We start from the raw sequence: 55,376 nt of genomic DNA, 5'->3' as shown, positions 1-55,376 counted from the left end.
ACAAGGCATCAAAAGTCATCATTACAGCAGGAACATTCCTTAATGGGCTTATTCACATAGGGGATAAGCAACAAGTAGCAGGTCGTCAAGGTGAGTTTGCTTCTGTAGAGTTGGCAGAGTATTTAAAAACTTTAGGGCTTGAGATAGGGCGACTCAAAACGGGTACCTGTGCACGTATAGATGCCAAGTCTGTCAATACAGAGATTATGGAGGTACAACCAGGTGATACACCTCCACCTCCATTTTCGTTTCGTACAGACAAGCGTACTTTTAATCCAACTCAGTTACCTTGTTATGTAACCTATACGAATGAGACAACACATGAGATAATAGAGTCTAACTTCTACAGAGCACCACTCTTTACTGGGCAGATAGATGGGATGGGACCACGCTATTGTCCAAGTATAGAAGATAAGATTAATCGTTTTAGAGATAGACCTCGCCACCAGATATTTGTAGAGCCTCAGACAATGGATGAGACGGAGTATTATATTAATGGTATGAGTACCTCTTTGCCTATTGATGTACAGTTAGAGATGATACGCTCTGTTGAGGGGATGGAGAAGGCAAAGATCGTACGTTACGGGTATGCCATAGAATATGACTATATTCAGCCAACAGAGCTAAAACATACACTAGAAACAAAGAAGATAAAAGGACTCTATACAGCTGGACAGATAAACGGTACCACAGGCTATGAAGAAGCAGCAGCGCAGGGGCTCATGGCGGGGATCAATGCTACACTTTCTGTACAGGATAAGGAGCCGTTTATTCTTAGACGCGATGAAGCCTATATTGGTGTGCTTATTGATGATCTTGTGACCAAAGGAACAAAAGAACCCTACAGAATGTTTACAAGTCGTGCAGAGTATAGACTACTGTTACGCGAGGATAATGCAGATATGAGACTTTCTCGTTATGGAAAAGAGCTTGGACTTTTAGATGATGACTATATGGCAAAATTTGAAGCAAAAAAAGCAGCGTTAGATAAGGCATTGGCATTTTTATCTGAAAATTATGTGACACCAACCAAAGAGTTCTTGGCAAAACTGTCTGAAATAGGTGCAGTGAAAATCAATGAAAAAACACGTTGGATGGATGTGATAGGACGTGGGGACTTTAACCGTGAAAAACTCACTACCTTACTACCTGACTTTGATAAATATAATGATGATGTAATGGAGCAGATATTGGTTGAGGCGAAGTATTCTCGCTATATAGAAAAACAACAAGCACAGATTATGAATATGGATGAGATGCTTAAAGTTAAGATACCTGAGAATTTTGAATACCACAATATATCAGGGTTGAGTAATGAGATTAAAGAGAAACTTCAAAAAGCAACACCACCGACACTCTTTTCAGCTTCACAAATATCGGGAGTGACACCTGCAGCACTGGAGATCGTACATGTGCATATCAAAATGAGACAAAAAGGTCAAAAATAATGCTCTACTACTATGCATATACAGGACACAAAATAGGACTTGATAGAGTTAAAAAAGCAGCATCTCTCATCAAAGAGCTTGAGAGTAACGGGATAGAGTGTAGACTATTGGTTAATGATTTTCGTGCGGGATTGGCTGCCAGAGAGTTCGGCATTGCTGATTCTATTACTATTGAAACAATACAGGATATTGATGCGATTGCACAAATGGGCAATAGTGTCATCATAGATTCTCCTGAAGATGACCATGGTAGGTTAGAGAAGTATTGTAGTGAATTTCATGCAGTTTTTGTATGGAGACAGAGTGCAGAAGACAGAGTACGTTTTTCTGAGACTATATTAGATGGTGTGGCTGTAGATAAAGTATATGAAGAGGCATCAAATACAAAAAAAGTAGAAAGAAAACTTTTTTTCCTCAATGATGCTGATTATGATAAAATCTTACTCAATCATACCTCTTTGTTTACAGATAAAGGGCTGGAACTGCTGCTTGGTCACTACTTTTTTGTGAAATATGAAGATGATTTAGCCAGGATATTTAATATATTGCATGAACCTGAGGAGTATATGGAGTTGATACAGAGTAGTCAAACGATCATCACCTCCTCTTTGCAAACGGCTTTTGAGGCCAAAATGAGTGGTGCGAATGTTTATTTTTTAAATCTGTTAAAAATAGACGAGACACAGTTACGCTATTTGGAATTTAATGGTATTGAAGTGGTTCAAACCATTGAAGAGATCGATTTTAAACAAAATGGTATTGATACTTCTTTCAATCAATTGGAAAAAATAGTACAAGATATCCTTCAAAAACTAAATTAGGAGTAAAAAACTCCTAATTTTCACCCGGTAACAATTAACAATAAAGTAATCTTTTTTTGATATAGCTCAATCTTTTATAACTATAGTTGCTCTATAATAGGTGGTTAAAATTATTATAAAGGAAGGTTAGTATGGCTAAGAATACTAAAGGTCGTAGAGACTTTATGGGTATGGCTTTGGGTGGTTTTACTGCCCTGGGCGGTATTGGCGCACTCTATGCGATGAAACGTACTTGGGATCCATTGCCAAGTGTAAAAGCAGCTGGATTTACCACAATAGATCTAAAAGATGCACAGGACAATGTGCTTGTGACAGAAAAATGGAGAGGGAAACCGATCTTTATTTTGAAACAGTCTAAAGAGATGATGGCTAAAGTAAGTGATAAAGATAAAAAAAGATTGATCAATATTGGCGATTCTCATTATGTGGTATGTGTTGGACTTTGTACCCACTTAGGTTGTATCCCCGGATATCGTCCTGAGACAGAAGATTTTTTATGTGCCTGTCATGGGGGTATGTATAATGCTACTGCAGATGTAACTAAAGCTCCGCCACCAAGAGGTCTTGATATTCCTCCATTTAGAATTGACGGGACAAAGCTTGTGCTTGGTGAAACAGGTCCAGAATATGAAAAAATGTTGGCTGATGGCACAACATTAGCAGTATAAGGAGGAGGACTAGATGGCACATTTTGACGAAAATGCAAAACCGTTCAGCCATAAGTGGATGAACGAAAGACTTGCTGTAGATACACTAAAGCGTGTACTCTCAACAGAATATTGGATTCCTAAAAATATTAACTTCCTTTGGGCAATGGGTATGGTACTTGCTGCAACATTTGGAGTACTTCTTGTTTCTGGAATCTTCTTGTTGATGTATTATCAGCCAAATACACAATTGGCATTTGATTCTGTCAACTATACGATCATGTCTGAAGTAGGGTATGGATGGCTTTGGAGACATGTTCATGGTGTAGGCGCATCTGTTGTATTCCTTATTATCTATATTCATATGTTTACAGGTATCTACTATGGTTCTTACAAGAAAGGAAGAGAGCTTATCTGGCTTTCGGGTATGCTTCTTTTTGTACTTTTCTCTGCAGAGGCGTTTTCCGGATATATGCTTCCTTGGGGACAAATGTCTTACTGGGCAGGTATGGTTATTACCAACCTTTTCTCTGGAGGTTCTTTACATGCCGATGGACTGGTAGAGTGGATCAGAGGTGACTATGTTCCAGGTCAAGCCTTCCTGAACAGATTCTTTATGCTTCATGTACTTTTGGTACCGTTGGCTATTATTGGTGTGATCGTACTTCACTTTGGTACATTGAGAATCCCGCATGTAAACAATCAGGATGGTGAGGAGTTTGACTTTGAAGAAGCAGCAGAGCTCTATAAGGCAGGAAAAGTAAAAGAGTCTAAAGTGATTCCATTTTCTCCAGTCTTCTTGAGTAAAGATGTTTTTGTTATGGGTATCTATTTTATTTTCTTCTTCTATTTGGTATTCTACCACTTTGAATTTGCAATGGATCCAGTAAACTTTGACCCTGCAAATGGACTTAAAACACCAACGCACATTTATCCTGAATGGTATTTCTTGTGGAGTTATGAGATTCTTAGACCATTCTCAACAAATGTTGGGCTGATCGCATTTGCTATAGCACAGGTAATTTTCTTTACGCTTCCATTTATGGATAGAAGTCCAAACGTGGCACCGGCAAGCAGAAGAGGGGCATTTAAATACTGGTTCTGGGCACTGCTTATCGATATGATTGTGTTAACATTCATGGGTAAATTGCCGCCGCAAGGAATTTGGAGTACAGTGGGACTGATTGCCGCATTAACGTTTATGGGGCTATGGATATTACTTCCAATCATCACTTCAAAAGAAAAAAAACTATAAGGGGTAGAGAATGAAAGAATTAAAAATATTTGGAATCGTAGCCATCTTTACTCTTGTATTATACTGGGGTGTTGAACCGTTTGCACATTCACAAATGCACAAACATGTTGAAGGTCATGGATTAGTTTATGACGGGAAAGCAGATATAGAAGAGACAGTTAAAGACAAAAAAGCAATGAAAACAGCTTTTTGGGCAGATGTTAAGAAAATAGCAGCACTTAAAGGTGACCCTGTAGCAGGTGAAGCAACTTATGCTATGTGCGCGGGATGTCACATGGAAGGTGCAGCAAACATGGGTGGTGTAACACCGCCTAGCTTGGAACATGCAGGAGCGATTTATGATAAAAACTTCTTGATCGCACTTATTAAAGATCCTGCGATTGCTACGAATGTAGATCATAAATATCCAAACGGTACGATAGCGCACCCAATGGGTAGTGTTACCACTATGGTAACAACACCACAGGATATTGCAAACGTAGTTGCTTATTTGAAAGCTAAAAAAGCAGGAGAAGTTACTCCTAAGGAAGCATATACAGAAGCATGTGGTAGATGTCATGCAAACCGTTATGGTCATTTGACTCAATTGGGCGAAATTCCTAAAACCAAGTCAAATATTAAAACAGGTCAGGACATAGATGCACTGAAATATAAAGAAAAAGTAGCAACTGAGCAGGCAGCATTGGCTGACTATCTTGGTACATTGCCACCAGATTTATCTATTATGATCAGAGCGAGATCAGAGCATTTCTTGCATACATTCATTGAAAACCCGCAATCAACGCTTCCAGGTACAGCAATGCCTAGAACAGGACTTAACAAAGAGGGTATGGAGAAAGTATTTGCTTATCTTGAAAAGACAGGTGATCCTAGTAAGCCACTTAGAGAAGAGACAGGACCGAAAGTATTAATCTTCTTCCTTATCTTTGCATTCCTTGCGTTCTTATGGAAAAAATCCATGTGGAAGGGACATCATTAATCCTTTTGCTGTATTTTGCAGCATCTTTGAAGGAGTTTGCTCAGTCGAGTACTGGGCGTACACTCCTTCAAAACAACCTTCAAATCTACTACAAACTACCACAAAATAACATTCCTTGCCATGCCAAAGTAAATACCTTGATATAAATCACCCCTCTTTTATCTACATTTCGATACTCTAATAAAAATTAAAATGATGGATAATTATGCTAATCGATGGACACGGTAGAACCGTTAACTATTTAAGAGTTTCTGTAACAGAACGCTGTAATTTCAGATGCCAGTATTGTATGCCAGAAAAACCATTTTCATGGGTACCCAAAGAGAATTTGCTTTCCTTTGAAGAACTTTTTTTATTTATGAAAGTTGCCATAGATGAGGGTGTGACTAAAATCCGTATTACAGGCGGAGAACCACTGCTTAGAGAAGATCTTGACAGTTTTGTTAAAATGATCCATGATTATAAACCGGATATCGATCTGGCGCTTACTACCAATGCCTACTTGTTGCCCCAAACTGCACAAAGACTTAAAGATGCAGGTTTAAAACGTTTAAATATCTCTCTCGATTCGCTTAAACCGGAAATCGCACATAAAATAGCGCAAAAAGATGTTTTGGCTCAGGTACTTAAAGGAATAGACAAAGCACTTGAAGTTGGTTTGGGTGTAAAGATCAATATGGTACCCCTGAAAGGTATTAATGATGATGAGATATTGGATATTATGGATTACTGTAAAAAGAGAAATATCAAAGTACGATTTATTGAATATATGGAAAATCGTCATGCCAATATAGATCTTCGTGGTATGCATGGTAGAGAAATATTGGATAAAGTGAAAGAAAAACACACTATTCATGCCTTGGGAAGGGAAGGTGCGAGTCCTTCTTTTAACTATAAAATAGAAGATGGCTATGAGTTTGGGCTCATAGATCCGCATAAACATGATTTTTGTGAGAACTGCAATCGTATCAGACTGACTGCAGAGGGAAATTTGATTCCCTGCCTCTATTTTGATGAAGCAATGAGCATTGCTAAGGCAGTGAAAGAAGGCGATATTGAAGGTGCTTCAAAAGTACTTGCACAGGTACTTAAAGATAAACCAAAAGAGAATCGTTGGAGCGAAGATAATCCTAATGAAGAAGATATTTCTACACGTGCATTCTATGAGACAGGTGGATAAACAGTGAGTAGTGAGCAGATAGCAGGCAGCAGTGTTAAGAGAGGTTGTTTGTGTTTTATTTGACAGAGCAGTTTTTTTCCATTCAGGGTGAAGGAAAATATGCGGGAGTACCCTCTTATTTTCTTAGAACAGGGGGGTGTAATCTTTCTTGTCCAGGTTTTGGTGCCGAGTATGAGGTGGATGGTGAAGTACGCTTAGGGTGTGATACTTACTTTGCTGTAGACAGCTATTTTGCCAAAACATGGATAAAAGTAGATGATAGCAAGAAGATGATAGCTTCCCTTCAAAATGAATTTGAAAAGATAGGCTATAAACCACATATGGTCATTACAGGCGGTGAGCCTTTGATGTATCACAATGATAAAGTTTTTTATGCGATTATTTTGTGGTTGATGGATGAGGGCATTCACATTACCTTTGAGACCAACGGTACAGTAGAGATTGACTTTGAGAAGTATCCTGCCTACAAACAGTGCACTTTTGCACTTTCACTTAAACTTGAGAACAGTGGAGAATCTGCTTCTAAGCGTATTGTGCCTCAGGCATTGAATAATATAAAAACCTACGCAAAAGAGGCATTCTTAAAATTTACTATTGATAAAAAACTGGTAGAGACTACGGCAATAGATGAAATAAACAAGATAAGAGAAATTTTGCCAGAACTGGATGTTTTCTGTATGCCTGTTGGGGAGAGCAGAGATACCATCTGGCATAATGACAGAGCAGTTTTTGAGTTCTGTATGAAATATAACTTTCGTTATAGTGATAGACTCCACATCAGGGTATTTGATACAACGCAGGGTGTCTAACTCAATAGAACTCACTGAATGTCTAGGTTATTCAGTGGGTTCTATAACTTATAAAGCATTTTAAATGCCAGAATATAAAGGATAATACCCATCAGTTTTTTGGTTTTCATCTGATCAAGCTTAAAGTGCATAAGGTAGTTTCCAATATACCCTCCTGCAATGGAAGCAAGCATCACACAAAGTAGCAGTATCCAGTCGAGTTTGACATAGCTGGCATAGGTAAAAAAAGAGCTAAGTGCGGCAAAAGGTACTACAGAACTGACGGTAACGGCCACTTTTTTAGGTTCAAATCCAAGTAAAATCAGCAGTGGCATCAAAATATTTCCACCGCCTACACCAAGCAGTCCTGCCAAAAATCCCACAAACGCTCCTACAGTAAATAGTATTGCTTTACCTTTCGCATGTGTAAGAGACTTTTTCTTTCCAAAGATCATCATCGTAGCACTGTAAAACAGTAGGAGAACAAAAAGATACTTTACAAGGATTTCGTTGATGTACTGACTACTGTAGGCACCAATAGGTGCAAAGATCAACATCATAAAGGCAATAGGCCAGACAAAAGAGAAATCAAGGACTTTTCGTTTGATATTCATAACACTAGAAGTGATGGTGGTAGAGGCTCCGGCAAAGAGACCGGTTGCCTTGGCAACAATGAATTCAATTCCAAAAAAATTGAGCACAGGGATCAAGGCAATACCCGATCCTGTGCCGCCCATGGAAAAAAGTGCAGAAAGAAGAAAAGCGATCAATGTATAAATCAAGTAATCATGCATAGTGTATCCTAAGGGAAATATTTAATAAGTATAGATAATAAAAAATATAAGTTTTACTATCTTTGTAAGGAAAATTATATTTAAATAGGAGTAATATACTCCTTATTAGAGTAAAAAAGGATAAGCCATGAAAGAGATTACACTTGAAACAAAGATCGCAGATCTTTTAAATGATTATGAAGGGATGAAAGATATTCTTATCAAAATCAATCCCAAATTCAAGAAGCTTAATAACCCGGTACTCAGACGCACCTTGGCAAAAATAGCAGGGGTGAAACAGGCTGCTATAGTAGGGGGAATGGATCCTGTAGATCTGCTAAACCAGCTCCGTGAGGCAGTGGGGCAGGCACCGATTGATGTGACGACACCCAAAGGGGAAGTGGAAGCAGAAGAAGCACCGGAATGGATATTGAAAGAATCAAAGCAGACACTCAATGCCAATGAGATACTTGATGAGGAACGCAATCCTTTAGCAGAACTTCATAAAGCACTCAAAGCGATTGATGAGGGTGATGTGATTACTATAGAAGCAGATTTTCAACCGGAACCTTTGATGGATGAAATGCTAAAAGCTGGACATGAGGTCTTTGCACGGGAAGTAGCCCAAGATCATTTTATTACCTATATCAAAAAATAGATGATGAAGATCAATACTTCATTCTCTGTTGTCATACGTCTTTTTTTGTGGTTAGTGATGATTGTAGGAGGTGCAGTGTATGCACTGATGATAGACTGGGGTACTCCGCTTTTTTCCAACATCGCTTTTCATATTGTATGTGCGCTACTTGGTATCATCATACTCAAACTGGCATTCAATGCTGCGGGAAACGGGGGAAGAGAACTGACCAAAGGGCGTGTGGGCGACATTCCACGTATGGAAACCAACCGACTGGTAACTACGGGGCTCTTTAGCTGTATGCGTCACCCTATGCTGTTTGGGCTGACCCTTTTACCGTTAGGGTGGGGACTGTTGCTGGGTTCTCCCACATTTATTATGGTCATAGCTCCTTTGGAAATGCTTTTTATCATTGTGATGGTGATTATCTTTGAAGAGATGGAAGTGAAGAGAAAGTTTGGTGAAGCGTACAAAGCGTATAGTAAAGAAGTACCTATGGTTTCCTTCAATTCCGAGTGTTTAAAAAAACTTTTTAAAAATAGAGGTTAAAAATGCATTTTACTTTAAAACAAATTGCCACCATTCGATCTCCCTTTTGTGATTTGATCAATATGCCGGTACAGCCCAAAGGGGCAAAAGAGGTCTATGCAACCATAGAATTTAAAGAAGAGTATGAAGAGGGGCTTAAAGATCTTGATGGCTTCAGCCATGTGTATCTTATCTACCATTTTCATAAGGTCAGAGAGCCAAAACTGAGTGTGGTTCCTTTTAATGACAAGACCAATACCCCAAGAGGTGTTTTTTCTACCCGGACACCAATGCATCCTAACGGAATGGGGCTTTCAGTAGTAGAGCTTGTGAGTGTAAACAAAAATATCGTAACGATAAGAGGGGTAGATATTTTAGATGGTACACCACTCCTGGATATTAAACCCTATATAGAAAATTTTGATAAAGTAGAGACAGATGCAAGATCAGGATGGATGCAGGCAAGTTTAGATGAGGTAAGCAAGAAGCGCTCGGATGATCGGTTTGTAGAAAGCCAATAGATGTTCAAAATTGATGACCCTAAAAATAATATCAAGAATGTAATACATGCTTTCTTTTTGGCTTTGGCAATTACTATTGCTGAGCCTTCAACTATTCTGCCTTTGATGGTACACCACTTCAGTAACAGCGTGATTATGGTAGGTATTTTTGCCTCTTTGCTTCGTGGAGGAGCGATTACAGTACAGCTTTATGCTGCTTTTCATGCACAGGCATATAAGCGTGTGCTTCCCTATCTGAGGAAAGTCTTTTTCTTTCGCTGGATCTCCTGGTTCTCCATAGGATTGAGTATTTTTTTTATTGGTGACAGTAACAAGCCATTGACGCTGTTTCTCATAGGTTCAGGGCTCTTTTTCTTCTCTTTTTCAGCAGGCTTTGGTGCTATCTATTTTAAAGAGCTTCAAGCCAAACTCTTTTCCAAGAAATATCGCGGTAAGACGATGGCAAATAGACAGGTGGCAGGCTCCATTGCCTCTATTATCAGCGGAGGCGTTGCAGGGTATGTGCTTAACCATTATGAGGCACCTCTAAATTATGCCTATCTGTTCATGGTAAGCAGTCTCTTTATGGTTATAGGGTTTGTGACGTTTGTTACCATAGAAGAGCCCATAAAGGAGAATGTTTCTGTCAAAGAGAAGCATTTTAAAACATTTATAAAAAATGCGACGGTAACACTAAAAGAAGACAAACGACTGCAACAGCAGATACTTGCGATTTTTCTTAGCTTCAGCTATTTTCTATCTATGCCTTTTGTGATACTTAATGCCAATAGTACTTTTACACTGACAGGTTGGATGCTGGGCGGATTTATTACTGTACAGATGGTAGGCAGTATTTTGGGGAGCACTTTTCTATGGAGGAAGATCCATGACTATGAAAAAATGCTTTCACTCAGTTTTCTTTTTATGATTGCTGCTTTTGTCATTGCATTATTCGCAAACAGTGTCTATGTGTATGCTGTTATCTTTTTGCTTTTTGGTATTGCCTTGGACGGGTTCAATATTGCCGGGATGAATCTGGTCATTGAGATAGCTCCGGAAGAAAAACGCCCTGTCTATACCGCATTACAGACAAATATCAGCTCATTTGGACTTTTTTTCCCGGTTCTGGGCGGGGTTATTTTGAAGTTTGTAAGCAGCTATACGGTGATATATCTTTTAAGTATCCTGTTATTGAGTATAGGATTTTTAATTAGTAGACAGTTAAAAGAAATTAAATAAGACTAATTTAGTCTGATTTAAGAATCAGAAGAGTAACATACGATAAAGTAATAATTATCATTAACCTAACTTATCTATAATGATATGTTTAAAAATACTAGAAGGAAAGAAACCATGTTTAAAAAAATTCTACCGCTCAACCTCATTATCTCCCTGAGAATGTTCGGGTTGTTTATTGTACTTCCTGTGCTGTCCATTTATGCACTCAATATGCCAAATTCCAGTCATACGATGGTGGGTATTATTATCGGTGGGTATGCTATTACCCAAATGTTGTTTCAGGTGCCGTTTGGTACGATCAGTGACAAGATAGGAAGAAAAAAGACCATTATTGTCGGGTTGATCATTTTTGCTATTGGTTCATTGGTGGCTGGGTTAGCTACAGATGTCTATACGTTGCTTCTTGGGCGGCTGCTTCAGGGGGCTGGAGCCATAGGTTCTGTGATTACAGCGACTATTAGTGATGTGGTACATGAAGAAGAACGTGGTAAAGCTATGGCGATCATGGGAGGAAGCATAGGTATGGCATTTGCCCTTTCTATGGTGGCAGGTCCTACTATTGCAGCACACTTTGGTGGTGTGCCGACCCTTTTCTTTTTTGTGACCTTTTTAGCGTTGCTCTCTATTTTTATTTTGATAAAATATGTTCCAAATCCTCCTGTTATCAAGCATACCTACTTGGAAAGTGACAAATTCAAACTGTTTGAAAATAAAGATTTGATGAAGATGAATATTACCAATATGCTGGTAAAAGGGTTTATGACATTTGCCTTTATGATCATTCCGATCGTATTGGTTAAAACCTATGGCTGGGAGAAGGCAGAGCTTTATAAAATTTATCTTCCTTCTATGATCGTGGGTATTTTAGCCATGGGACCTGCGGCAATGATCGCAGAGAAAAAAGGAAAATATAAACTCATTCTACTTCTTGGTGTTCTTTTTCTTGCTATCTCCTATCTGCTTATTGGTATGAGTCATACAAGTATGCTTTTTAGTGCAGGGGTGATAGTCTTTTTTATAGGGTTCAATATGCAGGAGCCTATTTTACAGTCATTGGCTTCGAAGTATGCAAAAGTTCATCAAAGAGGACGAGTGCTCGGTATTTTTAACAGTTTTGGATACTTTGGAACCTTTATTGGTGGTTTCATTGGCGGTATGCTGCTTGATTTTACAACATTAAGTGTTATCTCTTATGGTATTATAGTGCTGTGTGTGGCATGGGCTGTGATGATCATCTCCATGAATAATCCTGCAAAAACAAAGATAGCTTACATCCATTTGGATGATACAGACCATGCCAAACATCAAGATCTGCATCAGTTGAAAGGATGTAAAGAGTGGTATATTAACGATACGGAACATGTGGTAGTGGTGAAATATGATGAGACCCAAACTAATGAAGATGAAATTAGAAAATTGCTTAAATAAGCAGAATATATAGAGGATAATAGTATGACTTTTTCAGATGAAGATATTTATGAAGCAGTAAAGCATCATTTACCTACCGTAAATGAATATGTGAACTCTCATGGAGGTGATATAAAACTTTTAGGTACCAAAGATGGTACGGTGTATATTGAACTTACCGGTACTTGTCATGGATGTTCTATGAGTTTAATGACTACCAAGATGGTAGTACAGAAAAAACTAAGAGAGTTAATACATCCTGAACTTGTGGTTGTCAATGTGGATGGTACACCGGAAAATGCTTTACCTGATGAATTCTATACTCAGGAAGAAGCAGAAGAGACACAGACCATTGATAAAAAAGAGGGTTTGATGGATAAAGTGAAAAAGCTTTTTTAAGCGAAGGAGAATCTATGCGTTATGTTGCAGCAATGATAGCCGTATGGTTATTGACTGGGTGTTTTAATCAGGGTAAAAAAATAAAGTATGATGGTGAGACGCTGATAGAGGAAAAATGTGCTGTGTGCCATAACCTGAAAATGCCACCAAGTACATATGAAGATGAGAAGGCACCACCTATGATGGCTGTAGTCTTTCATTTGAAAGATTTTATGAAGATCACTATGGATGATGAAAAATACAGTAAGTTTATCCCTTTTGTGCAGGATTATGTCATTCACCCAAGTGCTAAAAAATCATACTGTGACAAAGAGAGCCTTAAAACCTACGGGGTGATGCCATCGCAAAAAGGCAATGTTACTGAAGATGAACTCGAAGCCATTGCTTCGTATATGTATGATTTTTATGACCAGCAGAAGTATCTCAAACAGATGCAGGCAAAAGCGGATTTTGATGCCTTGCCAAAAGGGGAACAAATAGCACGTAAAAGTGGTTGTTTTAACTGTCATAGCTTTGAGAAAAAAGGGGTAGGTCCCTCTTTTTCAAGGATTGCAAAACGGAATGCCAAAGAGATAAAAGATACTATTGCCAATGGAAGTCATGGAAAATGGGAAGGCTTTCATGTGATGATGCCTGCATTTAAAAGTCACTTAACACAAGAGAATATTTTAACATTGCAGCAATGGATACAAAAAGATACCTCCAAAAAACAGGAGGCAAGACCTGCTAAAAACAGACTAGAAACACCATGGAAGGTAAAAAAATGATATTTGATCTATGTAAAGATAAAACGTTAAACGAAACTTACAAACTGATGGCACAAACTATCATACCTAGACCTATCGCATGGGTTGTGACAGAAGATGAGGGGGTAGTGAATATTGCTCCTTTTTCCTACTTTATAGGATTGTCCTCTGAGCCTGCTTCTGTACTTATTTCGGTTGGACATAAGCCTGATGGTACTCCTAAAGATACATTGGCAAACATACGTAAACACAAAAAATGTACTATTTGTATGGTAAAAGAGGAAGATTTAGAGAAGATGCACTTTTCTTCTAAAGGATTAGATAAAGAACTTAGTGAAGCAGCACTTTTTTCAATAGGAACGAAGCCTTTGGCAGAGGGCTATCCTCCTATGATAAAAGGGGTACCGTGTGCCTATGTCTGTGAACTGAATCAAGAGATAGATTTGGGAGGTGGCAGTACGATTCCTTTGGTTTTAAATGTCAAACATATATTTGTTGATGATGAGGTCATTACCGATAAAGAGAGATTGACTATTTCATTTGATCCTGTGGCACGTATAGGCAAGAGTTATGCTTTTTTGGGTGAAGAGATAGAAGCGCCTGTCATACCTTAGATTCGAAGGTATGGTCAGTGCATACTATGCGGGTAGATAATATGCCACAGCAATAAGTGAAATAACAATGGTAAGCCATATGCTTGGTATCCATCTATATTTCCCCGTAACATTTTTGAGTTCCATAAAATAATCCAATACCAACTGTACTTTTATAAATGTTGTTACAAGCAGTATGGCTACAAAAAAGCTGTTGATATAATGCAAATGTCCCAAGAGGTAAGCAAAAATAGTCAAGCCCACTAAAATTATCCAAACAATTTCTAAAGTTTTTGTCATCTTTTTGCCTTATCTTATAATATATACTAATGGAAAGAGAATAATCCATAAAAAATCGACCATATGCCAATAGGCAGCACCACTTATTATGCCTTTGTGGTCTTCAACGGTATAGCCATGAATTCTCGTTCTTTGAAAAATGTTAAATAAAATAACGGTTCCTAAAAGCACATGCATAAAGTGAAAGCCGGTCAACATAAAATAAAACATAAAGAACTTGTTCGTACTAAGGGAAAGTCCTTCTCCAAACATATGAGAAAATTCAAATATTTTATTGACTAAAAAACCAGCTCCAAAAAGCATAGCAAGCAGTAACCATTTGGATGCTTTTTTATTAAACTCTTCACGGCGATCATGTGTCAAGTTTTGAATACTTGTGACCGCTTTTACCACAAAATAGCTACTTGTTACCAAAAACAGGGTATTGATAAACCCTGATGTTGTCTCCAGCATCAGTTGAGAGTGGTTAAACATTTCAAGATTTGCTCTGCGTGAAAAAGCATAACCTATAAAGAAAAGACCAAACGTAATAAGTTCTACATAAATAATGATCCAAACGCCAAAATCCCCAGGAGGATAGAGTTCTTTTTTTACCGCATTGTCAGGCATCTGTATCCTTTGTAAAATGAAGTGCAATCAGCTTTTCAAGTACTTTCAGAACGTCATTTTCATCGCTTAGTGATTCTACTATAGAGTGCATACAGGCTTGATAGGGGTTAAATCCTTTAGTGATTAGTTTTCCTGCATAGATAAGGAGTCTTGTTGAAACTGCTTCTTGTATATCGGTATCATCAAGTTGGCGGATTTCACCTGCAATTGAGACGAGTTTTTTTGCTGTGTCTTCATCAATACCACTCTCTTTTATAAGTACCTGTATCTCTATTTCTTCTTTTGGATAATCAAAACTTAATGAGATAAATCTCTGTTTTGTACTGGGTTTCATTCCCTTTAGAACATTTTGATAACCTGGATTATAGGAAACTACAAGCATAAAGTCTGGATGTGCTTCTATGACTTCTCCCGTTCTGTCTATAGGTAAAACTCTACGGTAATCTGCCAAGGAGTGTAAGATAACAGTTGTGTCTTTTCTTGCTTCTATAATCTCGTCCAGATAGCAAATACCACCATGTCTTACAGCCTTTGTAAGAGGTCCATCCTGCCAAAAAGTACCATTTTCATTAATGAGATGACGACCAAGCAGGTCTGCAGCACTCAAGTCATCGTGACAAACAACAGTATAGACATCTCTACCAAGCTCTTCACCCATTGTCTCAATAAATCTTGTCTTGCCACATCCGGTCGGACCTTTAATCAAGATAGGTAAATTCATCTGTGCGGCAGCTTTAAAGAGTTCCACTTCATTTGCTTGAGGTAAATAATAACTTTTTGACATATTGTTTCCTTTATTTTGTTAAATTAATATAGATTTCCGGCAGTATTTTTGGAAGTTTCTCTCCATTTCTCACAATGGCATAGCCATTGTGTCCAAAGAGGTAGTTGAGATATTCTTTTGCATCTAAATCGATAGTGATACAAAAAGGTGTAATACCTTTTTTGCGTACCTCTTCGATAGCTTTTTTTGTATCCTCAATACCGTATCTTCCATCGTACCGGTCTTCATCATTAGGCTTACCATCGCTGATGATAAGGAGGAGTTTATTTGTATTTTGTTGCTTTTCCAGAATTTTTGTACTCTCTCTTATAGCGGCGCCAAGGCGTGTATAGTATTGAGATTTCATACTCTCAATTTGTCCACGAATCCTATCTGAATATTTTTCTTTAAAGTTCTTAATGATATTAAAAAAGACTTTTTTATTTTGCAAAGAGGAAAAAGAATAGATAGCAAAGTTATCTTCCAAACGTTCAAGTGCTTCACTAAAAACCATCAGCGCATCTTTAATCACATCTATAATTCTTATCTCCTGCGTGATCCCTCCGTCTGTAGACAAAGAGACATCAGCAAGGATAAGAGTTGCTATATCTCTTGTTGTCTTTTCATACGTTGTGTAGAAATTCTGATGATGCATCGATTTATTTTGATGGCTTACATACTTTATCCATTCATCAATATTTAGCTCATCTCCGTATGGTAGTTTATCATTTTTGATTCTGTCAAGTGCAAGTAAATCTAATTCATTTTGAATTTTTCGTACAGTTTTTTTTAGTCTGTTTGGTAATTTAACAGGCTCCACATTGATGGTGATTTGTGGTTTGATACGGACATAGTTAACAAGGTAGTCATTCTTTCTGTAATCCCATTCATTAATCAAATGTCCTTTTCCAAGAGGATATATTTCGGTCATATCCGGCTTTAAGTCTAAATCCATTTTGATACGTGAAGAGAGATTTGCCCGTTTTTTTCCTATGGTGATCTCATCCAAATCTTCTGCATGATACAAGGCGTCTTCATCAAAGCTGTCATCTTCAAGTCTGTCTACATTGACTTGTTCAAAGATACTCATCAATGATTCTGGTAAAAAAGCCAAAAAACCATCTGTATCTCTATCATCGTCAGCTTGATTTGTCTGTTTTTTCATTTCAAGTTCATCTTTGGGATTCCGCTCTTGTTCCTCTAGAAAATCATCTTCATTTTCCACAGGTTTTATAAGATTGCTTTCTAGAGGGGAGGGGTATATCCATAAGGGATTTGGATACTCTTTTATTAACGCTTCATCTTTCAAATTTTCAAAAGAGTTAATAAAAGATAATTGTTCAAATTCCTGACTGAGATAGGCTGTTGCATTTTTATAAAATAGTGCAAATCCACTGTATTTATTTATAAGATAATGGCTTGTCTGAATGTTTTGTTCCTGTAAATTTAAGCTGTTTATCCGGGTTTTTGTTGCCATTGCTACAAGCCAGTAGTAAAGCATCTCATTTTCTTTTTTTGTCTTGAAATATGCGAATGATGCAGGAAGGTAGACGGCTTTCTCATCTTGCCATGTCAGATAAAACTCTTTTCCCAAAAAGGAAATTTTTTCTAAAATAGATCGTGATACTTTGAGATGTCTTTTATCTGTAACTTGTAAATCTTTTGCTTTTTCACCACCTAAAAGGTGGTAAAAAATATGGAGTGATTTGGTGATATCGGCAAAGAATATACGCGCCTCTTCGTGAGGTTTGTGTACTTTTTTATTGAGATATTTATCCCATTTTTTACCGATACTTTCTTCAAACTCAAGCCAGTAGTTAAGCATTTTATTTTTTGTCTTCTTTGACAAAGAAACTAGAAAAATAAACCAAAAGACCAGCAAAGACCAAAAGACCAAATCCAAGACGCACGAAGTAAACACTACTAATAGAAGCCTGTGATTCCATGAAGCCAACTAGATGTGTTCCCACTCTTTGATCCATAATTTGCATAATGCCGGCAACGGTAAGTGCTAAAGTAAGTCCTACCATACCTATATTCATCATCCAAAATGCAATGAGTTCTCTTTTTTGAGCAGCTTTACAGTTTCCATGTGGACGACCTCTTAAGATCGGCATAGCATAAGAGATGACAGTAAAGACAATCATTACATACGCTCCATAAAATGAAAGGTGTCCGTGTGCTGCTGTGAGTTGTGTACCGTGTGTATACATATCAACAGGGGCAAGTGTGTGCATGAAACCCCAAACCCCGGCACCCAAGAAAGAGATCACCGCTGTTCCTTTTGCCCATGTCAATGCTATTTCATTGTCATGTTGGATCTTTCGCTCTTTTGACATGGTAAATACAAATAGAATCATCAGGAAAAATGGTAACGGTTCAACTGCAGATGAGATAGAACCAATCCATAGCCAATATTCTGGTGCACCCATATAGAAAAAGTGGTGACCTGTTCCCAAAATACCAGAGACCATAGTCATCGCAATGATCAGATAGAGCCATTTGTCAATATGTTCTCTGTCCACACCTGTAACCTTGAGTACAACAAAGGCTAAAATTGCACCAAGAATAAGTTCCCATACAGCTTCAACCCATAAGTGAACGGTAAACCACCAAAAGAATTTATCTTCAATCAGGTTATCAGGTACATAAAAAGAGAATAAGAAAAAGACTGCAAGACCTATAAGACCTGTCAGTAAAACAGTCGTAATAACAGTTTTTCTTCCTTTAATAACTGTCATAGCAGTATTTAAGACATATGAAAGAACAACGATAACAATACCAACTTTAGTAGGTAGAGGCTGTTCTAAGAACTCCCGTCCCATAGTAGGTAGAATATTATTAAATGTAAGTTTCGTTAACTCAGCATATGGTACAAACAGATATCCCAAGATGGTTAATACACCCGCTACAACAAATACCCAAAATGTAATGATTGCCAGTTTTGGACTCCATAGCTCATGCTCTGCCTCTTCAGGAACCAAATAATATGTAGCACCCATGAAACCAAAAAGGAGTAAAACGATCAGTAGGTTAACATGTACCATTCGTAAAACATTAAATGGAATGAGTGGAAACAAGAAATCTCCATATACATACTGAATACCCATGAGGATACCAAATAATAACTCTCCTGCGAGAAGAATTAATGCAAAAATAAAATACGGTTTTGCGACCGCCTGTGAACTATATTTCATATTTTCTCCTATCCTTCAATGGTTGGTGGCCAGTCATTGGCATTTACTTTAGACGTCCAGATTAAGAAATCAGATAAATTGTCTACCTGTTTAGGTGTCAAATTAAATTGTGGCATCTTTCTTCTGTTTGGTGTACTTAATGGTTGTGCAGCCATCCAGCCTTGCATATAAGCTTTAAATGCTGTTACATCACTACCGCCTCTTCTTTGAAATACATTCATGAGTTCAGGTGCATAGTATGCTCCCTCACCGATAAGAGTATGGCATCCTACGCAGTCGTTTTGCTCCCAGATTCTTTTGCCTTCAACGACAGATGGGGTCATGTTTACCTGGTTTGATCGTTTTGGTATTTGATGTACTGTATCAAAAGAGAGAGCAATAAATATCAACAGTGCAAAGGTACCGCCACCGTAATAGATATTTTTTGCCATACTTTTTGTTATACGTTCAGTCATAAATACTCCTTTTTTAAATTCTACCTTTTAGTAGTAATTGGAATATTAGCTAGTATTCTTTAATACTACCTTAAAGTAGTAATTAAACTATTTGTATTATAATATGACGTACAAAGTTAAATTTAAAGGGGTCATATGCAATTAAGTAATACCTCACAATATGCGATACGAATGTTGGCTTATATGGCTGACAAAAAAGATTCTCCACTGATAAATGCTACAGAATTGGCTAAAGTATTACAGATACCTTATAAATTTTTGACAAAAATCATGACTGAATTAGTGAAAGCAGATCTGGTCATTTCAATGAGAGGGCGAGAAGGTGGATATAGTCTAAGTAAAAAAGCTTCAGACATTAAAGTTGATGATATTTTAAATGTATTTCATGATTCAATTCAGGAGGAACAGTGTGTTTTGGGTATAGGGTTTTGTAATGGGATGTGTAAATGTGCTCTTCATGACCAGTGGATGGAACCAAAGCTTTTATTACAAAAGATGTTTCGGGAATCAAGTCTGGAAGATATTGCAGGGAAAGGGTGTAAGATATAAAAGGCACTTCTCATAGCCATTTATTTCAAATGATTGTTGAGTCAAAAAGTAGCTCGGAAGCTGGGCTGAATTGTCGAAAAGTTAAGGTATATTGGTTAAAATCAGAGTTAACTACTCCTGTTAAGGATTACAATGTTAATACGAAAACTTTTTAAATTTGAAAATGCACACATTGTGCGAGACTGTTCTACACAGCGTTGTAGTGAAAATATCCATGGACACTCTTATAAAGTTGAAGTTTTATTGGAGTCTAACTATTTGGATAATGGTCAAATGGTCTATGATTTTGGCTTGACTAAACTTTATATAAAAGAGCTTATAGACTCCTTTGATCATGCCATTACACTATGGTCTGGTGATGATAAAGAGTATATAGAAAGTATGAAAAAATACTCTAACAGATGGGTAGAACTACCGGTTTCCCCTTCAGCAGAGCAGTTTTCACGTGTGATTTATCTAATGGTAGAACGTATATTGGCATGTACAAATATGCAAAATGGTGAGAGAGAAGTAAGACTTCACAGTATTATTGTGCATGAGACGGAAACAGGGTATGCGCAGGGATTTGAAGAAGATGCACATAGTGAACTGATGGGAAAAATAAATTTGGAGGAGATCATTTTTTCTCCGCAGGTGCAGAGTGAATGGAGTGACAGTACACTTTGGAAAAAACTTTTGAAACAGACTTTAATTAAAAACCCTAAAAAAGTTTAGTATAATATGCCTACCAAAATACAAAGGATAGATATGAAAAAGATTACAGTACTTGCATTGGTAGCAGCAGCAGTATTATTTACTGCATGTGGTGAAGATGCAAAGAAAGCAGCAGCAGAGGCAACAGCTAAAGCAACAGAAACAGTGAAAGATACAGCAGCAGGTGCGGTAGATGCAGCAAAAGAAGCAACTGCAAATGCGGTTGAAGCAACAAAAGCAAAAGCATCTGAGGCGGCAGAAGCAGTGAAAGAAGAAGCAGCTAAAGCGGTAGATACAGCAGCAGCAAAAGCAACTGAAGTAAAAGAAGCAGCAGCGCAAAAAGCGGCAGATGCGGCACAAGCACTCAAAGAGAGAGCAGCAGCGACAACTGAAGCAGCCAAAGAAAAGGCAGCAGCAGCGGTTGATTCAACAAAAGCAGCAGCAGGTGCAGTAGATGCGGCAAAAGCAGCAGTATCTCCGGCAGCAAATGAAGCAGGAAAAGCAGCATTTGCCAAATGTGCAGGATGTCACGGTAAAGACGGTAAGACAAAAGCACTTGGAAAGTCAGAAGTAATTGCAGGTCAACCAGCAGCGGATCTTGAAACAAAAATCGCTGAATATAAAGCAGGTACAAGAAATGTTGCAGGTATGGGGATGTTGATGAAAGGTCAGGTTTCCGGACTTAGTGATGCAGATGTGAAAGCAGTGGCTGAATATATTTCAGGATTGTAAGATATTATTTATTTGGTGGGCACTTGCCCACCTTGTAAATATTGATATGCTCTATATCAATGTGTAAACAGATCCTCTTCTTTAGAACTATTTAACTCCCAACAGATTGGAATCATCTTTACTTTCATTCCTTTAGGAAGAAAATCTACATCCGGTAATGTAATAATAAATCCATCCGCTTTTTGCATAGGTGAGACCATGCCTGGAAGTTGTTGTTTAAGTGGCATAAATGTTTTCCCGTCAAATGTTCCCAGACGAACTGTATATTTTCCTTTTTTCAGTTTAAAATCTTCTCTCACAGTCGTTTCAACGGTAGTATGGTAAAAGGCATTGGCTCCTGATATTTTATGGATCACTGCACGTATAAAGAGTTCATAATTGACCATGGAAGCCAAAGGATTTCCAGGAAGATTAATGATGGCAGTATTGTCTATTTTCCCAAAAGCGGTAGGTTTTCCCGGTTTAATATCTACCTTGTCAAAATAGAGTTTCATTCCCAAGTTTCCGAATGCCTCTTTGGTGAAATCTTTGTCTCCCATACTTACACCACCCGAAGTAATGATGATATCTGCATCCAGTGCAGAGGTGACGGAAGCTTCTAAAGCATCAATAGTATCTCCACTGCTTGGAATGTAGCGTGTTTCACAGCCTAATTCTTTGGCGCGTGCTAAGAACATAGGAGTATTGGAATTATAGAGTTGATGTGGTTCTATTTTCTCAAAATGGGGACGCAGTTCATCTCCTGTACCAAATACGGCAACTCTGATCTTACGGTAGACTTTCAAATGTGTAATACCCTGACTAGCCAGCAGAGCAATACTGTAGGCTGTGATCCTTTCTCCTTTATGAAGATAGGCAGTACCACATTTAACATCTTCTCCCGCTCTTCTGATATGGGCATCTTTTTCTATATTTTTGGGAAGGAAAACCTTATCCTCTGTTACTGTAACATTTTCAATAGGGATAATGGCTTCACAACCTTTTGGAAGTGGAGCGCCTGTCATTATCCTGATTGCTGTGCCCTGCTGAAGTGTCATAGTAGGATCATCACCAGCATAGATTACTTCATTGGAAATGACAATTTGATCAGCATCGGTACACTTAACAGCATATCCGTCCATGGCAGAGTTGTCAAAGCGTGGCAGGTCAAAAGTAGCAATGGAATCCTCTGTCATAATACGTCCCAGAGACTCTTCTATAGGGATGATCTCTGTAGAGACAGGGGAGCAGTTCGCATAAATAATATCTAACGCTTCAGTAATTGAAATAGCCATGATATGCCTTTTAATCTGGAAATTATAAGGATTATATAACAAAATAGGATATAATCCGCTTTTAAGGAGTTTCTATGATAGAACAAATGATCACAGCACACAGCATATTGGTAAAGGTATTTTTGGGTTTTTTGGTAGCGGGGATAGCTATTCCGTTTATGACAGCAAAAAATCCAGTAGGATTTAAAAAGGCAAGTTTTATTTATACGATGATCTTCCAGGCATTGGCAACAATGATAGCTTTTGCAGGAATAGTAGCAATCTATGCAGGACATACAGGATGGGATACTGCAAGTATTATTATGGTCGTAGTATGGGCAGCACTGATGTTTATTGAGATCAAAAAGTATAAACTTATCAAACTCTCAGATCTACATAACAGAAATACCCATTTACTTTTAAAAAGTGCTTTTTTCAAGATCTCTCTGATTGAGATCTTTTTGGTTGTAGCCATGGTTGTTTTGATGATACTCAAAGCCAAAGGTATTGTGACACTGTAAGAAGATGTTGTATCTTTACCTAAAAACAGCAGGTGAATCTTCTTTAAGGCTCACAGGAGATGAACACCGCTACATCTTTAAAGTACGCAGACACAAAGCTGGTGACACCCTGTATCTGCGTAATTTGGAAGATGGGCTGATCCATCGTTATCTTGTTGATAGTATAGATAAAAAAATTGCAACACTGATGTTGCAGGAGAGTATGGCTACGGAGATCAAAGCTGCCAAGAAACTGCATCTTGGATGGTGTCTGATTGATCCAAAGAATATAGAGAAAGTACTCCCCTCATTGAATGAAATGGGGGTAGAGAAGATTACTTTTATTTACTGTAAACGCTCCCAAAAAAGTTATAAACTTGATTTTAAGCGTTTGGAAAAAATACTTTTAAATTCTTCTCAACAATCAGGACGAAGTCAGATGATGCAGCTGGAAATGGTTGAGGATCTAAAAACATTCATCACGCAATACCCTGAGAGTAAAATGCTTAATTTTTCAGAAAATAATTTTGTTTCCCAGAGGATCTTTGATACGATTGTCATAGGGTGCGAAGGTGGTTTTCATGAAGAAGAAGTAGCACTTTTTAAGGCTGAAGATATTGTGGGATTTGATATACCTCTGGTTTTAAAAAGTGAGAGTGCCGCATGTGCGGTGGCTTCAAAAACACTTTTATAAAAAATTAAAATTATTTCGATATAATTCTGCCCTATTTACTTAGTGCGGTAATATTGTTGTCTCAGCAAAGACTGTTGCAACACCCCCTGTGATACAGAGGAAGAGTCAAAATGGCTAGAACAGGTTAGTTGCCTGTCACAAAATAACTATTAAAGGTCTCAAAATGAGAAAAGATATACACCCGGATTACATGGAATGTAAAGTAAGTTGTGCTTGTGGAAACAAGTTTGAAGTCAGATCAAATAAGCCTGAGATGAGTATTGATATTTGTAATGAATGTCATCCATTCTTTACAGGTTCTGAGAAAATTCTTGATGCTGCAGGTAGAGTAGAGAAATTTAAAAGCAAATATAAACTCAGTTAATGGAACGTGCAAAGAGCAAAAGCTCCTTGCACTTACGCTAACGCTAAGTTTCCTTCAGCAGGAAGCTCAAGTGACTAGTCACTTTTGGCTGGTTGTTTCTTTTTAATAAAGTAAAAAAATGATTACATTTATCCCCACTCCTATTGGAAATCCCCAAGATATTACTATTCGTGCGATAAGGCTTTTTGAAAAAGCAGCTCTCTTTTTATGTGAAGACACACGTCAAACCAAACGGCTTTTAAGACTGCTCGAAGAGCGGTTTGGTATGACGTATCCTGAGGCTGACTTTATCTCTTTTAACGAACATAATGGAGAAGAGCGCCTTAAAGAGTTCGGAAATGTTCTGTCTGAGAAGGAGGTGGTCTATGTAAGTGATGCAGGAATGCCGGTTATCTCCGATCCGGGACAGTTACTTGTAGCCTATGCCCAGGAAAATGCTATAGCATATGATGTACTTCCTGGAGCCTCGGCGGTTACTACGGCCTATGCCGCTTCAGGATTTGAAGAGGGAAAGTTTCTTTTTTATGCTTTCTTGCCGCACAAAGGGAAAGAGAGAGCAGCAGCACTCAGTGAAGCGATGCATAATGGATACAACACCATACTTTATGAGTCTCCGCACCGTTTGGAAAAGCTTTTAAATGAAATAGAAGTTTTGGATGAGAACAGAGAACTTTTTTTAGCGAAAGAGCTCAGTAAAAAGTACCAAACCTACTACAGGGGCAGTGTAAAAGAGCTTAATTGTACGCTTAAAGATATGACGATCAGAGGCGAGTGGGTTGTAGTGATAAGGGCAAAAAAAACAGTAGAAAAAAGTTTGAATTTTTCAGAAATTTTATCGTTGGATATGCCTCCAAAACCAAAAGCAAAACTTTTGGCACAGCTGAGTGATAAGTCAGTAAAAGAGTGGTATAACGAACTCATACATTAGATGTTGTGGGTATCAGCTATTCTTAGAAATTCCCTTAACCCGCTAAAAGCAAAAAAAGGGTAAAATCTACCCTATGATAATTTATGGAAAGCAGGTCTGTCTCTACGCTTTAGAGCAACACCCGGAAATCATTACAACTGTCTATGTAGCCAAAAAAGGGATACTCCCTCAAAAGCTTTTTCATGAGCATCATGACAAGATCAAGTTTTTGGAAGAGAAATGGGCACAGTCCATGAGTAAAGGTGGGAACCATCAGGGGATTTTACTTGAAGTTTCCGATTTTGAACAAAGCAGTCTCTCTTCGATCAAAAAAGATAATTTTATTGTGCTGCTTGATGGTTTAACTGATGTAGGGAATATAGGAGCGATCGTGAGAAGTGCTTATGCACTTGGTGCTGATGCTGTGATTGCCAGTGGGGTTAAACAGTTGAACTTCTCAGCTGTTACCCGTACCAGTTCAGGAGCACTACTGGATATGCCTTTTCTTGTAGCACATAATATTTTGGATGTGTTCAATGAGTTGCAGCAGGTAGGTTTCTCTTTTTATGGTGCAGCAATGGAAGGTGAAGCAGTGCAAGAGATGTTTTTTATGCATAAACGTGTACTTGTACTGGGGAGCGAAGACAAGGGACTTTCTAAAAAAGCAAGATCAAAAATAGATCATAAAGTCTCCATAGAGATGAAGCATGCATTTGACTCACTCAATGTCAGTGCAGCAGCAGCAATTTTAATACATAGGATGGGTTATGCAGTTAAATGAGATACTTGAAGAGAATAGTACAAAAGCGATCAGTAAGAAAACAAATATTTCTGAAACGAATATTGATGCACTTCTGGCAGGTGATTTTGATAAGTTGAAAAAGGTAAAAACGTTAGGATTTATCTCTATTCTTGAACGTGAATACAAAGCAGATCTCTCTGCCTTAAAAAAAGAAGCATTATCCTATTATGACCAATATAATGCTGATGAAAGTGTTACTTTGGGATTGCCGGTAGTAGAAGAGAAAAAAGGAAAGTCAAAGTGGTTACTGCTTTTAGTACTGGCACTTCTCGCATATGCTTCCTGGTATTTTTTTACACAGTTTGATAAAAAACAGTTAAGCCAACTGCTTCCCTTTTCAGAAGAAAAGATCAGCCAAATGATCACGCCAAAGGAAAAGAATAATCAAAAAGAGTTACATATTGAAAATGCGATAGCCCCTACAGAAACAACTGCTGCTCCAGGAACAGAGATACAGGTACAAAGTGTAAGTATAGATCGAGAGACAAACAGTTCATATTAGATAAATAAAGTACAAGAGAGAAAAAATGTTTGATGAAATTCAATTTGAAAAAATAAACCGATTACCTAAATATCTTTTTGCAGAGATCAATGATCTTAAAATGGAATTAAGAAGAAAAGGGGAGGATATCATAGATTTTTCTATGGGCAACCCTGATGCCGCAACACCACAGCCGATCGTCGATAAACTTTGTGAAACGGCAATGAAGCCAAAAACACACGGCTACAGTGCAAGCAAAGGAATATATAAACTCCGTCTTGCTATGAGTAAATGGTATAAACGTAAATATAATGCCGATCTTGACCCTGATACAGAGATTGTAGCTACTATGGGTAGTAAAGAGGGATATGTGCATCTGGTACAGGCTATTTCCAATCCGGGTGATGTTGCCATTGTCCCCGATCCTACCTATCCTATTCACTCTCAGGCATTCATCTTGGCGGGTGCCAATGTAGAAAAGATGAAACTTGTTTTTAATGAAGAGACTTTCGAGGTAGATGAAGAAAGATTTTTGTCTGATCTTGAAGAAGCACTGGATAACTCTGTTCCTCAGGCAAAATTTTTGGTAGTGAACTTCCCGCATAACCCAAGTACGGCAACAGTTACACCTCAGTTCTATGAGAGGCTTGTGGCATTGGCAAAAGAGAAACGTTTTTATGTTATTTCTGACATTGCCTATGCAGATATTACATTTGATGGATATAAAACCCCCTCTATCATGAGTGTTGAAGGGGCCAAAGAGGTGGCAGTTGAATCTTATACCCTTTCGAAATCATATAATATGGCAGGTTGGCGGGTTGGATTTGTTGTAGGAAATAAAAAGCTCATCGGTGCATTACAGGCGATCAAATCATGGTTGGATTACGGTATGTTCACACCGATCCAGGTGGCTGCTACTGTAGCACTGGATGAACATGGATATGTACCCGATGAGCAGATTATTCCACGGTATCAGAAGAGACGTGATGTAATGTTGGAATCTTTTGGAAATGCCGGTTGGAAAATGGGTAAACCCAATGCCTCCATGTTCATCTGGGGGAAGATCCCTGAGAGTTGTCGCGAGATGGGAAGTATGGAGTTTGCGAAACGTCTGCTTCAGGAAGCAGGTGTGGCGGTGAGTCCCGGTATCGGTTTTGGAAAATATGGTGATGAATATGTACGTATCGCACTGATTGAAAATGAAAAACGCATCCGTCAGGCAGCCAAGAACATTAAAAAATTCCTAAAAAAAGTAGACGAGGAAAAGAAAAATGGTTAAGATAGGGATCCTGGGGGTCGGTACTGTAGGCGCGAGTGTAGCCAATATTCTTGAAGCCAATGCAGATATTATTGAAGCCAGAGCAGGGAAAAAGATCGTTGTGAAGTCCGGCGTGGTCAAAAATCTTGCTAAAGACAGAGGTGTTTCTATTAAAATTTCTGACAATCCGCTGGATGTCATAGATGACCCGGAGATTGACATCGTAGTTGAGCTTATGGGTGGGGTGGAAGAGCCATATGCATTGGTTAAAAAAGCACTTGAGAACGGCAAAGCCGTAGTGACTGCCAACAAAGCCTTGCTTGCCTATCACCGCTATGAGCTTCAGGCACTGGCAGGCGATATCCCCTTTATGTATGAAGCAAGTACTGCAGGCGGTATTCCAATCATCGGTGCACTGCGTACGGGACTGAGTGCGAATCACATTGAATCTATTCAGGGGATCATGAATGGTACATGTAACTATATGCTTACCAAAATGATCGGTCAAGGCGCACAGTATGATGCTATTTTAAAAGAGGCACAAGAGCTTGGGTATGCTGAGGCAGATCCAACTTTTGATGTTGGGGGCTTTGATGCGTCGCACAAACTGCTTATTTTGGCAAGTATTGCTTATGGAATAGATGCAAAACCGGAAGATATTCTTATAGAAGGTATCGAAAATATTACACAAACAGATGTAGCTTTTGCCAAAGAGTTCGGCTATGAGATAAAATTGCTTGGGATTGCTAAAAAAGTGGGACAGGGTGTAGAGCTGCGTGTACATGCAACGATGATACCGCAAGAGTCTATGATTGCCAAAGTAGATGGTGTGATGAATGCTGTAACCGTAGTAGGTGACAGAGTCGGAGAGACGATGTATTATGGACCCGGTGCCGGAGGTGATGCTACTGCTTCTGCAGTGATCGCTGATATAGTAGATATTGTACGTGGAAACCACGGTCCTATGCTTGGATATAAAAAAGGTTTGGAGAGCGGACTTACACTGCTTAGTAAAGATGAGATAGTGACTCAGTATTACCTTAGACTGGAAGTAGATGATCAGAGTGGTGTATTGGCAACAATTACTTCTGCATTGGGTGAATTTGGTATTTCTATAGAGTCTATGTTGCAAAAACCAACCAAGAGTGAAGATATCGCTAAACTTCTTTTTACAACACACAGATGTAAAGAGAGTGAAATGCAAGAGGCAATGACTGCATTGGGTAAACTTGATGTGGTACATGGTAATATTGCTATGATGAGGATTGAGAAATAAGGAGTTACTATGGCAAAAGACCACTATTTTGACATCACGGCGAAGCTGGATATGATGGAGATGAAGAATGCTATCGTTATGGCAGAGAAAGAGGTAGCGACGCGCTTTGACTTTAAAGGTGTGAAGGCTGAGATAAATTTGAATGAGCAAGCAAAAACACTCTCTTTGAGTTCTTCTACAGACTCGAAGATAGATGCGCTTAAAGATATACTCATCTCTAAACTCATTAAGCGTAACATTGCAGGAAAATCACTCGAAGAGGTGAAAACTGAGGGTATAAGTGGCGGGAACACGAAAGTGATTTACCGTATTGTAGATACGATAGATAAAGATGAAGCCAAGCAGATAGTCAAAGCCATCAAAGCGATGAAACGCAAAGTAACTCCGTCTATTCAGGGGGATGAAGTACGCGTGTCAGGTAAGAAGATAGATGATCTGCAGGCCGTGATGGCTGAGGTAAAGACGCTTGATTTGAAGGCACCGTTGGTGTTTGGAAATTTTAAATAATGTTGTAGTGGCAGACCTGTGTGTCTGCCCAAATTTTAGGTTTAAACACGGATTTGCCCAAAATTGGAGGGTCAACACATGGGTTGACCCCTACGAGTGAGGTATTATAATTTAACTACAGTGCCCGCCGCCGCAGCATCCTGAATGGGCTTTGGCTCTTTCATCAACAGCTATTTGGAAATTTTGTCCATCTTCACTGAAAGTAAATTCATGTTTCTGGCACCATTCGTCATTCATGACTTTTACCATATTCATGGCTTCTACGAGTGCATCATCTTTACTTGCAAAACGTTTGTTATTTTCAAAGTCGGACTTTTTGAAACATCCACACTCTTTTTCTATGTTTATTGTAAACATTGCTATCCTTTAGGTATAATTTTGCACGAGAGTAACAAAGAAAAGTTAACAAGACTAAGTTTTAAGCCTAATTAGGATAAATTTAGTCTCATTTGTTTCAAAAGGCATCAATCATGACAAAAAAAGATACGCAACGTAAAGAGATAGAGAGTGTCTGTACCTACTGTGGTGTAGGATGTGACATCACTGGAGTGGTGGAAGACAACAAGATCATTAAGATATTTGCCCAAAAAGACGGGGTGGTTTCCGAGGGAAAGCTCTGTATCAAGGGGAAATACGGGTATGATTTCGTGGATGCCAAAGACCGTATTCGTGAGCCTAGAATTAAAAAAACTTTTTTAGCCAAAAACCCGCAGCTTCAAAAAGTTTTTGGTGCAAAGCTTGTAGCTTTTGATGATGCATATATGACCTGTGACGTGGACACAGCCACCAGCATGGCGGCAATGAAGCTTGACGAAATAAAAAAGCAGTATGGCAGTGAAAGTTTTTGTGCTATAGGAGGTGCGAGAACATCATGTGAGAGTGCCTATGCCTTTCAGAAATTCTGCCGTGAGACTATGGAGTCTCCACATGTAGACAACTGTGCAAGGGTTTGTCACTCTCCAAGCCTCAAGGGGATGCGAGCGACCATAGGTGAGGGGGCTGCGACCAACCCCTATAATGACATCTATGAGTGTGAATATATGTTAGTCATAGGCTCCAACACTATGGAGGCGCACCCTATCATCGCTAACCGTATTGTAGATATGGCAAAGAAACATAACAACCTCTCTGTCATTGATGTGCGTGAGACCAAGCTGGCACGACTGGCAAAGCATAGTTGTATCATTCCTTTTGAGGCGAATCTGTTGTTGCTTAATATGATGGCGTATGTCATCATTGATGAAGAGCTTTATGACAAAAGTTTTATTCAAAATCGTACTAAAGACTTTGATGTATTTAAAGAGAAAATACTGAATGACCCCTATGCCAATCCGGCATTTTTCAAAGAAGTAGAAGGGTATGAGTATCTGGCTAAGATGATCCCAAATATTGCCAGAGAGTATGCCATAAAAAAATCAATGATTTTTTGGGGGTTGGGTATTACAGAACATCTCGATGGCTCATATGCAGTGATGGCTATTACGCATCTGGCACTGATGACGGGTAACATTGGTAAAACAGGTGCGGGGCTTATGCCGCTTCGTGGACAGAACAATGTACAGGGAGCGTGTGATATGGGCTGTCTGCCTTACTACCTGCCTGACTACCAGACACCTGAAAAAATAGGACTTATGACCCCACAACTCATGGATGCGATGTTTGATGGCAAAATTAAGGCACTGCTCAATATGGGAGAAGATATCGTCCATATTCACCCAAATGTCAACAAGACGGAAAAAGCTATAGAAAATCTCGAGTTTATTATGACGCAGGAACTTTTCATGACAGAGATCGCCCAAAAAGCGGACATTGTCATAGGGGTGAAATCTGCCTATGAAAAGACTGGTGTCTATGTTAATGCCATGAGAAGACTGCACCTTTCTCAGCCACTGGTAGAGACAAATCTACCTGATGACTGGGAAGTGTTGACGCAGATGGCACACAAACTCGGAGATGAGAAGAACTTTCATTTCAAAACTTCTGAAGATGTCTGGAATGAGGTCAGAGAGGTGGCACCTAGAAGATTCAGCGGTGCAGACTACTACAGGCTGGAGCGTCACAGAAAGCGTGGGATGCAGTGGCCAATTTATCATGAAGACACGCCTATACTGCACCTGCTTGATTTTCGTACAGAAGATGGACTAGGGAAGTATGTCTATAAGCAGTATGAACCAAGAGGGATGGTGCAGGAAATTGTAGAGAAAAAATTCTACAACGATGTGCTGGAAGGGTATTATCTCACCACAGGGCGTACACTGGCGCACTACAACAATGCTGCACAGACCAAACGAAGCTCCAAGTTAGATACAAAGTATGATGAAGATGTACTCCTTGCTCCGCTTGAAGATGAAGAGAAACTGGGTGATAAAGTCATCTTGAAAAGTGCCTATGGAGAGAGTGAAGCACTTACAGTCAAGTTTACAGACAAAATAAGAACAAAAACCCTCTTCTGCACTTTTCACCATGCCAAAAGCCACATCAATGCCCTCTTTGGAGATGAGTGTGACGAACTCATTATGACAGCACGTTTTAAGTCCGTAAAAGTCGATATTATCCCTGTAGGGGATGAGGTGGCTTGTGGGTAGGGTATAAGGTTGCATTTCGCGACTCTATAAAAGATACTATCTGATACAATTTAAGGTATTGGAAATAAAGAGTCTTTTCAAAATATCTACGCAACAATCTGTGACGAATATTTCCCTTTATGAGATTGTGCAATCACATTTTGTTTTATTTTTGTTGAAGAGGTCAGAGGGTTGTAGCTGACTTGTATTATTTTTGCACCCTTTGCTTTGAGATATTTTTCAACGGCAATATTATGTGGTTTATCTCCCCAGTCTTCTCCAATGACAAAGATATCTACATTTAAGTTTTTACAGTTACTTACGTATTCCAGTTTATCATAGGAAACAACATCATCTACACATCCTAATGCTTTTAGCATTCTCATTCTTTGATCTAATGGAACAACAGGTACATTTCTTTTGTATGAACCTACTACTTCATCTGAAGCTACTCCCACTACAAACTTATCACCTAAGGTTGCACAGTATTCTAACAGATCTAAATGACCAACATGAACCATATCAAAGGTACCAACGGTATATACTATTTTCATTAAACTTCCTCATTTACTCCATGATACCCATACAAGCTTAAAAGAGAGTGCTACTAAAAATTAATTTAATATTTGCTTAAATACTGAATTATGATATAATAAAATAAAATAAGGTGTAAAAATGAAACAACCAATGATTCTCTCTTATGTAAGAGATATCCCTAACCTATTGTCCCTCTCAGGTCTAGCCTGTACCGTTCTTGCTATCTATTTTAGTATCACAGGTCTTTATGCTGCGGCTATGATTGGTATGGTTTGGGCAGTTGGCTTTGACTGGGCTGATGGACTGGTTGCAAGAAAGTTAAAGAAAAGAACACCTACTGACGCAAAGTTTGGCGGGCAGCTTGATGTACTAATAGACATAGTAAGTTACGGGGTGACTCCAGCAATTTTACTTTTATCTTATGGAAAATTTGAGCCAATATTTCTTTTTGGAGCCTTTATAATGATGGCAGCTGCAGCTATACGGCTAAGTTATTTTAGTACTTATGGTTTAGCAGGAGGAACGAAATATACAGGTCTGGCACTTGATAATAATAGCTTAATTTTGGTTTTTGTATTTTTATTTGAAAGCATAGTCAGTCATGGAACTTTTGTCATAATATTATATCTTAGTGGTGTTGGACTTGCCATTTTAAATGTATCAGAGATCAAAACACCAAAACTCTCAGGAAATCCAAGAAATGTATATCTGCTTGGGGCTTATACGTTTGTTATAACAGCTATATATGGCTTGCAATTATTGTAAAATGAATGAGGAAAAAGAGATTTAATGAAAAATATGACAATTTGACATGTTTTTATTACCTCCTTCTTTTTTCTTCTATACTTCTAATATTACCATACTAAGTAAATACCTCAATTTTTGATGTAATGATTGCGTTCATAATCAAGGTATATTTTTGAAGGACTCGCCTTAGAGAATTTTGGTAATATAAACAGTTAGGAGTACCCATGAATGAATTAACTATCCCCATACATCATAAAATCTACACACTACGTGGTAAACAAATTATGCTAGATAAAGATTTGGCATCGTTGTATGAAGTGGAAACAAAAGTTTTTAACCAAGCAGTAAAAAGAAATAGTGAAAGATTCCCTGATGATTTTATGTTTCAATTGACTAGTGAGGAATATGATTCTTTAAGGTCACAATTTGTGACCTTAGACAATGGACGAGGAAAACATAGAAAGTATATGCCATATGCTTTTACAGAAAATGGTGTCTATATGCTCTCTGCTGTACTGAAAAGTAAGGTTGCTATTGAGGTGAGCATAGAGATAATGCGTACCTTTACGAAACTTCGAGAGTTTACCTTGCATTACAATGCCTTAGCTAAACAACTCATAGAACTAGAACGTAAAAATGATAAGAAGTTTAAAGAGGTATTTCATATTTTAGATACTTTAGTGAATGAGACGAAAAAGACAGACGAGAAAGTGATGGGATTTATACGAGATGCGTGAACTTCCCAAACTCTTTGGAGATCAAAGTGAAACCCTTGCCACACAGTTTTTGGAACAGGAGGGTTTTGTGATTTTGGAGCGCAACTATTTTGCCAGAAAACTTGGTGAGATAGATATTATCGCCGAGCAGGATGAGGTGCTTCATTTTATAGAGGTAAAAAGTGGGAAGTCTGATACTTTTGATCCTGTCTACAATGTAACGCCTGCCAAGCTTCGTAAAGTCATTAACTCTGCACACTATTATCTCAAAATCAAAGGCTTGGATATACCATTTAGTATAGATGCACTCATAGTACGTGGGGATGAGGTGGAATTTATAGAGAATGTTACACTTTAATGGAAATATTCTTTTGAAAGTGATGTAAATGTTTCAAAGAGTTTACTTTGATATTTATTTTTATGGTAGACCATATAAAATTCTCTTTCAAAAGTCATATTGTGTAGTTTGATTTCGTAGAGTTCTTTACTTTCAAGTGCTTTTTCTACAGCAAAGCGGGAGATACAGGTAATAGCCTCAGAGTTATTGCAAAGCAGTGTCTTTACTTCTTCAAATTCATTAAAATGCATAAAAATAGGAAGATCTGAAGCAAGTTTCCCTAAACGTTTTAGAAAAACCTCTCTTGTTCCGGATCCCTCTTCTCTCAAAAGCCATTTTTTAGAAAAAAGCTGATCAATATAGTATGTTTTTTCTGCAAGTTTGGCATCGCTTGATACAACAATCAGTTGATCTTTTCCTATTTGATGCTTGATGAGATCAGCTTCTTTACAGACCATTTCAACAAAGCCAATATCAGTAGAACCGGTTAAAACTTCTTTTAAAATATCTGCGGAATTACGGATCTGATGCTGTAAAGAGACATCAGTATACTCTGAAAGAAAGTCATACATCACTTGAGGCATGATGAATTCACCAATACTTTTACTTGATGAGATACGCAGTATCCCTGAAAGTTTATTGTGTTTAAAGCAGTGCTCCGCTTCTTTTAGTATGAGATAATGAGGATAGGTTTTTTCTTTAAAAAAGCGTCCACGCTCATTGAGAATTAACTTTTTACCGATGCGGTCAAAGAGTGGTTCTGAAAGCTTTTTTTCCAATGATTTGATAGAAAGTGAAATGGCTGATTGGCTTATAGAAAGTTTTTGGGCAAGTTGAGATACATGTGTATTGTCTGCCAAATAATAAAAAAGTTCTAATTCTCTCAGGGTCATATTTCCAACTTATTGATAATTTTAATGATTATATCAAATTTTATATATTTTTAAAATGATAAATTTTATTCTATAATCCGTTTAAATTATTACAAAAGGTTAAAAATGAGATTATCTAAGATTATAGTACTATTGGCAGTGTTTTTTACTTCAGGCATGGCATCAACGTTTGTTTCCTATCATGAAACAGCAGATAAATTATTGCAGCAAAATATAAAAAATGGATTGCGTGCAACAACAGATGAGGTAAAAAAGGCGTTAAAATCAAAAGATACACTGGTTGTGGATGTAAGAACTGTACAGGAATGGGCCGGAGCACATATTAAAGGAAGTGTAAGAGTCGGTAGACAAACACCTGAATTAGCCATTTCAAATTTTGCACTTGACGATGATGACAAATTGATAAAAGACAAATTGATTGTTGTCTGTAACACTGGACACAGAGCATCACTTGAAGCAGTTATTTTTAGAAAAATGGGTTTCAAACAAGTAAAAGTGTATCCTTTAGATGAGTGGATTGATGAATGTAATCCGGTTGCAACCAAATATTCAACTCAGAAATATAAAGAAGGAAGAGCAAAGAAATTTGGTTTGTTTTATTCCGCATCATGCTATGAAAAAGCCATTAAAAATTAAAATACTCTATGCTATGTAAGCTATGAGGTTTCATGATTTTGGTAAATCTTACGCTATAATGTGCGTCAACTATAGTGTAAAGGTATACTTATGAGACTGACTGAAGAGCAGCTTGTACAATTTGACAAAGATGGATTTTTACTTTTATCCAATTTTGCAGATCATGAACTCTGTGACACCATTAAAGATATAGCAAAGGCACATTTAAAGCATAAAGTACCTCCTATTGAGACAGAGACAGAGTATGTAGGGAAGTCCAAAGAGGAGAGAGAACGTATCTCTGACGGGAAGAGTGAACAGAGGGAAGAGCGTATTACTGTAAGACGGCTTCGACAGGTCTACCATCGTGATATTGTATTTAGGCAGTGGATGGAGAGTGAAAAGATACGTCCAATACTTGGGCAGATACTGGGAGAAGACCCTACGATCACCATAGCCCATCATAACTCTATTATGACAAAAATGCCGCATACTTCCACAGAGACCTCCTGGCATCAGGATTTTCGTTACTGGCATTTTGAAAATGACAATCTTGTCAGTATCTGGCTGGCACTGGATGAGGAAAACAGTGATAATGGTGTTCTGGAATTTATCCCGGGAAGCCATAAAATGGCATTTGAAGCGTCTCAATTTGATGAGAAGGAATATTTCTCAGTAAATATCCCTCAAAATCACTCTTTACTCGGTACGAAAGTAAGCAATGCCCTAAAAAAAGGTGATGTAGTACTGTTTCACTGTAAACTGTTGCATAGAGCCAATAAAAACAGTACAGATGAGCCAAAGATCTCTTTTGTCTATACGGTAAAAGGATGTAGTAATAAAGCACTGGAAGGTACACGCTCTACAGAGTATAATGAAATACCATTACACACTATTTCTACACAATAAATGTATAAATATGAAATGTATGAGAAATAGTTGACAAAATAATAAAAAGTTGTTATAACTCATTAATGAAATTAAGCTATAATTTTCAAAACAAAATTTAAAGGACTTAAATATGGCAAAATATGTAGAATTGACAGCAGAAAACTTTGATGCGACAGTAAAAGAGGGTGTCACAATGGTAGACTTTTGGGCTCCATGGTGCGGACCTTGTAGAATGATCGCTCCGGTAGTTGAAGAGTTGGCTGAAGAGTTTGAGGGAAAAGCAACGATCGCTAAAGTAAATACGGATGAGCAACAAGACTTAGCAGTAAAATACGGTATCAGATCGATCCCTGCGATCCTTTTCTTCAAAAATGGTGAAGTAGTAGATCAAATAGTAGGTGCAGCTTCTAAAGATGCATTTGCAGAAAAAATCAACGCACAACTTTAAGTGTTTCAGGGTGGGCTTTTCACCCACCTTTTAAATCTTCTTCTTTTCCCTCTCTAAAAATTATTAACCAAGTATTTAAAGTGTATAATTTCAGTAATTATTTGTTTAAAAATTTCAAGGATTCAAAATGTTAGATTGTGCGATCATCGGTGGTGGACCGGCAGGCTTAACGGCAGGACTTTATACAACACGCGGCGGACTTAAAAATGTCACCATGTTTGAAATGGGAATGCCCGGTGGGCAGATCACCCAAAGTTCCGAGATAGAGAACTACCCGGGATTTTTCGAGCACGATAAAACGGGTATGGATTTTATGAATACCTGGCAGAAACAGTGTTTTCATTTTGGACTTAAACATGAAATGAAAAAAGTAGAACGTGTGTCTAAAACAGGTGAACATTTCACCGTAACACTTGAAAGTGGTGAAAGCGTAGAGGCAATGACAGTAGTAGTTTGTACAGGAAGTACGCCCAAAAGAGCAGGTTTTAAAGGTGAAGATGCATTTTTTGGGAAAGGGGTAAGCACCTGTGCAACGTGTGACGGATTTTTTTACAAAGACAAACCGGTGACCGTATTGGGTGGGGGTGACACGGCACTTGAAGAGGCACTTTACCTCTCCAATATCTGCTCAGATGTCTATGTAGTACATCGAAGAGATACCTTCAGGGCAGCACCTCCAACAATTGAACGTATAAAGAAAAAATCCAATATCCACCTTATTACAGACTCTGTTATAGAAGAAGCCTATGGTGATGCTATGGGGCTGGCAGGAGTCAAAATTCGTAATGTCAAAACAGATGAGCTCACACAAATGGAAAATACCGGGCTCTTTGTCTTTGTGGGGCATAATGTACAAAATGAAGTGTTGAAAGATGAAAACGGAGCATTTATCTGTGATGTGAATGACTGGGGACAGGTGATCGTTGATCTAAGTATGAAAACATCTGTTGAAGGGTTGTATGCAGCAGGTGACATACGTATAGAAGCACCCAAACAGGTGGTTTCGGCAGCAGGTGATGGAGCAGTGGCAGCATTACAGGTTATTTCAACAATTCAAGAACAAGCATAAAAGGAAGCAAAAAATGACAAAAGTCGGTATTGTAGGTAGTACAGGAAGAATGGGAGAGCATCTCATTAAAAATATACTTGAAGATGAGGCTTTAATACTCAGTGGGTTACATGTCTTTGATGAATTAAAGACAGATGTTCCTGCTGATGTATTGGTTACAAACAGTATGGCAGCATTGCTGGAAGCCTGTGATGTGATTATTGATTTTTCTGCACCGGCAGCAACGCAGGAACTTTGCGAGGAAGCATTGAAAAATCCGACACCATTGGTTATAGCCACTACAGGATTTACTGCACACCAGCAAAATCTATTAACAGAAGCCTCTAAAGAGATGCCTGTACTTTATGCATCCAATATGTCAGCAGGTATTGCATTGCTTAAGCAATTGGTTGAAAAAGTTTCAGCTACATTAAAAGATTTTGATATTGAGATCGTTGAGCAGCATCACAGACATAAGGTAGATGCACCAAGCGGTACAGCATTGACTTTGGGTGAATTTGCAGCCAAAGGACGTGGTTTGGACTTGGATACAGTACGTGTCTCAGGAAGAGACGGACAAATAGGTGCCAGAACCAAAGATGAGATAGCTGTAATGGCTCTGCGTGGTGGTGACATTGTAGGGCGCCATACGGTCGGGTTTTATAATGATGGAGAGTTTTTAGAGTTGAATCATACTGCTACAAGCAGAGAAACATTCTCAAAAGGTGCCATAAGAGCAGCGAAATGGTTAGTCAACCAAGAGAGTGGTCTTTACTCCATTAATGACTGTTTAGGAATTTAATATGTGTGCAATTGTAGGTGTATTTGGTGCAAAAAAAGCTTCTACCGTAGCGTATTATTCGCTTTTTTCTATGCAGCATCGTGGTCAGGAAGCTACAGGTATTTCTGTAGCCAATGGTGAGCATATTTCTGTTTATAAAAAACGTGGCATGGTTGCTGATGTCTTTTCACAGGCGACACTTGACAGTCTGGAAGGTAGCTGTGCGGTAGGGCACAACCGTTATTCTACTGCGGGAAGTGAATCTGCAGGAGATGCACAACCTGTATTTGCCAAATACAAATTGGGTGAGATCTCTGTGGTACATAATGGGAATCTTGTCAATAAGCACGAAGTACGTAATGAGTTGATTGACAGGGGAGCCATTTTCCAAACGGATATGGATACAGAAAATATCATCCATCTTATTGCAAAGTCTCAAAAAGATTCGTTGGTTGATCGTATTAAGGATATGCTGACAAAGATAGAGGGTGCTTACTGTTTGGCGATCCAAAGCCGTTCTAAAATGTTTGTGATCCGTGACCGTTTCGGTATTAGACCACTCAGTCTTGGAAAACTCAAAGACGGTGGCTATATTGTTGCATCTGAAACTTGTGCCTTCGATCTGGTAGGGGCAGAATTTATGCGTGATGTAAAGCCTGGAGAGATGCTAATCTTTGAAGAGGGGAAAGAACCGGTAAGTGAACAGATTTTTGAACCGGACTACCATCCTTGTGCTTTTGAATATATCTATTTTGCAAGACCGGATTCTATTATTGATGGTAAAAATGTTTACCAGAAGCGTCTGCAGATGGGAAGACAACTGGCTAAAGAGACCCCTGTTGATATTGATCTGGTATTACCGGTTCCGGACAGTGGCGTTGCGGCTGCAAAAGGATATGCTGAGGGTCTTGATGTACCGTTTGAGATGGGGATCGTTAGAAATCACTATGTGGGGCGTACTTTTATTGAGCCAACACAGGAGATAAGGGATCTTAAAGTGAAGTTGAAGCTTTCACCTGTGAAACATCTCATAAAAGGTAAAAGAGTTGCCATCATAGATGATTCACTTGTACGTGGTACTACTTCTAAACAGATAGTACGTATGCTTAAAGAGGCAGGGGCCAAGGAGGTACATATGCGTATTGCTGCACCGGAGATTAAGTACCCTTGCCGTTATGGTATAGACACGCCAACCAAAGACGAACTTGTCTCTACCAAGTATACAGCGGAAGAGATAGCCAAAAACATGGGTGCGGATTCTCTCGGGTTCCTCTCTATTGAAGGACTAAAAGAGTCATTAGGTAAGGATAGAACATATTCGTTGGTAAGTTTTGACGGTAAGTATTTTGCCGGAGGAAATGCAGAGAGTCCGGGATGTGCTGGAGGATGTTAATATAAAAGGACAGATATTGAATCTGTCCCTACTATTTCTTACGACTCTCTTTCTCTGTAATTCCAGACATTCCAAATCTTCTTGCTAACTCTTGTTTGACTCTGTCAGGTGAGATGTCACGGTAGCCTAAACCAACCAAGGTATGATAGAGAAGGTCGGCAGATTCGTAGATGACTTGTTCATCACTCTCTTCATTGATGGCAACGCATACTTCATCTGCCTCTTCTCGAATTTTAGAAAGCATGAGTTCTTTGTCATCAAGTAACTTTTTAGTCCATGACTTTTGTTCTGCTGGTGCATTTTTACGTTCGAGTATTGTATGGTAAAGGGTATCTACTACACCATAGATGGCATCAGTATCTACCTCTTTGTCCAAAATGATCTTCTCTTGCATAACAGAAGTAAAGAAACAGCTTTTACGTCCTGTGTGGCAAGCTACACCATTTTGTTTGATCTTAAGTATTACCGTATCTGCATCACAGTCGAGGAGTACATCTTTGATCTCTTGTGTATGGTCAGAGCTTTCACCCTTTTTCCAGATACGCTGTTTGCTTCTACTGAAGTAGTGGGCATAACCGGTTTCTAAAGTAAGGGTATATGCCTCTTCATTCATATAGGCAAGCATAAGTATTTCGTTTGTTTCTGCATCTTGTGCAATAGCGGGGATGAGGGGGTTTTTGTTCCAGTCAATGGTCATAGTATTTCTCCGAAATAAATTCTTTCGTTCCCATGCTTTGCGTGGGAATGCATATATCAAATTGGTATATATAGTGAAGTATTCATTCCCACGTGCAACGTGGGAACGAGAGTAGGGAACTATTGTTGTCCCATTAAACGCTTTTGTTTTCCTTTGGCATCTACCCAGATGTTAGGTACTGCACCACCAGGGGTAAGGAAAATCTGTGCATCCTTGTTCACTTTAAGAGCTTCATTGAACTTACCTTGTGTCTTAATTTGCTCTAGTTGAAGAAGTTCTGCGGTGAGTGAGTTCGAGATAAGTTTATTTGCTTTTGCTTGTGATTCGGCTTCTATACGAATCTTGTCTGCCTCACCCTGTGCCTCAATACGGTTTTTTTGTGCTACACCTTTTGCTACTTCAGCAGCTTTAAGTGCTTGCTCTTTAGCTTTTTCTTTCTCTTGCTCTGCTATGGTTACATCTTGTTTAGCAGCTTGAACCTCTTCGATTTTTTCTTTAATCTTTGGAGGAAGTACAATGTTTCTAAGTTCTACAGAAGAGAGGATAACCGGCTGGTTTGGAAGTGCATCTACCTTTTCACGTACCTTGGTCTGGATCGCTGAAGCTATAGCATTTCTCATTTCCGGAAGTTGCTCTGCTGTGTATTGTCCTACCACATCACGTACTACTTCTCTTACTTTAGAGTTAATGATCTTCTCTTCCCAGCTTGAACCCCATTTTTCTATTGTAGCCGGTGCTGATTCTGGTTTGATACTGTATTGAACTGCAAGATCAATGTTGACAGTAAGTCCGCGCTTGTCAAGTACCGGGATAGCTCTGTTTCTTCGCAGAGCTCCTTCAAAGTTTTTGTAATTGTCACCCAGCTCGCGGGAAACATCGTTGGAGTAGGTGATGAGTCTGATACGTGTATTAACAGGGATAATTTTTTGCAGCATCGGGATGTAAAAATGTAAGCCTGCCCCTAGAGGTTTTTGTTCAAATTTACCTGTGGTTACCTTGATGCCTATTTCCCCGGAATTAATAATGGTAAATGGTTTGAAAATAAACAGTGCAAAAGCAATGATGGCAATAATAATAGCCCAAGTAGGGAAACCTTTTGGCATATTGTTTAGAGGATTTTCAAAATGATTTCCTCCACTATTGTTATTGTTGTTAGAGCTTGGTTTTTTCTTTTTAAAATAATCATTCATGTCTGCTGGCATGTAAAGTCCTTATATGTATGTGAGGTAGTGTTTATACTTTTCATTGCGTCCGAAGACAACATCAAAATACGCTTTTTGTAATTTTTCAGTGACAGGACCTCTTTTGCCTTCACCTATAATTCTGTGATCAAATGATCGTACAGGAGTAACTTCTGCAGCCGTTCCAGTAAGAAAAAGCTCATCGGAGATATAGATTTCATCTCTTGTAATATTGCGTCTTTCTACTTTTATACCCATATCATGTGCAAGTTCAAGTACTGTTGTCTGCGTAATGGACTCTAATGAATTATCGTTTGGAGGGGAGATCAGTTTTCCGTCACGGACGATGAAAATACACTCACCCGTTCCTTCAGCGATAAAACCATTTTCATCTAACATCAATGCCTCATCAAACCCGTTTTCGATCGCTTCATATTTTGCCATTTGGGAATTAAGATAGTTTCCTGCCGCTTTTGCTTTACCAAAAGTAGAACGGTTGGGATTTCTTGTAATGGAAGAAGTACAGGTAGTGATCCCTTTTTCTAAACCATCTGCACCGAGATATGCTCCCCATTCCCAGGCAGCAATGCTTGTATTCACCGGAACATTTTTGTGATAGATTCCCATTTGTCCGTATCCAAGGTAGATCAGTGGTCTAAGATAGACATTTCCTTTAAAGTCATTGGCTTTGAGTAAGTCAATGTGTGCCTGCTTTACTGCCTCATAATCCATATTGGGTTTAATGGCAACGATTTTTGCTGAATTATAGAGTCTTTTACAGTGTTCTTCAAGCTTAAAGATAGCCAGACCATCTTCTGTCTGGTATGCACGTGTACCTTCAAATACAGCATTCCCATAATGCAGGGTATGTGTCAAGATATGTATTTTTGCTTCAGCCCAGGGTACAAGATCGCCATCCATCCAGATATATTTTGCTTCATTCATTGTGTGATTCTCCAAAACATGCAAAACAGCATGCTAAAATTAATGGATCATTCTAGCTAAATTGTGGTTAATGGTCGGTTATGCAAATTCAAGGAAGAGTCCTATCAAGAGTGAGAACACAATAGTGAGTAGGATTTGAAGTATGCTGTAGGTTTTTTCAGAAAAATCGGTTTTGAGTCTGATCCATGTTACGATCTTCATAGCAGGAAATGCCATGAATACAAGCATGACAACAGAAAAGACAAGGGTTAGAATAATATTTAACATGTACTATATCCCATAATAGTGATGCACAAAAGCATTCTCTTCTTTGGTTTGTAGCTCAAGTGTTGAAAGTTGTGTACCATTGTTATCTGAGATGACAAGAATATGGTTCTTTATCTTAAGGTGTTTTTTTCCCCATTCACGTTCCAGTCTTTCAAATTCTTTAAAAAGTGTCATATTATTTGGCTTTTCTTTAAAAGAAGGATCCTCTTTGCTCATGATCTGCAGACCGCCGAAACGTTTATCTAGATAATAGGGACTATAGTGTTGTACAGCCTTATAAACACGTGCATTTTTAGAGCTGGGTTTACTTTCTAGAAAGGCACTTAATCCAAAGATTAAAAAACCTATGAAGAGTGCAATAGGAAGATATTTGTTAAAGGACTTCATAGTTTCCCTTCTGATTTATTTTTGTTAGTATAGAGCCTTTTAAATAAAAATCGCTTGATGAATATCAATAGTCCTGATGTTAAAGTGTGTTACTATTAAACTTCAATATAAATGAATAGGCGGAATAATGAAAAATTTTTTCTTTTTAGAGGGTGCATATCTTATATTGGGGGGAATCATCCTTCTTATCACACTTTTTGTAGGGACTAGACCGTTTATGTCAAAGGGAGCAGCAAAAAGAGGGTTGCTTTGGGTTTCTTTGGTTCTTGCTGTTTTTATCGGAGCCCACTATAAGATGACTAGCAATAGAATGGAAGCAGTAAAAGCAGCATTTGAAAAAGATCAGCCTATCATTTGTGAGAGTAGAATGCTACGAAAAGTAGCACAGAGTGTGAATATTCAAAAATCAAAAGAATGGTCTCTGGAAGGAGATAATTTTGTCTCCCCCAATTATTCAAGACCTTTCTTCTCTGCCAGATGTATTGTGGAATAGGTTATAACAATACAATTATAACTTTTACTTCTAGAATATAATTATAACTATTTCTTAATTCCTTCATCAATATTTATGATTTTTGTCGATTTTCTTGATATATGTCAATCCTAAGACTTTTTTAAACTGTCATAATACTTTCATGCTCTAAGGTTTTGATCCTTTTAGTAAATAGATGACCAACAGGAAACCATTATGATAGAAAAGTTGATAGTCAGACCGGAGATCGCGTTAGATCAATTCTTACCGATTTTTATAGAATCAACGCTTGTACTTGTTTTTGGGGTGGGATATGCAGCCATTATCACGCTCTCAAAAATGGGTTACTTTTCTAAAAAATGGATGCCTGTAGGGTATCTGTTTTGGGCATTACAAACTTACTTCTTGTATGATTTTTCAGTGCTTATCCAAAGCAACCATTTTACTTTAAAAGTGATGATGGTAACTATGGTAGCATATCTTTTTATCCCTCACCTCTATTTTTATTTGATTAGTGCTGGGGATGCAAGATATGACACAAAAGAAGATGAAAACATGCAAGATACAAAATTAAAGGAGGAAACACATGGCTAACAAAAATGTTTCGGTTTGGACCAGTATACCATTTTGGAGACGTTCAGCAGCATGGGTCACAGGGTTTGCAACTATTTTGCTTATCTGGCTTACGTTTGATACGCTTGGACAAATTTCAATGGGTACGGATGCAGATCTTAAAAATGGGGTAACCAAAAGGGTACCAGGACCTACAGTAATTAACTATAAAATTGGTTATGAAATGAGTGCAAAAAGAGGACATGAGGTACCAACAATTGGTGAAAAACAACCATTTTTTGGAAAAGAGTGGAGTGAACAAGAGGCAGCAGACTTGCTACACCTTGGTAAGCTGACTTCTCAAGCGAAAAACTGTATGGATTGTCACACACTCTTAGGAAATGGAGCATATTATGCACCAGATCTTACGAAAGCATGGATAGATCCAGCATGGCAAAAAGGTGGTCCTATGCAAGGTATGACAGGAAAAAATACAGTAGAAGAGGCAATGGCTGAGTTCTTACAGCATCCTTCACAGTATCCTACACATGCTCGGATGATGCCAAATCTTGGGATCACAGCAAAAGAAGCAAAAGGCTTGGTGGCTTTCCTTAAACATATGAGTAGTATTGACACGAACGGTTTCCCTAGAAACTTCTCAAAAACAGTTGATCAATTCAAAACAGGAGGCACAAATGCTCACTAGTATTAAAACGAATGAATTTAGAGGAGACAAATCCAAAGAATTGGGAATGATGTATTTTAGGGTTGCAATTATACTCTTTGGTGCACAGCTTCTGATGGGACTCATCGCAGCTATCCAGTTCATCGTACCTGGATTTTTGTTTGAAGTGTTTGATTTTTCAGTAGCCAGAATGGTGCATATTAATGCATTGGTTGTATGGATGCTTTATGCAATGATTGGATCGGTTTATTTTATGCTGCCTGATGAAACAGGGGTTGAAACCGTTGGTATTGGGCTTGGAAAGCTGGCTTTCTGGGTACTCACTGCAGCAGTGACAGTCGTTGTGCTTGTATTTATTTTTGTTCAGGTAGGTTCAGGAACAGAAACATCTATTTGGCTGATCAATGAAGGTAGAGAATATCTTGAAGCACCAAGATGGGCCGATATTGGTATTGTTGTGGTGGTACTCATCTTTTATTGGAATACTTTTGCTACCTATATGAAAGGTCAGCGTACAGGTATTATGACAGTAATGGTTGCCAACTTGATGGCTCTTGCAGGTCTTTATCTCGCAGGAATGTTCTTTACAGACAATATTTCCATGGATCAATTTTGGTGGTGGTGGGTAATACACCTTTGGGTTGAAGCTACCTGGGAAGTATTTGTAGGAACACTTGCAGCGTATGCATTGATCAAGATCATTGGAGCAAAACGTGAGATCGTTGAAATGTGGTTATGGATCGAAGTATTGATGCTCTTTGGTTCAGGTATTCTTGGACTGGGTCACCACTACTTCTGGATCGGTACACCTGAGTACTGGTGGGAGATTGGTGCATTATTCTCATCATTAGAACCAGTGCCACTTATTGCAATGTTTGTTCATGTACTCTATGATTGGGGTAAGGAGCAAGGCATAGCAAAAGCAGAAGGTCATAAAGGGGCTGTTGCCAACAATACACCGGCACTTTCATGGATTGTCACCAATGCATTTGGTAACTTCTTGGGTGCTGGTATATGGGGCTTCTTCCATACTTTACCACAGGTAAATATCTATACACACGGTACACAGTTTACTGCGGCACATGGTCACTTGTCATTCTTCGGTGCTTATGCGACAATTCTTATTGGAATGTTCTATATGGGTATTCAATATGCATACGGTATAGAGAGACTAAAGTCTACATTTAAATCTAAAATGGCAATCTTCCTCCTTACCTTTGGTGTACTGGGTATGGGTGTTGCCTTGACCATTGCAGGATATGAGCAAGTGCTTGTTGAACGTGCAGAGTTAGGTGCTGGATGGAATGCATTCTTTGTAGCACAAGATTTACCTTGGTATGTCCAAGCACAATTATGGAGAACCATTATGGGTGTGGTTACATTCGTAGGGTTTATCTATCTTGTGTGGGATCTGCTTACTATAGGTAAACAAGCGAAAGCAGCGCAAGAAGCTTAAAAGAAAAGGGTACGGGATCTTCCGTTCCCAAATTTATAAATAAGGAGAAACAATGTTTGGATTAATTGAACCATTTACAGATGTCAATCACAGTTTTTTTGGTATGTTAAATCAGGGACCTCTGACACTGACGATCTTTTTACATACGGTAATTATTTTGCCGATGTTCTGGATCTATTTTAGTGAAAAGAAGAGACTTAACAAGTAAAAAAGCATCATATAGTTTGATGATAATTATATATTTTACTTAAGTAAATAAATGTTACACTTGGAAACAATTTTTTTAAATTGGTAATGAGGGAAACATGAGGACTGGGTAGAGTCCTCAAAATGTGTGTGAGTTGTCTTAAAATAAGACTCGCGATTTTATCTGGATAAACTTAAAAAATTAAGTTAAATCGAACAGATAGTAAAGGAGAAAGAATGAAATTAAATAAACTCTTAAGTTTGGCAGCGGCTACAAGCTTGGCAGCAACGATGGCTATGGCAGGTACTTCAAACATGGATTTTGCTAAAGTGTTTGAGAAAGAGTGCCAAGGGTGTCACGGACCAATTCACCAAGGTGGTGTGGGGTCAGACCTTAGACCTAAGGCATTAAAGAAAAAAAGTAGAGAGTTTCTTGCAGAGACTATTTTAAACGGTAGAGAAAATACTGCAATGCCTTCTTGGAGCAGCAAGTTTTCAAAAGATGATGCCTCCGGTATGGTTGACTGGTTGATGGACTGGAAAAATACTGTTGAACTTAAACTAAGCTTTGATGAAGTACATAAGTCATGGACAAAATTGGCAGACAGAGAAGCATTGGCTAAAAAATATCCAAAAGCAGCAGATGTAAAAGATGTAAAAGACATTACGTTTGCAACAGAGAGAGATGCCTCATTGGTTGACTTTATTGATTCAACAACAGGTAAAGTATTGTCTCGCCACAAAGCAGGGTTTGCGGTTCACGTTACAGTAACCAATAAACATGACCCTAGATATGCATATTCAATTTCACGTTCAGGTAAACTGACTATGTTTGATATTGCAGCTCCTGGTCAGCCTGCATTGGCATCTGTTCAAGTAGGTCAGGAATCACGTGGGTTGGCAGTATCTCCAGATGGTAAATATGTTATGGCGGGTAACTACAATCCAGGTGGTGCAGTACTTTGTGACGCCCATACACTCGAGCCGCTTAAAGTGTATGACACAAGTCGTGTAATTAATATGGATGGACAGATTGAACCAAGCCGTGTTGCATATATTGCAGATACACCTTATGGCCCTTATTTCTCATTTGCACTTAAAGATGCAGGTCATGTATATATCGTAGACTATAGCAAGCCTGATTTCCCGATTGTAGGTGATATTCCTAATATTGGTAAAGTACTTCATGATGCGTTCTTAAATGAGAATGAGGGTGAAGACTTTGGTCGTTATGTACAAGTTGCTTCTCAAGGGTCTGATTTGATGGGTATTGTGGATCAAAAGACAAAAAAACTTGCTGCAAAAGTATATACCGGTAAAAAATCCAAGCCGCACCCAGGTCAAGGTTCTTCCTGGTTTAACAAAAAAATGGGTAAACAACTGAATGCGACCCAAAGTATGAACTTTGGTCAAGTGGTTGTTTGGTCATCTCCTGATTGGAAAATCGTTAAAAAGATTAAAACAGCAGGTGGGGGGCTATTTGTTGGAACAGGCGAAGATACACCTTGGATTTGGTCTGACTGTGTACTTGGTAAGCCAGCTAACTACAATCAGGTATATTTAATCAACAAAGAGACACTTGAGACTGACAGAATTATTAAAGTCGGTAAAACTAAAGGTCAATTGATTGATGCGAAGACTAAAAAAGTACTTCAAGAGTGGGATGCTACCCAGCATGAAAAAGTACCTGTTAATGAAAAAGCATTTGGTAAAGAAAAAATCTTGCCTATGCCAGCTAAATTGGGTGCAGCAGTGAAAGATCCTGTACAACCAAGGTTGCTTCATGCAGAGCCTGCTAATCATGGAAAGTGGACTATGATCTCTGAGTGGACTACTGGTAGAATCGGTATCTACGAGTCTGAAACTGGTAAATTTGTTAAGTATATTGAAAACTTGACAACACCTACGTTTACATACTCAGTTGAGCATAGACAACACGTTCCTGGTGCTTAATCAGATTTTTACTCTCTCCTTTTGGAGAGGGTGATTTATTGAGATGATCCTTGGATCTTTTCAATAAGTTACCAAGGTTTTGATTTTATGAAAAAAACGACTCTTTTTTGGCTCTTCATTTCATTTTTTTTTGTATTACTCTCCTCTCTTCAAGCTAAAGATAAATATAAAGATAATTACTCCTGTAGTGAGTGCCATGAAAAGATTTATGAAGAGTATAAGAGCTCTTATCATTCGCACGGGTACTTTAATGATATCTTACATCGTAAAATTGCAGACAAGGTCAGCGTTAAAAAGTATGACTGTGCTACCTGTCATATGCCTATGGCAAATAATCTTAAAGATATCGTTACAGGAAAGGCTAGACCTGATAAGAACAATAAAACACATACCGATGCAGTGAGTTGCTATTTCTGCCATACCATAGCCTACGTCAAGAAAGCACATAGATTTAATATTAATGTAAAAGCGAAACAGGCAGAGAATTATAAACCATCTTTATATGGCAGACTTGAAAATCCTGATCATAACGACAAGCATTCCTCTGTAAAGAATCCTATTTATGCCAAAAAAGTATGTACAGGCTGTCATTCCCATAAACTCAATGAAAACAATGTTACTATTTTTCATGCCATGAATGAAAAGCAAAACAGTGAAGAGTGTATCAAGTGTCATATGCCGGAAGTGCAGGGAGGTGCTGATAAAATCAACAAGAGAGCCAGAATGCATCATGCCAGTCATAAGTTTTTAGGGATTCATGATGCATCATTCCGTAAAAAAGGTGTCGATATCAATGTTACAGCAGAGGGTGACAGCGTAAAGATCATGATGTACAATAAAATGCCGCACCCTCTGATCATTCAATCTGCCCGTGCCAAATATCTAAAAATAGAAATCCGTAGAAAGAATAAGATACTATGGAGAAATTATCAGATGGATCCGAGAGAAGACAAACAAAGCTATTTTGCTGCCAGCTTTACAAAAGAGGGGAAACCAATTGTAATACCATACCATGCAACAGCCGGAAAAATCCATAATCTTGCAGCCAAAGAGACCAAAACATTGCACTATAAAACACCACTGTTAAAAAAAGAAGACACTATCATGGTTAGTTTTTATGTACAGTTGGCAAAGAAAGATTGTGCCCAAGCGGTTAACTTGGATGGAACAGATTTAATGAAACCTATGTTGATCAAAAAAGTAATATTAAAGTTGTAAAAGAGTAGGATTTTATACTTAAAGGATGAATTAGTATGGATATCATTATTGCCGGTGCAGGGACTGTCGGATATTCGTTGGCACAGACACTTTCTTTTAAACATAATGTGATCGTAATAGATAAAGATATTGACAAACTGAATAAACTGGATGAAGATATTGACATTTTGGTGATCTATGGAGATATTGAAAACCCAAAAACCTATCAGACACTAAATCTTGATACCGTTGATCTTTTCATTGCGGTAACAGATTCTGATGAAGCCAATCTGCTCTCTACTCTGATCGTAGAAGATGTAGTAGCCGTGAAACGAAAGATCATCAGGTTGAAAAATGATGGTTTTTTAAAGAGCCATGTGCTTAAAAAACTCTCTATTGACTATGCTGTATTCCCCGATATCACGACAGCAAACAAAGTCAAAGCACTCTTTACCTTTCCCAAAGCAAACAATGTCAAGACATTCCATCAGACCAAGCATAAACTGATCTCTATCAGAGTACAGTATGATGCCCAAATGCTCTATAAGGTAGAAGAATTAGTCAATGAAAATGTCTCTATTGTAGGGATAGAAAGAGAGAAAGAATTTTTTATTCCTGTGCTAAATACTGCTATACAAAAAGGTGATCTTGTTTATCTTTTTGGCTCTATTGAAAGTATTGAAGAAATATCTGCAAAGTTGGATGAAAAGATGCCGACTTCTATTAAAAAGATCGTGATATTCGGTGCCAATACATTAGCCCAGAAAATTGCCAAAGCTCTTTTAGACAAAAATCTGGATATTAAAATGATCGAAAAAGATATTGATCACTGTAAAACTGCATCAGAGGTACTACAGGGGAAAGTCACTATTATCAACTCAGCATATGAAGATCATCGCCTGTTTGAAGAAGAGGGGTTGAAAAATGCAGACATGGTTATTGCAGCAGGGCATAATGATGAAAAAAATATTGTAAAATGTATTGAAGCCAAAGAGTATGGTGTACAAAAAGTAGTAGCAGTCAATAATGATAAAGCCTATTATGATCTGATGCATAAAATGGGGGTGGTGGTTGTACGAGGAAGTAAAGCTGGTGCACACTATGCCATTTTAGAAAAAATATCTTCAAGCTCTATTGTGACACAACGTCATTTTTGTGGGGGAAGAGGAGTTCTTTTCATGCGTAAAATATATCCTGATTCAGAACTCATAGGGAAATCTATTAAAAAAGAAAATATAGAAAATATTCTTGTAGTACTCTTAAGGGAAGATAAGATTTATCCCCTTTCAAAGATCGAGCAGTTGGAGCAGAGTGATATTTTGGTTGTTTTTGGAAAATTTGAACAAACAGAAGAGATAGAGCAGTGGATATACACGCTTTAAAGAATATAGGGAAGTTTGTTTCCGTTATAGGGGTAGCACTCTCACTGTTTCTCCTTACAGCTATTATCGTGGGATGGATCTACCATGAAAATATGAGAGATTTTCTTTATTTTGACTTTGGTTTGTTTGGGTTCAATGCACTCATCTTTTTTCTTTTAAGACGGCATACCATGAAACTGAGTATTAAAGGCGGTATACTCTCAGTGAATCTTATCTGGGTACTTCTCGGAGTTGCCGGAGCGATTCCTTTTGTACTTTATACCGGTATCTCTCCTGCAGATGCCTTTTTTGAATCTGTCAGCGGCTTTACGACGACAGGGGCTACAGTTTTTTCCGATATAGAGTCTTTGCCAAAGTCCATACTTTATTTAAGAAGTCTGACACATTGGCTTGGAGGTATGGGGATCATTGTCCTGGGTGTGGGACTTTTCTCGCTTATTAATCCCAGTGGATCCATGGCACTTTTTAAAGCAGAATCCACAGGAATAAAAATGGAGAAGATTACACCAAAAGTCAAAGATACCGCTATAAGACTTTGGGGAATCTATCTGCTTTTTACACTGGTCGATGCTGTGGCTTTAAAGCTGGCAGGTATGACAGTATTTGATGCGATTAACCATGCTTTTTCAACCATTTCAACAGGAGGGTTTTCCACAAAGAACAGTTCACTGGGATATTACCAGTCTCCCTGGATCATATGGATCACTACTTTTTTTATGATCATTTCAGGAATCAACTTTTTGGCACACCTGAAACTGCTTTCTACTGGTAAACTGGATGGTTATAAACGAGAAGAGGTACTTTGGTATTTGGCGATCTTTGTTATCCTTTCTCTGCTGTTGGGAAGTATCGATATCTTTGTGGATTATGACAGCTATTTTCATGCCTTGACACACTCTTTTTTTACGATTGCTTCAGTGTTGACTACAACAGGATTTGCTACTTTGGACTACTCCCAATGGGGGCATATTGCCATCAGTATTATTTTTGTGGCAATGCTTGTTGGGGGAAATGCCGGCTCCACCGCAGGTGGGGTAAAAGTCATACGTTATATTGTTTTATTTAAAAATATTAGGTTGCAATTTAAACAGACACTACACCCAAGTGCCATACTGAATGTATTTATTGATGGACAAAAGACTTCTTCCCAGATTATCTCTTCAACAACCGGTTTTATTTTCCTTTTTGTAATGACCAATATGCTGGTAACACTTTACCTCTTCGCCAGAGGATTTGATGCTATGACAGCGGTCTCTACTGCTTTGGCAACAGTGGGAAATATTGGTCCAGGATTTGCTTTAACGGGACCGGCTGAGAATTATGCCTTTTTTAGCAGCACTGATAAAATGATACTCTCTGCTGCCATGATCATAGGAAGGCTTGAATTCTATACAGTATTTTTACTCTTTAGCCGTAGTTTTTGGAAAAAATTCTAATCTATTGACAAAAGTCAATAGGCTTGTTAGAGAAGTTTAAGTACAATAGACACTATTATATGAATGAAGGATAAATCAATGAGATTTTTATTATCTGTACTACTTTTGGGTAGTACATTTTTTTCAATAACCCTAAGTGCAAAAGAGAAGTATTTTGTAGTAGAACGAGAGAGTGAATCGGTTGCCGTCATAGAAGATGGACTTGCCAAAAGACACATGAAGCATATGCACAATATGAACCATGGTGTAATGAAATTTGATGGAAATGATGCCTATATTATCTCTCGTGATGGGTATATCATCAAATTTGATGCCAGAACAGAGAAAAAAGAGGCAGAATATAAAACAAGTAAATCTGCCATTGGATTTGTTATAGGGAAAAACTATGTGGCAGTTGCGAACTACGATGATAAATCAGTGGATATTTTAACCCGTGATTTGAAGCCTATTGATAAAATAGTCACAGGTTCTAAAAATGTGGGTATCAAGATTTATAAAGATATGCTTATCTTTGCACAAATGGACAATGATAAGGTAACTGTACTTAAAGATGAAAACTATGGCAAAGGGCTTCCAAAATTTAAGACTTTCAAAGAGTTCAACGTCGGTAAAATGCCTTTTGATGCGATGATCAAGAAAAATACTTATATTGTCGGTTTCTTTTTGACCAAAGGGTTTGGTGTTATAGATCTCGATACTATGAAATATCACCTTATTAAAGTAACTGATGAGGAAAACAAGCCAGTACTTAAGGTACCCCATTTTGGCTTCTGGTCACTTAGTAAAGAGAGAACTTTTATCCCTGCTGTCGGGGATAATGCTGTGATGGTCTATGATAATAACTTTAAATTCATTCAAAATATCAAAACACAGGGATTACCGGTCTTTACATCACTTAGCCCAGATCAAAAGTACCTGGCAGTCACGTATTCGGGTAAGGATTTCCCTACCATTCAAATTATTGATACAAAAACCCTGAAGATCATTAAAACATTTACCTTTAAAGGGAAGGTTCTTCATGTCAGATGGTCACAAAAATACCCTGAACTGTATGTCTCAGTCAATGATGCCAATCAGGTGAATGTAATAAATACTGATGAGTGGTTTCTTGAAAGAGAAATTTATCAAGTCAAACACCCCTCAGGGATATTCCTTTATCAGATGCCCGATAAAAAGTAACAATGATGAAGCAGTTAAAATGTATTTTTCTGCTTTTCTTATTACCTCTTCTTGCCTCAGCTGATCATGTACATTTGCTGGGTGATTATGACAAGGCACTACAACTAGATGGAGAAGAGATAAAAAATAATATGCTAGAAAATATACTATCATATACTCATCTGTAGGGTGGGGTATAGTCATAACGTAACGTATAAGAGCTCAATGTTTTGTCGTGAGGAATGATAGTTTGGTAAGGGTTATGGGTTTTTTGTTGTTAATTTTTCAATTATGATTATGTTCACTCGACCCCTAGATTTAAAGTAATAGAATGTGTGCTTATAGCTGAAGGTAAATACAAACAAAAAAGTTTAAATTTTATAAATAGATTGTTTCAAATGTCATAAAGAGAGAGCCAACCCCACCCATGGTTATGGCTCTCTAGGAGGGAAGGGGAAATGCATCCCCTCAGAATTATCTCTAAAATACACTTAAAGCTAAAGTTATTACGCTAAAATAAACCATAAAAAAACAACATTCAAGGGAACCCATGAACCCGACCCAGCTGCAAAAAGTCAAAGCAAGACTCACCCTCCTCAATGCAAAAAAGAACCCCTATGTTAATGACAATGCCTACTCCATCTACACCCTAGAAGGCACACACACCCTTGGTAAACCCTATACCTACGAAGTCACCTTCGTAAGCCCTGTCAAACTAGAAGTTGCTGACCTAGTAGATACCGATGTGAAACTCCTGCTCCAAGATGAAAAAGACTTTACTAAAAAAAGAGAGATCTTTGCTAAGATCTACCAAGCCAAAGAAGCCAATAAAGTAGCCGATAAATACCTCTATACCCTCACCGTTGTCCATCCTCTTTTTTATCTGGGACTCAACCAACGTTATGAAATCTTTCAAGAAAAGAGTGCGTATGCGATTATCCAAGAGATCCTTGGACGTTATAAGGCTTTGTTACATATAGACTTTGGTACCAACATTGCTCCGCATACCTTTATACAAAGAGAGTATACCACCCAGTACAAACAAAGCGACCTTGAATTCATACAAATGCTCTGTGAACAAGAAGGAGTAAGTCTGTGGATGCAGAGTGATGCAACACCCTATAAAGTACGTCTGGCACAGATCACAGAGAGCTACACCAAACTCCCAACAG

At 38.3% G+C, this 55,376-nt stretch carries 65 protein-coding genes (1 of these 65 running past the window's edge); 49 read left to right on the top strand and 16 right to left on the bottom strand.

Annotated elements, in window-relative coordinates; all coding sequences use genetic code 11:
- From mnmG to MVE01_RS01215, 7 genes are all read left to right on the top strand, one after another.
- Positions 1-1,448 carry the 3' portion of a tRNA uridine-5-carboxymethylaminomethyl(34) synthesis enzyme MnmG gene (gene mnmG, locus MVE01_RS01245; RefSeq protein WP_472560344.1) on the top strand. 424 nt of this gene lie to the left of the window's left edge, so the window shows 1,448 of its 1,872 coding nt (coding positions 425-1,872); the start codon falls outside the window, past its left edge; its stop codon occupies positions 1,446-1,448.
- Positions 1,448-2,269, top strand: coding sequence for a hypothetical protein (locus MVE01_RS01240; RefSeq protein ID WP_472560343.1), 822 nt, complete (start codon positions 1,448-1,450; stop codon positions 2,267-2,269). The genes mnmG and MVE01_RS01240 overlap by 1 nt, the downstream gene beginning before the upstream one ends.
- Before the next feature lie 131 nt (positions 2,270-2,400).
- Positions 2,401-2,937 carry a ubiquinol-cytochrome c reductase iron-sulfur subunit gene (petA, locus tag MVE01_RS01235; protein WP_472560342.1) on the top strand — a complete coding sequence of 179 codons (537 nt, stop codon included), beginning with the start codon at positions 2,401-2,403 and terminating at the stop codon, positions 2,935-2,937.
- 13 nt (positions 2,938-2,950) lie between these two features.
- Entirely contained in the window at positions 2,951-4,171 is a 1,221-nt protein-coding gene (locus tag MVE01_RS01230) for a cytochrome b (protein WP_472560341.1), read from the top strand.
- Between the two features lie 10 nt (positions 4,172-4,181).
- Positions 4,182-5,150, top strand: coding sequence for a c-type cytochrome (locus MVE01_RS01225; protein ID WP_472560340.1), 969 nt, complete (start codon positions 4,182-4,184; stop codon positions 5,148-5,150).
- A gap of 205 nt (positions 5,151-5,355) precedes the next feature.
- Positions 5,356-6,330, top strand: a complete 975-nt coding sequence (gene moaA / locus MVE01_RS01220; RefSeq protein ID WP_472560339.1) for a GTP 3',8-cyclase MoaA — start codon at positions 5,356-5,358, stop codon at positions 6,328-6,330.
- A 50-nt stretch (positions 6,331-6,380) separates the two neighbouring features.
- Complete coding sequence (locus MVE01_RS01215; protein ID WP_472560338.1) at positions 6,381-7,139, top strand: 7-carboxy-7-deazaguanine synthase QueE; 759 nt, start codon at positions 6,381-6,383, stop codon at positions 7,137-7,139.
- A gap of 41 nt (positions 7,140-7,180) precedes the next feature.
- On the opposite strand, the gene MVE01_RS01210 is transcribed toward MVE01_RS01215, so the two are convergent.
- Positions 7,181-7,912, bottom strand: a complete 732-nt coding sequence (locus MVE01_RS01210; protein ID WP_472560337.1) for a sulfite exporter TauE/SafE family protein — start codon at positions 7,910-7,912, stop codon at positions 7,181-7,183.
- Between the two features lie 127 nt (positions 7,913-8,039).
- On the opposite strand from MVE01_RS01210, the gene MVE01_RS01205 reads away from it, so the two are divergent.
- The 8 genes from MVE01_RS01205 (at position 8,040) to MVE01_RS01170 (ending at position 13,961) form a co-directional block, all read left to right on the top strand.
- Positions 8,040-8,549, top strand: coding sequence for a DUF1858 domain-containing protein (locus tag MVE01_RS01205; RefSeq protein ID WP_472560336.1), 510 nt, complete (start codon positions 8,040-8,042; stop codon positions 8,547-8,549).
- Positions 8,550-9,077, top strand: a complete 528-nt coding sequence (locus tag MVE01_RS01200; RefSeq protein ID WP_472560335.1) for a methyltransferase family protein — start codon at positions 8,550-8,552, stop codon at positions 9,075-9,077.
- Between the two features lie 2 nt (positions 9,078-9,079).
- Entirely contained in the window at positions 9,080-9,577 is a 498-nt protein-coding gene (gene tsaA / locus MVE01_RS01195) for a tRNA (N6-threonylcarbamoyladenosine(37)-N6)-methyltransferase TrmO (protein WP_472560334.1), read from the top strand.
- Complete coding sequence (locus MVE01_RS01190) at positions 9,578-10,795, top strand: MFS transporter (protein ID WP_472560333.1); 1,218 nt, start codon at positions 9,578-9,580, stop codon at positions 10,793-10,795.
- 114 nt (positions 10,796-10,909) lie between these two features.
- Entirely contained in the window at positions 10,910-12,223 is a 1,314-nt protein-coding gene (locus MVE01_RS01185; RefSeq protein ID WP_472560332.1) for an MFS transporter, read from the top strand.
- A gap of 24 nt (positions 12,224-12,247) precedes the next feature.
- Positions 12,248-12,601 carry a NifU family protein gene (locus MVE01_RS01180; RefSeq protein WP_472560331.1) on the top strand — a complete coding sequence of 118 codons (354 nt, stop codon included), beginning with the start codon at positions 12,248-12,250 and terminating at the stop codon, positions 12,599-12,601.
- A 14-nt stretch (positions 12,602-12,615) separates the two neighbouring features.
- The gene (locus MVE01_RS01175) at positions 12,616-13,368 is read left to right on the top strand and encodes a c-type cytochrome (RefSeq protein ID WP_472560330.1); all 753 of its coding nucleotides are present in this window, start codon (positions 12,616-12,618) and stop codon (positions 13,366-13,368) included.
- Complete coding sequence (locus tag MVE01_RS01170; protein WP_472560329.1) at positions 13,365-13,961, top strand: flavin reductase family protein; 597 nt, start codon at positions 13,365-13,367, stop codon at positions 13,959-13,961. Before MVE01_RS01175 ends, MVE01_RS01170 begins: the two co-directional genes overlap by 4 nt.
- 24 nt (positions 13,962-13,985) lie before the next feature.
- Here MVE01_RS01170 and MVE01_RS01165 read toward each other — a convergent pair whose 3' ends face one another.
- The 6 genes from MVE01_RS01165 to MVE01_RS01140 are packed head-to-tail and all read right to left on the bottom strand — an operon-like array spanning position 13,986 to position 19,264.
- Entirely contained in the window at positions 13,986-14,240 is a 255-nt protein-coding gene (locus tag MVE01_RS01165) for a cytochrome C oxidase subunit IV family protein (protein WP_472560328.1), read from the bottom strand.
- 9 nt (positions 14,241-14,249) lie between these two features.
- Positions 14,250-14,849, bottom strand: a complete 600-nt coding sequence (locus MVE01_RS01160; RefSeq protein WP_472560327.1) for a cytochrome c oxidase subunit 3 family protein — start codon at positions 14,847-14,849, stop codon at positions 14,250-14,252.
- Positions 14,842-15,633, bottom strand: coding sequence for an AAA family ATPase (locus tag MVE01_RS01155; RefSeq protein ID WP_472560326.1), 792 nt, complete (start codon positions 15,631-15,633; stop codon positions 14,842-14,844). The genes MVE01_RS01160 and MVE01_RS01155 overlap by 8 nt, the downstream gene beginning before the upstream one ends.
- Before the next feature lie 10 nt (positions 15,634-15,643).
- Positions 15,644-17,437 carry a nitric oxide reductase activation protein NorD gene (locus MVE01_RS01150; RefSeq protein ID WP_472560325.1) on the bottom strand — a complete coding sequence of 598 codons (1,794 nt, stop codon included), beginning with the start codon at positions 17,435-17,437 and terminating at the stop codon, positions 15,644-15,646.
- A gap of 1 nt (position 17,438) precedes the next feature.
- Positions 17,439-18,809, bottom strand: a complete 1,371-nt coding sequence (locus MVE01_RS01145; RefSeq protein WP_472560324.1) for a cbb3-type cytochrome c oxidase subunit I — start codon at positions 18,807-18,809, stop codon at positions 17,439-17,441.
- Positions 18,810-18,817: 8 nt separating this feature from the next.
- Positions 18,818-19,264 (bottom strand): c-type cytochrome, encoded by a 447-nt coding sequence (locus MVE01_RS01140; RefSeq protein ID WP_472560323.1) that lies wholly within the window; start codon positions 19,262-19,264, stop codon positions 18,818-18,820.
- 135 nt (positions 19,265-19,399) lie between these two features.
- Between MVE01_RS01140 and MVE01_RS01135 the strand changes: the two genes are divergently transcribed.
- The 3 genes from MVE01_RS01135 (at position 19,400) to MVE01_RS01125 (ending at position 21,238) form a co-directional block, all read left to right on the top strand.
- Entirely contained in the window at positions 19,400-19,813 is a 414-nt protein-coding gene (locus MVE01_RS01135) for an RrF2 family transcriptional regulator (protein WP_472560322.1), read from the top strand.
- Positions 19,814-19,945: 132 nt separating this feature from the next.
- On the top strand, positions 19,946-20,527 hold the full coding sequence (locus MVE01_RS01130) for a 6-pyruvoyl trahydropterin synthase family protein (protein ID WP_472560321.1): 582 nt from the start codon (positions 19,946-19,948) through the stop codon (positions 20,525-20,527).
- A 33-nt stretch (positions 20,528-20,560) separates the two neighbouring features.
- Positions 20,561-21,238 carry a c-type cytochrome gene (locus MVE01_RS01125; protein WP_472560320.1) on the top strand — a complete coding sequence of 226 codons (678 nt, stop codon included), beginning with the start codon at positions 20,561-20,563 and terminating at the stop codon, positions 21,236-21,238.
- Between the two features lie 56 nt (positions 21,239-21,294).
- Here MVE01_RS01125 and MVE01_RS01120 read toward each other — a convergent pair whose 3' ends face one another.
- Positions 21,295-22,512, bottom strand: a complete 1,218-nt coding sequence (locus tag MVE01_RS01120) for a molybdopterin molybdotransferase MoeA (protein WP_472560319.1) — start codon at positions 22,510-22,512, stop codon at positions 21,295-21,297.
- Between the two features lie 74 nt (positions 22,513-22,586).
- On the opposite strand from MVE01_RS01120, the gene MVE01_RS01115 reads away from it, so the two are divergent.
- From MVE01_RS01115 to MVE01_RS01075, 9 genes are all read left to right on the top strand, one after another.
- Positions 22,587-23,012 (top strand): hypothetical protein, encoded by a 426-nt coding sequence (locus tag MVE01_RS01115; protein ID WP_472560318.1) that lies wholly within the window; start codon positions 22,587-22,589, stop codon positions 23,010-23,012.
- A gap of 4 nt (positions 23,013-23,016) precedes the next feature.
- Positions 23,017-23,685 (top strand): 16S rRNA (uracil(1498)-N(3))-methyltransferase, encoded by a 669-nt coding sequence (locus MVE01_RS01110; protein ID WP_472560317.1) that lies wholly within the window; start codon positions 23,017-23,019, stop codon positions 23,683-23,685.
- A gap of 163 nt (positions 23,686-23,848) precedes the next feature.
- A complete protein-coding gene (gene rpmE / locus MVE01_RS01105; RefSeq protein ID WP_472560316.1) occupies positions 23,849-24,049 on the top strand; it encodes a 50S ribosomal protein L31 in 201 nt (66 codons plus the stop codon).
- Positions 24,050-24,167: 118 nt separating this feature from the next.
- Complete coding sequence (gene rsmI / locus MVE01_RS01100; RefSeq protein ID WP_472560315.1) at positions 24,168-24,977, top strand: 16S rRNA (cytidine(1402)-2'-O)-methyltransferase; 810 nt, start codon at positions 24,168-24,170, stop codon at positions 24,975-24,977.
- A gap of 73 nt (positions 24,978-25,050) precedes the next feature.
- A complete protein-coding gene (rlmB, locus tag MVE01_RS01095) occupies positions 25,051-25,737 on the top strand; it encodes a 23S rRNA (guanosine(2251)-2'-O)-methyltransferase RlmB (RefSeq protein ID WP_472560314.1) in 687 nt (228 codons plus the stop codon).
- Positions 25,724-26,260, top strand: a complete 537-nt coding sequence (locus MVE01_RS01090; RefSeq protein ID WP_472560313.1) for a hypothetical protein — start codon at positions 25,724-25,726, stop codon at positions 26,258-26,260. Before rlmB ends, MVE01_RS01090 begins: the two co-directional genes overlap by 14 nt.
- 25 nt (positions 26,261-26,285) lie before the next feature.
- Positions 26,286-27,518 carry an LL-diaminopimelate aminotransferase gene (locus tag MVE01_RS01085; protein ID WP_472560312.1) on the top strand — a complete coding sequence of 411 codons (1,233 nt, stop codon included), beginning with the start codon at positions 26,286-26,288 and terminating at the stop codon, positions 27,516-27,518.
- Entirely contained in the window at positions 27,511-28,773 is a 1,263-nt protein-coding gene (locus MVE01_RS01080; RefSeq protein WP_472560311.1) for a homoserine dehydrogenase, read from the top strand. The genes MVE01_RS01085 and MVE01_RS01080 overlap by 8 nt, the downstream gene beginning before the upstream one ends.
- Before the next feature lie 9 nt (positions 28,774-28,782).
- On the top strand, positions 28,783-29,280 hold the full coding sequence (locus tag MVE01_RS01075) for a YajQ family cyclic di-GMP-binding protein (RefSeq protein ID WP_472560310.1): 498 nt from the start codon (positions 28,783-28,785) through the stop codon (positions 29,278-29,280).
- A 111-nt stretch (positions 29,281-29,391) separates the two neighbouring features.
- On the opposite strand, the gene MVE01_RS01070 is transcribed toward MVE01_RS01075, so the two are convergent.
- The gene (locus MVE01_RS01070; protein ID WP_472560309.1) at positions 29,392-29,637 is read right to left on the bottom strand and encodes a hypothetical protein; all 246 of its coding nucleotides are present in this window, start codon (positions 29,635-29,637) and stop codon (positions 29,392-29,394) included.
- Positions 29,638-29,750: 113 nt separating this feature from the next.
- On the opposite strand from MVE01_RS01070, the gene MVE01_RS01065 reads away from it, so the two are divergent.
- Positions 29,751-31,865, top strand: coding sequence for a molybdopterin oxidoreductase family protein (locus MVE01_RS01065; RefSeq protein WP_472560308.1), 2,115 nt, complete (start codon positions 29,751-29,753; stop codon positions 31,863-31,865).
- An 86-nt stretch (positions 31,866-31,951) separates the two neighbouring features.
- Here MVE01_RS01065 and MVE01_RS01060 read toward each other — a convergent pair whose 3' ends face one another.
- On the bottom strand, positions 31,952-32,398 hold the full coding sequence (locus MVE01_RS01060) for an FAD synthase family protein (protein WP_472560307.1): 447 nt from the start codon (positions 32,396-32,398) through the stop codon (positions 31,952-31,954).
- Positions 32,399-32,519: 121 nt separating this feature from the next.
- Here MVE01_RS01060 and MVE01_RS01055 point away from each other — a divergent pair, with 121 nt between their 5' ends.
- The 3 genes from MVE01_RS01055 (at position 32,520) to MVE01_RS01045 (ending at position 34,202) form a co-directional block, all read left to right on the top strand.
- Complete coding sequence (locus tag MVE01_RS01055; protein ID WP_472560306.1) at positions 32,520-33,146, top strand: CDP-alcohol phosphatidyltransferase family protein; 627 nt, start codon at positions 32,520-32,522, stop codon at positions 33,144-33,146.
- 206 nt (positions 33,147-33,352) lie between these two features.
- The gene (locus tag MVE01_RS01050; protein WP_472560305.1) at positions 33,353-33,865 is read left to right on the top strand and encodes an ORF6N domain-containing protein; all 513 of its coding nucleotides are present in this window, start codon (positions 33,353-33,355) and stop codon (positions 33,863-33,865) included.
- Positions 33,858-34,202, top strand: a complete 345-nt coding sequence (locus MVE01_RS01045; RefSeq protein ID WP_472560304.1) for a YraN family protein — start codon at positions 33,858-33,860, stop codon at positions 34,200-34,202. Before MVE01_RS01050 ends, MVE01_RS01045 begins: the two co-directional genes overlap by 8 nt.
- Here the strand turns inward: MVE01_RS01045 and MVE01_RS01040 are convergent.
- The gene (locus MVE01_RS01040; RefSeq protein ID WP_472560303.1) at positions 34,199-35,074 is read right to left on the bottom strand and encodes a LysR substrate-binding domain-containing protein; all 876 of its coding nucleotides are present in this window, start codon (positions 35,072-35,074) and stop codon (positions 34,199-34,201) included. The two genes, MVE01_RS01045 and MVE01_RS01040, sit on opposite strands and share 4 nt — an antisense overlap.
- Positions 35,075-35,179: 105 nt before the next feature.
- Here MVE01_RS01040 and MVE01_RS01035 point away from each other — a divergent pair, with 105 nt between their 5' ends.
- From MVE01_RS01035 to purF, 6 genes are all read left to right on the top strand, one after another.
- Complete coding sequence (locus MVE01_RS01035) at positions 35,180-35,710, top strand: rhodanese-like domain-containing protein (protein WP_472560302.1); 531 nt, start codon at positions 35,180-35,182, stop codon at positions 35,708-35,710.
- Between the two features lie 90 nt (positions 35,711-35,800).
- Positions 35,801-36,598, top strand: coding sequence for a phytanoyl-CoA dioxygenase family protein (locus MVE01_RS01030; RefSeq protein WP_472560301.1), 798 nt, complete (start codon positions 35,801-35,803; stop codon positions 36,596-36,598).
- Between the two features lie 112 nt (positions 36,599-36,710).
- Positions 36,711-37,028, top strand: coding sequence for a thioredoxin (gene trxA, locus MVE01_RS01025; RefSeq protein WP_472560300.1), 318 nt, complete (start codon positions 36,711-36,713; stop codon positions 37,026-37,028).
- A gap of 127 nt (positions 37,029-37,155) precedes the next feature.
- Positions 37,156-38,097 (top strand): thioredoxin-disulfide reductase, encoded by a 942-nt coding sequence (trxB, locus tag MVE01_RS01020; protein ID WP_472560299.1) that lies wholly within the window; start codon positions 37,156-37,158, stop codon positions 38,095-38,097.
- A gap of 13 nt (positions 38,098-38,110) precedes the next feature.
- Positions 38,111-38,878 (top strand): 4-hydroxy-tetrahydrodipicolinate reductase, encoded by a 768-nt coding sequence (gene dapB, locus MVE01_RS01015; RefSeq protein ID WP_472560298.1) that lies wholly within the window; start codon positions 38,111-38,113, stop codon positions 38,876-38,878.
- A 1-nt stretch (position 38,879) separates the two neighbouring features.
- Positions 38,880-40,250, top strand: a complete 1,371-nt coding sequence (gene purF, locus MVE01_RS01010) for an amidophosphoribosyltransferase (protein ID WP_472560297.1) — start codon at positions 38,880-38,882, stop codon at positions 40,248-40,250.
- Positions 40,251-40,281: 31 nt separating this feature from the next.
- Here purF and hisIE read toward each other — a convergent pair whose 3' ends face one another.
- The 5 genes from hisIE to MVE01_RS00985 form a co-directional block, all read right to left on the bottom strand.
- Positions 40,282-41,004, bottom strand: a complete 723-nt coding sequence (gene hisIE, locus MVE01_RS01005) for a bifunctional phosphoribosyl-AMP cyclohydrolase/phosphoribosyl-ATP diphosphatase HisIE (protein ID WP_472560381.1) — start codon at positions 41,002-41,004, stop codon at positions 40,282-40,284.
- A gap of 62 nt (positions 41,005-41,066) precedes the next feature.
- Positions 41,067-42,149: a prohibitin family protein gene (locus MVE01_RS01000; RefSeq protein ID WP_472560296.1), complete on the bottom strand. Its 1,083-nt coding sequence runs from the start codon at positions 42,147-42,149 to the stop codon at positions 41,067-41,069.
- Between the two features lie 9 nt (positions 42,150-42,158).
- On the bottom strand, positions 42,159-43,073 hold the full coding sequence (locus MVE01_RS00995) for a branched-chain amino acid transaminase (RefSeq protein ID WP_472560295.1): 915 nt from the start codon (positions 43,071-43,073) through the stop codon (positions 42,159-42,161).
- A 78-nt stretch (positions 43,074-43,151) separates the two neighbouring features.
- Positions 43,152-43,340: a hypothetical protein gene (locus tag MVE01_RS00990; RefSeq protein WP_472560294.1), complete on the bottom strand. Its 189-nt coding sequence runs from the start codon at positions 43,338-43,340 to the stop codon at positions 43,152-43,154.
- A gap of 3 nt (positions 43,341-43,343) precedes the next feature.
- Positions 43,344-43,727: a hypothetical protein gene (locus tag MVE01_RS00985; protein ID WP_472560293.1), complete on the bottom strand. Its 384-nt coding sequence runs from the start codon at positions 43,725-43,727 to the stop codon at positions 43,344-43,346.
- A 127-nt stretch (positions 43,728-43,854) separates the two neighbouring features.
- On the opposite strand from MVE01_RS00985, the gene MVE01_RS00980 reads away from it, so the two are divergent.
- From MVE01_RS00980 to MVE01_RS00925, 12 genes are all read left to right on the top strand, one after another.
- Positions 43,855-44,220, top strand: a complete 366-nt coding sequence (locus tag MVE01_RS00980) for a hypothetical protein (protein ID WP_472560292.1) — start codon at positions 43,855-43,857, stop codon at positions 44,218-44,220.
- Between the two features lie 195 nt (positions 44,221-44,415).
- Complete coding sequence (locus MVE01_RS00975) at positions 44,416-44,793, top strand: hypothetical protein (protein WP_472560291.1); 378 nt, start codon at positions 44,416-44,418, stop codon at positions 44,791-44,793.
- The gene (locus MVE01_RS00970) at positions 44,786-45,457 is read left to right on the top strand and encodes a c-type cytochrome (RefSeq protein ID WP_472560290.1); all 672 of its coding nucleotides are present in this window, start codon (positions 44,786-44,788) and stop codon (positions 45,455-45,457) included. The genes MVE01_RS00975 and MVE01_RS00970 overlap by 8 nt, the downstream gene beginning before the upstream one ends.
- Complete coding sequence (locus MVE01_RS00965) at positions 45,447-46,892, top strand: cbb3-type cytochrome c oxidase subunit I (protein ID WP_472560289.1); 1,446 nt, start codon at positions 45,447-45,449, stop codon at positions 46,890-46,892. Before MVE01_RS00970 ends, MVE01_RS00965 begins: the two co-directional genes overlap by 11 nt.
- Positions 46,893-46,944: 52 nt before the next feature.
- The gene (locus MVE01_RS00960) at positions 46,945-47,100 is read left to right on the top strand and encodes a hypothetical protein (protein ID WP_472560288.1); all 156 of its coding nucleotides are present in this window, start codon (positions 46,945-46,947) and stop codon (positions 47,098-47,100) included.
- Positions 47,101-47,315: 215 nt separating this feature from the next.
- The gene (locus MVE01_RS00955; RefSeq protein WP_472560287.1) at positions 47,316-49,031 is read left to right on the top strand and encodes a cytochrome D1 domain-containing protein; all 1,716 of its coding nucleotides are present in this window, start codon (positions 47,316-47,318) and stop codon (positions 49,029-49,031) included.
- Between the two features lie 87 nt (positions 49,032-49,118).
- On the top strand, positions 49,119-50,249 hold the full coding sequence (locus tag MVE01_RS00950) for a multiheme c-type cytochrome (protein WP_472560286.1): 1,131 nt from the start codon (positions 49,119-49,121) through the stop codon (positions 50,247-50,249).
- 35 nt (positions 50,250-50,284) lie between these two features.
- Positions 50,285-51,610: an NAD-binding protein gene (locus MVE01_RS00945; RefSeq protein WP_472560285.1), complete on the top strand. Its 1,326-nt coding sequence runs from the start codon at positions 50,285-50,287 to the stop codon at positions 51,608-51,610.
- Positions 51,592-53,046 (top strand): TrkH family potassium uptake protein, encoded by a 1,455-nt coding sequence (locus MVE01_RS00940; protein WP_472560284.1) that lies wholly within the window; start codon positions 51,592-51,594, stop codon positions 53,044-53,046. Before MVE01_RS00945 ends, MVE01_RS00940 begins: the two co-directional genes overlap by 19 nt.
- 78 nt (positions 53,047-53,124) lie before the next feature.
- Positions 53,125-54,225, top strand: a complete 1,101-nt coding sequence (locus MVE01_RS00935; protein WP_472560283.1) for a cytochrome D1 domain-containing protein — start codon at positions 53,125-53,127, stop codon at positions 54,223-54,225.
- A gap of 5 nt (positions 54,226-54,230) precedes the next feature.
- The gene (locus MVE01_RS00930) at positions 54,231-54,392 is read left to right on the top strand and encodes a hypothetical protein (protein ID WP_472560282.1); all 162 of its coding nucleotides are present in this window, start codon (positions 54,231-54,233) and stop codon (positions 54,390-54,392) included.
- Between the two features lie 362 nt (positions 54,393-54,754).
- Positions 54,755-55,376: contractile injection system protein, VgrG/Pvc8 family (locus MVE01_RS00925; protein WP_472560281.1), on the top strand; the 622-nt coding region annotated here is incomplete at its 3' end.

Origin of the sequence: Sulfurovum sp. (assembly GCA_026990595.1) — a bacterium.
In the GTDB taxonomy this organism is placed as follows: Bacteria; Campylobacterota; Campylobacteria; order Campylobacterales; family Sulfurovaceae; genus Sulfurovum.
This window is presented reverse-complemented; position numbering and strand designations above follow the sequence as displayed.

Excerpts from the sequence above, each read along its gene's own strand:
- MVE01_RS01115 (WP_472560318.1), top strand. The coding sequence starts at position 22,587 with ATGATAGAACAAATGATCACAGCACACAGCATATTGGTAAAGGTATTT.
- MVE01_RS01165 (WP_472560328.1), bottom strand. The coding sequence starts at position 14,240 with ATGACAAAAACTTTAGAAATTGTTTGGATAATTTTAGTGGGCTTGACT.
- MVE01_RS01190 (WP_472560333.1), top strand. The coding sequence starts at position 9,578 with ATGTTCAAAATTGATGACCCTAAAAATAATATCAAGAATGTAATACAT.
- MVE01_RS01090 (WP_472560313.1), top strand. The coding sequence starts at position 25,724 with ATGCAGTTAAATGAGATACTTGAAGAGAATAGTACAAAAGCGATCAGT.
- dapB (WP_472560298.1), top strand. The coding sequence starts at position 38,111 with ATGACAAAAGTCGGTATTGTAGGTAGTACAGGAAGAATGGGAGAGCAT.
- MVE01_RS00990 (WP_472560294.1), bottom strand. The coding sequence starts at position 43,340 with ATGTTAAATATTATTCTAACCCTTGTCTTTTCTGTTGTCATGCTTGTA.
- MVE01_RS01180 (WP_472560331.1), top strand. The coding sequence starts at position 12,248 with ATGACTTTTTCAGATGAAGATATTTATGAAGCAGTAAAGCATCATTTA.
- trxB (WP_472560299.1), top strand. The coding sequence starts at position 37,156 with ATGTTAGATTGTGCGATCATCGGTGGTGGACCGGCAGGCTTAACGGCA.
- MVE01_RS01125 (WP_472560320.1), top strand. The coding sequence starts at position 20,561 with ATGAAAAAGATTACAGTACTTGCATTGGTAGCAGCAGCAGTATTATTT.
- MVE01_RS01085 (WP_472560312.1), top strand. The coding sequence starts at position 26,286 with ATGTTTGATGAAATTCAATTTGAAAAAATAAACCGATTACCTAAATAT.
- MVE01_RS01065 (WP_472560308.1), top strand. The coding sequence starts at position 29,751 with ATGACAAAAAAAGATACGCAACGTAAAGAGATAGAGAGTGTCTGTACC.
- MVE01_RS01170 (WP_472560329.1), top strand. The coding sequence starts at position 13,365 with ATGATATTTGATCTATGTAAAGATAAAACGTTAAACGAAACTTACAAA.
- MVE01_RS01130 (WP_472560321.1), top strand. The coding sequence starts at position 19,946 with ATGTTAATACGAAAACTTTTTAAATTTGAAAATGCACACATTGTGCGA.
- MVE01_RS01080 (WP_472560311.1), top strand. The coding sequence starts at position 27,511 with ATGGTTAAGATAGGGATCCTGGGGGTCGGTACTGTAGGCGCGAGTGTA.
- MVE01_RS01155 (WP_472560326.1), bottom strand. The coding sequence starts at position 15,633 with ATGTCAAAAAGTTATTATTTACCTCAAGCAAATGAAGTGGAACTCTTT.
- MVE01_RS01030 (WP_472560301.1), top strand. The coding sequence starts at position 35,801 with ATGAGACTGACTGAAGAGCAGCTTGTACAATTTGACAAAGATGGATTT.
- MVE01_RS00930 (WP_472560282.1), top strand. The coding sequence starts at position 54,231 with ATGAAGCAGTTAAAATGTATTTTTCTGCTTTTCTTATTACCTCTTCTT.
- MVE01_RS01205 (WP_472560336.1), top strand. The coding sequence starts at position 8,040 with ATGAAAGAGATTACACTTGAAACAAAGATCGCAGATCTTTTAAATGAT.
- MVE01_RS01040 (WP_472560303.1), bottom strand. The coding sequence starts at position 35,074 with ATGACCCTGAGAGAATTAGAACTTTTTTATTATTTGGCAGACAATACA.
- tsaA (WP_472560334.1), top strand. The coding sequence starts at position 9,080 with ATGCATTTTACTTTAAAACAAATTGCCACCATTCGATCTCCCTTTTGT.
- MVE01_RS01150 (WP_472560325.1), bottom strand. The coding sequence starts at position 17,437 with ATGCTTAACTACTGGCTTGAGTTTGAAGAAAGTATCGGTAAAAAATGG.
- MVE01_RS00980 (WP_472560292.1), top strand. The coding sequence starts at position 43,855 with ATGAAAAATTTTTTCTTTTTAGAGGGTGCATATCTTATATTGGGGGGA.
- MVE01_RS01070 (WP_472560309.1), bottom strand. The coding sequence starts at position 29,637 with ATGTTTACAATAAACATAGAAAAAGAGTGTGGATGTTTCAAAAAGTCC.
- rsmI (WP_472560315.1), top strand. The coding sequence starts at position 24,168 with ATGATTACATTTATCCCCACTCCTATTGGAAATCCCCAAGATATTACT.
- purF (WP_472560297.1), top strand. The coding sequence starts at position 38,880 with ATGTGTGCAATTGTAGGTGTATTTGGTGCAAAAAAAGCTTCTACCGTA.
- MVE01_RS01060 (WP_472560307.1), bottom strand. The coding sequence starts at position 32,398 with ATGAAAATAGTATATACCGTTGGTACCTTTGATATGGTTCATGTTGGT.
- MVE01_RS01120 (WP_472560319.1), bottom strand. The coding sequence starts at position 22,512 with ATGGCTATTTCAATTACTGAAGCGTTAGATATTATTTATGCGAACTGC.
- MVE01_RS01045 (WP_472560304.1), top strand. The coding sequence starts at position 33,858 with ATGCGTGAACTTCCCAAACTCTTTGGAGATCAAAGTGAAACCCTTGCC.
- MVE01_RS01185 (WP_472560332.1), top strand. The coding sequence starts at position 10,910 with ATGTTTAAAAAAATTCTACCGCTCAACCTCATTATCTCCCTGAGAATG.
- moaA (WP_472560339.1), top strand. The coding sequence starts at position 5,356 with ATGCTAATCGATGGACACGGTAGAACCGTTAACTATTTAAGAGTTTCT.
- MVE01_RS01145 (WP_472560324.1), bottom strand. The coding sequence starts at position 18,809 with ATGAAATATAGTTCACAGGCGGTCGCAAAACCGTATTTTATTTTTGCA.
- MVE01_RS00935 (WP_472560283.1), top strand. The coding sequence starts at position 53,125 with ATGAGATTTTTATTATCTGTACTACTTTTGGGTAGTACATTTTTTTCA.
- MVE01_RS00985 (WP_472560293.1), bottom strand. The coding sequence starts at position 43,727 with ATGAAGTCCTTTAACAAATATCTTCCTATTGCACTCTTCATAGGTTTT.
- MVE01_RS01110 (WP_472560317.1), top strand. The coding sequence starts at position 23,017 with ATGTTGTATCTTTACCTAAAAACAGCAGGTGAATCTTCTTTAAGGCTC.
- MVE01_RS01140 (WP_472560323.1), bottom strand. The coding sequence starts at position 19,264 with ATGACTGAACGTATAACAAAAAGTATGGCAAAAAATATCTATTACGGT.
- MVE01_RS01035 (WP_472560302.1), top strand. The coding sequence starts at position 35,180 with ATGAGATTATCTAAGATTATAGTACTATTGGCAGTGTTTTTTACTTCA.
- MVE01_RS01055 (WP_472560306.1), top strand. The coding sequence starts at position 32,520 with ATGAAACAACCAATGATTCTCTCTTATGTAAGAGATATCCCTAACCTA.
- MVE01_RS01000 (WP_472560296.1), bottom strand. The coding sequence starts at position 42,149 with ATGCCAGCAGACATGAATGATTATTTTAAAAAGAAAAAACCAAGCTCT.
- MVE01_RS01200 (WP_472560335.1), top strand. The coding sequence starts at position 8,550 with ATGATGAAGATCAATACTTCATTCTCTGTTGTCATACGTCTTTTTTTG.
- MVE01_RS00965 (WP_472560289.1), top strand. The coding sequence starts at position 45,447 with ATGCTCACTAGTATTAAAACGAATGAATTTAGAGGAGACAAATCCAAA.
- MVE01_RS01050 (WP_472560305.1), top strand. The coding sequence starts at position 33,353 with ATGAATGAATTAACTATCCCCATACATCATAAAATCTACACACTACGT.
- MVE01_RS01175 (WP_472560330.1), top strand. The coding sequence starts at position 12,616 with ATGCGTTATGTTGCAGCAATGATAGCCGTATGGTTATTGACTGGGTGT.
- rlmB (WP_472560314.1), top strand. The coding sequence starts at position 25,051 with ATGATAATTTATGGAAAGCAGGTCTGTCTCTACGCTTTAGAGCAACAC.
- MVE01_RS00970 (WP_472560290.1), top strand. The coding sequence starts at position 44,786 with ATGGCTAACAAAAATGTTTCGGTTTGGACCAGTATACCATTTTGGAGA.
- MVE01_RS00945 (WP_472560285.1), top strand. The coding sequence starts at position 50,285 with ATGGATATCATTATTGCCGGTGCAGGGACTGTCGGATATTCGTTGGCA.
- MVE01_RS00975 (WP_472560291.1), top strand. The coding sequence starts at position 44,416 with ATGATAGAAAAGTTGATAGTCAGACCGGAGATCGCGTTAGATCAATTC.
- MVE01_RS01240 (WP_472560343.1), top strand. The coding sequence starts at position 1,448 with ATGCTCTACTACTATGCATATACAGGACACAAAATAGGACTTGATAGA.
- rpmE (WP_472560316.1), top strand. The coding sequence starts at position 23,849 with ATGAGAAAAGATATACACCCGGATTACATGGAATGTAAAGTAAGTTGT.
- MVE01_RS01135 (WP_472560322.1), top strand. The coding sequence starts at position 19,400 with ATGCAATTAAGTAATACCTCACAATATGCGATACGAATGTTGGCTTAT.
- MVE01_RS01230 (WP_472560341.1), top strand. The coding sequence starts at position 2,951 with ATGGCACATTTTGACGAAAATGCAAAACCGTTCAGCCATAAGTGGATG.
- petA (WP_472560342.1), top strand. The coding sequence starts at position 2,401 with ATGGCTAAGAATACTAAAGGTCGTAGAGACTTTATGGGTATGGCTTTG.
- MVE01_RS01210 (WP_472560337.1), bottom strand. The coding sequence starts at position 7,912 with ATGCATGATTACTTGATTTATACATTGATCGCTTTTCTTCTTTCTGCA.
- MVE01_RS01225 (WP_472560340.1), top strand. The coding sequence starts at position 4,182 with ATGAAAGAATTAAAAATATTTGGAATCGTAGCCATCTTTACTCTTGTA.
- MVE01_RS00955 (WP_472560287.1), top strand. The coding sequence starts at position 47,316 with ATGAAATTAAATAAACTCTTAAGTTTGGCAGCGGCTACAAGCTTGGCA.
- MVE01_RS01160 (WP_472560327.1), bottom strand. The coding sequence starts at position 14,849 with ATGCCTGACAATGCGGTAAAAAAAGAACTCTATCCTCCTGGGGATTTT.
- MVE01_RS00950 (WP_472560286.1), top strand. The coding sequence starts at position 49,119 with ATGAAAAAAACGACTCTTTTTTGGCTCTTCATTTCATTTTTTTTTGTA.
- MVE01_RS00995 (WP_472560295.1), bottom strand. The coding sequence starts at position 43,073 with ATGAATGAAGCAAAATATATCTGGATGGATGGCGATCTTGTACCCTGG.
- trxA (WP_472560300.1), top strand. The coding sequence starts at position 36,711 with ATGGCAAAATATGTAGAATTGACAGCAGAAAACTTTGATGCGACAGTA.
- MVE01_RS00960 (WP_472560288.1), top strand. The coding sequence starts at position 46,945 with ATGTTTGGATTAATTGAACCATTTACAGATGTCAATCACAGTTTTTTT.
- MVE01_RS01075 (WP_472560310.1), top strand. The coding sequence starts at position 28,783 with ATGGCAAAAGACCACTATTTTGACATCACGGCGAAGCTGGATATGATG.